Source organism: Hydrogenophaga sp. NFH-34 (assembly GCF_021401345.1).
GTDB lineage: Bacteria > Pseudomonadota > Gammaproteobacteria > Burkholderiales > Burkholderiaceae_C > Hydrogenophaga > Hydrogenophaga electricum.
Window position 1 is genome coordinate 57,672 of record NZ_JACBGE010000009.1, and the last position, 55,162, is coordinate 112,833.

Sequence of the window (55,162 nt, forward strand, 5' to 3'; positions counted from 1 at the left end):
GGGGTCGGTGAAGCGCGGACGGCCGTTGAAATCCGCTTCGTCGTAGAGCCGGATGCAGATCCCATCGGCCACCCGGCCACAGCGCCCGGCACGCTGGTTGGCCGCCGCCTGGCTGATCGGTTCGATCAGCAACTGCTCGACCTTCTGACGGAAGCTGTACCGCTTGACGCGCGCCGTGCCCGCGTCGATGACGAAGCGGATGCCCGGTACCGTCAGCGAGGTTTCGGCCACGTTGGTCGAGAGCACGATGCGGCGCTGGCCGTGTGGCTGGAAGATGCGGTCCTGCTCGGCCTGCGACAGGCGCGCGAACAGGGGCAGCACCTCGGCGTTGCGCAGCGCGGGCTGGTGCGCCAGGTGCTTGCGCAGGTGGTCGGCGGCCTCGCGGATCTCGCGCTCGCCCGGCAGGAACACCAGGATGTCCCCACCCGAACCTGCCCCACCACGCCACAACTCGTCCACGCCGTCGGCGATGGCGTTGTTCAGGTCGTATTCGCGGCTTTCCTCGAACGGCCGGTAGCGCACTTCGACCGGGAAGGTGCGGCCCGAGACCATGAGAACCGGCGCCTTGCCCTTGGCCGACGAAAAGTAGTCGGCAAAGCGGTCCGCGTCGATGGTGGCCGAGGTGACGATGACCTTCAGGTCGGGACGGCGCGGCAGCAGCTGGCGCAGGTAACCCAGCAGGAAGTCGATGTTGAGGCTGCGTTCGTGCGCCTCGTCGATGATCAGCGTGTCGTAGGCCTTGAGGTCCGGATCGGTCTGCGTCTCGGCCAGCAAAATGCCGTCGGTCATCAGCTTGACCGACGCGTCCCGGCTCAGCCGGTCCTGGAAGCGAACCTTGTAGCCGACCACCTCACCCAGCGGCGTCTTCAGCTCCTCGGCGATGCGCTTGGCGACCGAACTGGCCGCGATCCGCCGTGGCTGGGTGTGGCCGATCAGTTGACCGCGCTGACCCGGCTTCGCATGGAGCCGGCCCCGCCCCATGGCCAGGGCGATCTTGGGCAACTGGGTGGTCTTGCCCGAACCGGTCTCGCCGCAGACGATCACCACCTGGTGGTCGCGAATGGCGGCCTCGATTTCCTGCCGGCGGGCGGAAACAGGCAGGGATTCGGGGAACTCGATGGTCAGCGGCGCGGAAGACAAGGGCGAACTTCAGTCAAAATCAGGCAACCGGCAATTATCCCGCGCACCCTGCCGTTCTGCCCCACCCGCCACACATGTCCACCGTCTTCAATTTCACCTTCGTGCCCTGGTTCCGTTCGGTGGCACCGTACATCCACAAATTCCGCCATCAGACCTTCGTGATCGGACTGACCGGCGAAGGCATCGCGGCAGGCAAGCTGGCCTCCATCGCCCAGGACATCGCCATGATCCAGGCCATGGGGGTGAAGATCGTGCTGGTGCACGGTTTCCGGCCGCAGGTCAACGAACAACTGCGCCTCAAAGGGCAGGAAGCCCGGTATTCGCACGGCATGCGCATCACCGACCCGGTGGCGCTGGACTGTGCCCAGGAAGCTGCCGGGCAGTTGCGCTATGAGATCGAGGCCGCTTTCAGCCAGGGGCTGCCCAACACGCCCATGGCCGGCGCCCGCGTCCGGGTCATTTCCGGCAACTTCATCACGGCCCGCCCGGTGGGCCTGATCGACGGCGTGGACTTTCAGCACTCCGGCCTGGTGCGCAAGGTGGACACCGAAGGCATCCAGCGCACGCTGGACATGGGTGCGCTGGCACTCATTTCCCCGTTCGGCTTCTCGCCCACCGGCGAGGCCTTCAACCTGAGCATGGAAGACGTGGCCACCTCGGTGGCGGTGGCGCTGCAGAGCGACAAGCTGATCTTCCTGACCGAGGTGCCCGGCATCCGCGTCGACACCAACGACCCCGAAAGCGACATCGACACCGAACTGCCGCTGGACGATGCCAAGCGCCTGGTGGCCAGCCTGCCGCTGGCCACCCAGCCCACCGACACCGGGTTCTACCTGCAGCACTGCATCCGGGCCTGCGAAGGTGGGGTGGAGCGCAGCCACATCATCCCGTTCGCCCTCGACGGCTCGCTGCTGCTCGAAATCTACGTGCACGACGGCATCGGCACCATGGTGGTCGATGAAAAGCTGGAAAGCGTGCGCGAAGCCACCCTGGACGACGTGGGCGGCATCCTGGCGCTGATCGAGCCATTCGAAAAGGACGGCACCCTCGTCAAGCGCGACCGCACCGAGATCGAGCGCGATGCCAGCAGCTACACCATCATCGAACACGACGGCGTGATCTTCGGCTGCGCTGCCCTGCACCTCTACCCCGAAGAGCGCACCGCCGAGATGGCCGCGCTCACCGTGTCGCCGCAGAGCCAGAGCCAGGGCGACGGCGAACGCCTGCTCAAGCGCATCGAGTCGCGGGCGCGGGCGCAGGGTCTGCAGAGCATCTTCGTGCTCACCACGCGCACCATGCACTGGTTCATCAAGCGCGGCTTCGTGCAGGTCAGCCCCGAATGGCTGCCCGAGGCCCGCAAGCGCAAATACAACTGGGACCGCCGCAGCCAGGTGCTGGTGAAAAAGCTCACGTGAGCCGGCGCGGTGCGGCGCGTGCCTGACAAATGTCAGGCAGATTGGCGGGGGACGGTCCATACTGGGCCATTGATGAATTTTTCGTGAAAAGCCCATGACCGAACGCAGCGCCCCTTCGAACGCCACCGCCGCCACCGGCCCGCTCCGCGCACCCGCCGCCGGCAAAAGCCGCCCGAGCCCCACGAAAAAACCGGTCAAGGCCCGGACCAAACCCGCACCCGCCGCCGCTGCGCCCACGCGGCGCGCCAGCCTGGGTGACGTGACCGGCAGTTCGCGCCCGCGACGCATCGCCAAAGTCACCACCCAGACCAAGGTCCAGAAACACCAGGAAGCCCAGTTCGCCGCAGTGCGCGACATCCTCTCGCGGACCGGCACCAGCAAGAAGGAAAAGGCCGAGTCCTTGCGCGCGATCCTGGAAGGTGCCTCACCGGACGACGCCAAGGCCATCCGGCGCCTGCTCAAGGAAGAAACCCTGCAACGGCGCGATCAGGCCATCGCCATCACCCATCCGGATGAGGTGCTGGCGGCCGACTGGCGCAGCGGCGGTTATCCGTACAAGAACCTGATGTCGCGCAAGGCCTACGAGCAGCAGAAATACAAACTGCAGGTCGAGCTGCTCAAGCTGCAGGCCTGGGTCAAGGAAACGAAGCAGCGCGTGGTGATCCTGTTTGAAGGGCGTGACGCCGCCGGCAAGGGCGGCACCATCAAGCGCTTCATGGAACACCTCAACCCCCGCGGCGCCCGCGTGGTGGCCCTGGAAAAACCCAATGAGGTCGAACGCGGCCAGTGGTACTTCCAGCGTTATGTCCAGCATCTGCCCACTGCGGGCGAGATCGTGATGTTCGACCGCAGCTGGTACAACCGCGCCGGCGTGGAAAAGGTCATGGGCTTCTGCTCGGACGGCGAATACCAGGAATTCATGCGGCAGGCGCCGCAGTTCGAGCGCCAGCTCGTGCGCAGTGGCGTGCACCTGATCAAGTTCTGGTTCTCGGTCAGCCGCGAAGAGCAGCGCCGCCGCTTCAAGGAGCGCAAGAGCCATCCGCTCAAGCAGTGGAAGCTCAGCCCGATCGACATGGCCAGCCTCGACAAGTGGGACGACTACACCCAGGCCAAGGAAGCGATGTTCTTTGAAACCGACACGGCCGATGCCCCCTGGACCGTGATCAAGAGCGATTGCAAGAAGCGCGCGCGCCTGAACGCCATGCGCTACGTGCTGCAAAAGCTGCCCTACAGCAACAAGGACACCGGCAACATCGGGACGCTCGACTCGCTGATCGTGGGCCGCGCCCACGTGGTCTACGAACGCGGCGAACGGCCCGGCAGCGCGATCTTGTGATCACCCCCTTGCGCCGCCGCTGATGCGGCTCTCCCTCGTGGCGCGCCTTGGCGCAACGAGGGGACGGCACCGGTAGGGTTCCACGGCGCCAGCGGCGCGCATCATGCGCCAGCCGCGTTGCTCAGTCGGGCATCAGCGCAATTGCACGGCGCCCGACACGTTGACAGACACGGTGGTCTTGCCGGCCTCCATGGGCATGGGGGCATCGGCCATAGCGGCCTTGGCTTCGGCCCGCATCATCACCATGCGGGGCTGACCACCGCCCTGGTCGGTCGAGCTGATGTGCACCTCGCGCAGGCTGTAGCCGGCAAAACCGAAGTTCTTCGCCACCTCCTGGGCCCGGGCGCGGAAGCGCTCGATGGCCAGGGCCTGGACCTCGTTTTCCAGGCGCTGACGCGCCTCGCGCGAGACCGCGTAGCCCACATCGGCGATGGTCAGGCTCTGGATCTTGCCCGCCGTGGTGCTGATGCGCCCGAAGTCGGTGCCTTCCAGCATCAGCTCCACCGTGCCCTGCCAACCGTTGATGCGGCCATTGCTGCCGTAACGCGGCTGGAGCGAGAACTGACCGGTGCGCACGTCCATGGCCTGCGGCTGGGCGGCAACTCGCGCCACCGCCAGGGCTTGCTCCAGCGCGGTCTTGAGCTGGGCCTGCACCGTGCCGGCGTCAGCGCCTTCCCGGGTGGTGTTGAGCGTGACCATCATCTGGTCCTGCGGTACTTCCATGAAACCGCTGGCAGACAGGTTCACCACATTGGCCGGCACCTCAGGGGCCGCCTGGGCAAAAGACGCGGTGCTGGTACCGACCAGAACAAGCAAGGCCAAAGCCGTGGATCGCATAGCGACTCCTCTCATAAAAAAGCGGGAAAACGGGGATAGGCCGACCGCGGAGGCCGGCGAAAGGAAGGCGCCGTTCAGCGCGGCCGGGCCGACAGCTCGCTGTCTTCGCCCCGCAACTGGGTGCGCAACTGCTGGCGCTGTTCTTCGGTCAGGCGATAGGGTTTCCATTCCTCGGAGCGTCCGCCAGCCTGCTGCCGGATCGAGTCGCGCAGGGAGTGGTCGGCCGGCGTCTCCGATCCGGTCATGCGGGCTGCCGCTTCCGCGGCTTTGGGCTGCACGGCGCGGCCTGGCTCGCTGGCCCAGGCCGAAGCGGTCAGGAAGGAAACGGACAAAAGGGCCTTGAAGGCCAGTCTGCAAGCGTTCATGGAAGCAAAGTCTGTCTCAGCCGACGCATTCTCGGATGTCCGCTCGGTGAACGGGTCACGCGGGGTCGGCAACATTTGTAACACCGTGTCAGACTACCAAAAAACCAGTGCGGACAAGCACTTACCGCTGTAACAATGGGGCCTGTTACATTTTCCGGGTTGCCAAGATGCCACAGACCAACTCCCGTCCCAACAAGATCCTGGTCGTCGACGACGACGTTCGCATCCGCGATTTGCTGCGCCGTTACCTCATGCAGGAAGGCTTCGAGGTGATGCTGGCCGAAGACGGCAAAGCCCTCAGCCGCGTGCTGCAGCGCGAATCGGTGGACCTGATCGTGTTGGATTTGATGATGCCCGGCGAGGACGGCCTGTCGATCTGCCGCCGCCTGCGCGCCAACGGCGACCGCACCCCCATCATCATGCTCACCGCCAAGAGCGAAGACGTCGACCGCATCGTGGGTCTCGAAGTCGGTGCCGACGACTACCTCGGCAAACCCTTCAACCCGCGGGAGCTGCTGGCCCGCATCCATGCGGTGTTGCGCCGCCGCCCACCGACCGAAGTGCCCGGCGCACCTTCGCAGGAGGCGGAAGTCGTCACCTTCGGTCCGTTCGAATTCGACCTGAGCCTGCGCACGCTGCGCAAGGAAGGGGTCGACCTGCCCCTGACCACCGGGGAATTCGCCATGCTCAAGGCCCTGGTGCGCCACCCGCGGCAACCCCTGACGCGGGAAAAACTCGCCCAGTTGGCCCGCGGCCGCGAGTTCGAGCCCTTCGACCGCAGCCTGGACGTGCAGGTCTCCCGCCTGCGCAAGCTGATCGAAGACGACGCCGCCTCTCCCCGTTACCTGCAGACCGTCTGGGGTGTGGGCTACGTGTTCGTGCCGGACGGCAACAACTGACGCACTGGCCTCTGGATGAGCGAATCGCGCGCCCCGTTCGAGACCCAGCCCGCCGCCCTGGAAACGGCCCCCGCTCCGCTGGGGTCCCGGCCCAAGCGCGGCGTGAGCCTGTTCTGGCGAACGTTTTTCTTTCTGTCGCTGCTGCTGATCGGCTGCATCATTGCCTGGCTGCAGACCTTCCGCGCCCTGGAATTCGAGCCCCGGGCCATCCAGAGTGCGCAGCAACTGGCGTCTCTGGTGAACCTCACCCGCGCGGCTCTGGTGCACTCGGACTCCATCGCCCGCGTGTCGCTGGTCAAGACCCTGGCCGACGAAGAAAAGGTGCGCATCGCCCTGCGCGAACCGGACGACGTCTACCTGCCCTACGACACCGACACCCTGAACCGGGGCGTCACCGAAGCTCTTCAGCAACGGCTGGGGCGCGACACCGTGGTGGCCCGCGCCGTCAACGGCACGCCTGGCCTGTGGATCGGCTTCTCGATCGATGGCGACCTGTACTGGCTGCAGACCGACCCCTCCCGCATCGGGCCGGTGACGGGTGCCACCTGGCTGATCTGGCTGGCCACGGCAGCCATCCTTTCCCTCACCGGGGCGGCGCTCATCGCCCGCCTGATCAACCACCCGCTGAAGAAGCTCCAGTTCGCAGCCAGCCGCGTGCGCGAGGGTGACTTCGACGCGACGCAACTGAGCGAGTCGGTGGCCACGAGCGAAATCCGCGAGGTGAACATCGGCTTCAACCGCATGGCGCAGCGCCTGTCCAAGATCGAACAGGACCGCACGCTCATGCTGGCCGGGATTTCGCACGACCTGCGCACGCCACTGGCCCGCCTGCGGCTGGAAACCGAGATGAGCGTGGCCGACCCCCAGGCGCGCGAGCACATGACGGCCGACATCGAGCAGGTCAACGCCATCATCGACAAATTCCTCGACTACGCCCGGCCCGACCACACCGACCTTCAGCGGGTCAACCTCCACCTGGTGGTGGAAGCGGCCGTGTTCGCGCTCGGCAGCGACGCTTCGGTGCAGATCAACATCGCCGTTCCGCACGAAATCGACGTGCTGGGCGACGCGGTGGAGTTGCAGCGCGTGTTCTCCAACCTGCTCGAAAACGCGCGCCGCTACGGGCGCGATCCCAAAACCGGCGACGTGCAGATCGACATCGCGGCCAAGCCCAGAGAGCGCTGGGTACTCATCAAGCTGCGCGACCACGGCAAGGGCGTGCTGCCCGAACTGCTGGAACAACTGACCCAACCCTTCTTCCGGGGCGACTCCTCGCGCACGGCGGCCACGGGCACCGGCCTGGGCCTGTCCATCGTGGACCGCGCCATCACCCGCATGGGCGGCCGGTTTGCGCTGGCCAACAGCAGCACCGGCGGGCTGGCCGCGCACATCAAGCTGCCGCGTGCCATCAACTGAGTCGGGCGTGTTGGCGCGGCGCAGCACACAGCGCGCCGGCACCGCGCTTCAGCGGCGGTGGATCAGCACGGCGGCACGCGCTTCGATCGACAGGCCCTGCCCCACGGGCCCGAGTTTTTCGGCCGTCTTGGCCTTCACGTTCACCTGGCCGGCATCGACACCGAGCGCCCGCGCCACCGCCACCACCATGGCGGGAATGTGCGGCGCCAGCTTGGGGGCCTGGGCCACCACCGTGCTGTCGACATTGCCGATTTCATAGCCGGCGGCACGCACGCGCCGTGCGGCCTCGGCCAGCAACACGGAAGAGTCGGCACCCTTGAAACGCGGATCGGTATCGGGGAAATGGCGGCCGATGTCGCCCAGACCGGCCGCCCCCAGCACCGCGTCGGTGATGGCGTGCAGCAGGACGTCGGCGTCGGAGTGGCCCAGCAGGCCTAAGGTGTGCGGAATGGTCACGCCGCCGATGATCAGGGGCCGCCCGGGCACGAGCGCGTGCACGTCCCAGCCTTCGCCAATGCGGATGTTCATGGTTGTCTGCTCTTCAGAACGGCTTCGGCCAGCGCGAAGTCCTCGGGATAGGTGACCTTGACATTTTGCGCGCTGCCGGGCACCAGGCGCGGCGCGGCGCCGGCCAGCTCCATGGCGCTGGCTTCGTCGGTGATGCCGTCGTAGCCACTGGCGGCGCGCGCAGCGAGCGCGGCCTGCAGCGCCCCGATGCGGAACATCTGCGGCGTCTGGGCCAGCCATTTGTCGCCACGGTCCACCGTGGCCGCCACCCGGCCACCGGTCTCGGCCTTGAGCGTGTCGGGCAGCTTGAGCGCGAGCAGGCCGCCCACCGGATCGCCCAGACAGGCATCGATCAGCGCATCGATCTGCGCCGGCGTCACCAGGCAGCGCGCCGCATCGTGCACCAGCACCCAGTCGTTCGGCCCGGCGCCCCCGGCCCGCAGCGCGGCCAGCCCGTTGGCCACGCTCTCGGCGCGGCTGGTGCCGCCACAGTGCGCCAGCTCGATGCTCGGGTCGTCCACGGTCAGAAAACGGTCGCCCGGGGCCAGCACCACCAGGCAGCGCTCGACGCGCAGCACCGCCTGGAAAGCGCCCAGGGTGTGCAGCACCAGCGGCACGCCCAGCAGCGGCTCGTACTGTTTGGGGCCGGCGGTACCCGCGCGCGAACCGGTGCCGGCACAGGGCAGCAGCGCGAACAGCCGCTCGGAAGAAGAAGGGTGATCGGAAAGCTCGGCAGACATGGTCGGGGGCATTCTAAAATCCTCGGCTTCCCCCCCACCCTGACCGGTCGGGGGGTGTTCGTCATTGAAGGCTCCCATGGATCTGCCCAAGCTCACCCCCGGCAAGCGCTTCGCCTTGCCCCGACCTGTCGGCGCGGCCGACGCCCTGCTGCTGGCCCAGCTCGCGCAACGCGAGCAGGCCCAGGGCCGCCCCACCGCCATCGTGACCGCCGACGCCAGCGACGCGCAGCGTCTGATGGACGAAATGGCCTTCTTCGTCCCGGACCTGCGTTGTGCCCTGTTCCCCGACTGGGAAACCCTGCCCTACGACAGCTTCTCGCCGCACCAGGACCTGATCTCCGAGCGCCTGGCCACGCTCTGGCGCATCCACCACCGCGGACAGGCGCGCGCGGGCGAGCAGGACCAGGGTGCCGACGTGGTGCTGGTGCCCGCCACCACCGCCCTGTACCGGCTGGCGCCGCCATCCTTCCTGGCCGCCTACACCTTCCACTTCAAGGTCAAGCAAAAGCTTGACGAGGCCAAGCTCAAGAGCCAGCTCACCCTGGCCGGCTACAACCACGTCACCCAGGTGGTGAGCCCCGGCGAATACGCGGTGCGCGGTGGCCTGATCGACCTGTTCCCCATGGGCTCGCCCGTGCCCTACCGGGTCGACCTGTTCGACGACGAAATCGACTCCATCCGCACTTTCGACCCCGACAGCCAGCGCAGCCTGTACCCGGTGCCCGAAGTGCGTCTGCTGCCCGGGCGCGAATTCCCCATGGACGACGCGGCGCGCACGCGCTTTCGCAGCCGCTGGCGCGAACTGCTCGAAGGCGACCCGACCAAGAGCCGCATCTACAAGGACATGGGCAACGGCGTCGCCACCGCCGGCATCGAGTACTACCTGCCGCTGTTCTTCGAAGAAACCGCCACCGTGTTCGACTACCTGGGTGAACAGGCCACGGTGGTGCTGCACGGCGACCTGGAGCCGGCCTTCCAGCGGTTCTGGCAGGACACCAGCGACCGCTACCGCCTGGTACAGGGCGACCCCGACCGCCCCGCCCTGCCGCCCGAAAGCCTGTTCCTCAGCGCCGAACAGTTCTACGGCTTGGCCAACCGCCACGCGCAACTGGCCCTGCGCCCGGCGGTGGAAGACATTGCCGACAACGCCTTCGCGCAAAAGCTGCCCGACCTGACCGCTGTGCGTGGCGCCGAAGACCCGCTGGCGCGCCTGCAGGCCCACCTGCGCGCCACGCCGCACCGCGTGCTGCTGCTGGCCGAAAGCGACGGTCGGCGCGAAAGCCTGCTCGACTTCATCCGCGCCAGCGGCGTCAACCCGCCGGCGTTCGATTCGCTGGCCGAATTCGAGGGCAGCGCGGAAAAGATCGGCATCGCCACCGCCGCCCTCACCGCCGGCTTCGCGTGGCAGGAAGCCGCGCTCGACTTCGTCACCGAAACCGAACTCTTCGCCGCCGGCCCCACCGCACGGCGGCGCCGCAAGCAGGAACAGGTCAGCGACGTCGACGCGCTGATCAAAGACCTGAGCGAACTCAACGTGGGCGACCCGGTGGTGCACACGCAACACGGCATCGGCCGCTACCGCGGGCTGGTCAACCTCGACATGGGCGAGAAAAACGCCGACGGCACGCCCGCGCTGCAGGAATTCCTGCACCTGGAATACGCCGACAAGGCCGTGCTCTATGTGCCGGTGAGCCAGCTCGGCCTGATCGGGCGCTACACCGGCGTCAGCGCCGACGAGGCCCCGCTGCACAAGCTGGGCAGCGGCCAGTGGGACAAGGCCAAACGCAAGGCCGCCGAACAGGTGCGCGATGCCGCCGCCGAGCTGCTCAACATCTACGCGCGCCGCGCCGCGCGCCAGGGCCACGCCTTCCGCTACAGCCCGCAGGACTACGAGACCTTCGCCAACGATTTCGGCTTTGACGAAACCGCCGACCAGAAGGCCGCGATCCACGCCGTCATCCAGGACATGATCAGCCCGCAGCCGATGGACCGCCTGGTCTGCGGCGACGTGGGCTTCGGCAAGACCGAGGTCGCGCTGCGTGCGGCCTTCGTCGCCGTCACCGGCGGCAAGCAGGTGGCGTTTCTGGCGCCCACCACGCTGCTGGCCGAGCAGCACTACCAGACCCTGGTGGACCGCTTCGCCAAGTGGCCGGTGAAGGTGGCCGAGATGAGCCGCTTCCGCTCGGCCAAGGAGATCACCGCCGCGATGAAGGGCATCAGCGACGGCAGCGTCGACATCGTGGTCGGCACACACAAGCTGCTGTCGGAGAAGACCCAGTTCAAGAACCTGGGCCTGCTCATCATTGACGAGGAACACCGCTTCGGCGTGCGCCACAAGGAAGCGATGAAGCAGCTGCGCGCCGAGGTCGACGTGCTCACGCTCACCGCCACGCCGATCCCGCGCACGCTGGGCATGGCGCTCGAAGGCCTGCGCGATCTGTCGGTCATCGCCACCGCGCCGCAGCGCCGGCTGGCGATCAAGACCTTTGTGCGCAACGAAGGCAACGGCGTGATCCGCGAAGCCGTGCTGCGCGAACTCAAGCGCGGCGGCCAGGTCTACTTCCTGCACAACGAGGTCGAGACCATCGAGAACCGCAAGCAGGCCCTGGAAAAACTGCTGCCCGAAGCACGCATCGCCATCGCCCACGGCCAGATGCCCGAGCGCGAACTGGAGCGCGTGATGCGCGACTTCGTGGCCCAGCGCTTCAACCTGCTGCTGTGCTCCACCATCATCGAAACCGGCATCGACGTGCCCACGGCCAACACCATCGTCATGGCGCGCGCCGACAAGTTCGGCCTGGCGCAGCTGCACCAGTTGCGCGGGCGCGTCGGCCGCAGCCACCACCAGGCCTACGCCTACCTGCTGGTGCCCGAGATCGAGGGCCTGACCAAGCAGGCCGCCCAGCGGCTCGATGCGATCCAGCAGATGGAAGAACTCGGCAGCGGCTTCTACCTCGCCATGCACGACCTGGAAATCCGCGGCGCGGGCGAAGTGCTGGGCGAAAACCAGAGCGGCAACATGCTGGAAGTGGGCTTCCAGCTCTACAACGAGATGCTGAGCGAGGCCGTCAAGTCGCTCAAGGCCGGCCGCGAACCGGACCTGCTGGCGCCGCTGTCGGTCACCACCGACATCAACCTGCACGCCCCCGCCCTGCTGCCCAACGACTACTGCGGCGATGTGCACCTGCGCCTGTCGTTTTACAAGAAGCTGGCCACCGCCAAGACCGCCGACCAGGTCGATGCGCTGCTGGAGGAAATCGTCGACCGCTTCGGCAAGCTGCCACCGCCCGCGCAGACGCTGATCGACGTGCACCGCCTGCGCGTGCTGTCACAGCCTTACGGTGTGATCAAGGTCGACGCGGCACCGGGCGTGGTGAACATCACCTTCCGGCCCAACCCGCCGATCGAGCCGATGCGCATCATCGAGCTGATCCAGAAGAACCGGCACATCAAGCTCGCCGGCAACGAAAAGCTGCGCATCGAAAAGCCGCTGCCCGAGGTGAAAAACCGGGTGCAGATGGTGCGCGACGTGCTCAAGGCCCTGGGCCAGCCTATCAAGACCCCCGAGCCGGTGAGCGCCCCCTGAGCGGCCCGCTCACGGCCTCCACGGCGCATACCGGGGAGGGTTTGACCTGCATCAAAAACAGGAGCGGTCGCGCTCAGCGTTCACCCGCCGTTCACACGGGCGCCACGAAACTTCATCGGTGCGTTCCACCATGGAATGCCCCACGATCGAAGGAGAAAAACCGTGAAACTCAATCCCCACCGCCCCTGGATCACCCCGCTCGTCATCGGCGCCTTCGGCCTCTCGGCCGTCACCGGCATGCTGATGTTCTTCCACCTCGACAGCGGCCTGAACAAGACCGCCCACGAATGGCTGAGCTGGGCCATGGTGATCGGCGTCGGCCTGCACCTGCTGTTGAACCTGCCGGCGTTCAAGCGCTACTTCACCCAGACCACGGCCCGGGTCGTCATGGGCGTGTTTGCCGTCATCCTGGCGCTGAGCTTCATCCCCGTCGGCGGTGAAAGCAGCGAACCCGGCTTTGCCCCCCCGGTGCGCGCGCTGGCGCAGGCTCCCATCAGCGTGCTGGCGCAGGTCGCCGGCACCAGCACCGACGACGTCAAGGCCAAGCTCCAGGCCCAGGGTCTGACCGTGACCAGCGATCAGCAGACGGTGGCCGAACTGGTGGGCGGCGATCTGCGCAAGCAGATCGGCACCATCAGCCAGGTGCTGCCGAGCGGTACCGCTCGCTGATCCGGAAGCCGTGCCGTCTCAGTCCTGCGACGCTGCGGGCAAGCGCCCGGCGTCGGCCTGGCCGGTGGACTTGACTTCGGCCAGCCAGCGTTCGAGCTGGGGTGCGTCGGCCTTGTGCACGGGGCCGATGCGGGTCACGTCCACCGGGCGCAAGCCACAGAACTTGAGCGTGCTGCGCACCAGCGCCTTGATGGTCGGGTCGCCCTGGATGAAGCGCAGGTAGTAGCCCGGCGAGTCGGTGGTCAGGATGACGCGGGCGCTGCGACCGGCCAGCAGGCCTTCGGGCATGCCGTTGGGCAGGTAGCGGTAGGCCCAGCCGCGCTCCAGCGTGCGGTCGAAAAAGCCCTTGAGCAGCGCCGGGATCGACCCCCACCACAAGGGCGTGACCACCACCACCCGGCGCGCCACCTTGATGGCGGTCTGGGCGCGCTGCAGGTCGGGTTCCAGCGCCTGCTGCGCGTGGTAGTCCACGTGCAGGACTGGGTCGAAAGCCAGATCCCGCAGCGCCAGCACCTCGACACTGGCGCCGCCTGCCCGCAGGCCTTCGGCGTGGCTCTGCGCCAAGGCGGCGCACAGGGAGGTGTGGTTGGGGTGTCCGTCGATCACCAGCACGTCGGCCATGCATGCGCTCCTTGTCCGTCCATACGGACATGGTACAGGGGCTGTTGCGCGATCGCTGGTACCCGAAAGCCTCTCAACCTCGGTGATTCGCCGAGTTCGAGGGCAGCATCTCCGGGTGAATTTCGAACAGGTGCGGGTTGGCAGGGTTGACCGCCACACGCACCCAGCCCGAGTCTGGCCAGCCGTAGGTTTCCAGCCGCGTAAGGTTTTCGAAGAAGCGTTGCGTCTTCGGGTTCAGCAGGGGTTTGCCGATGCGGAAGATGTGGGTATCGCCATGCACGTACAGCACCGGACGCGAATACGCCTGCATCTGCTCGATCAGTGCGTCCAGGAAAGGGTCGTAGGGTGTCGGCTCCGGGGTCTTGGGCGCGTCCGCACCCCGCACGCTGCGTGCATAGCGTTGTGCATAGGACCGTGTCCACCGGTTCTCGAAATCCGGATTGGCGTGAGAAATCAGCACCAGCCCCGGGCTGTCCTCGGCCTTGGCCGTGGCAAAAGCCTTGCGCATCCAGGCGATGGCGGCGGCCTGCCGCGCCTGGTGCTCGGCCATGTCCTCTTTGGCGTTGTCGTCGCTGCCCACGATGTGCAACGTCGCAAAGCGCAGCCCCTGGATGCGCCAGGTCAGGTTCTCGACGTAGGCTTCATAGCCGGCCTCCCGAGCCTGGCTGGCCACAGGCATGCTGCGCTGGCCCAGTGTGCCCTCGCGTGGATAGAAGGTGGCGCGCAGCTTCTGCAACCGCTCCAGCGGCGAGACCTTGATCTTCTTGAATTGCACCGCGTCGGACCAGTCATTGTCGCCCGGCGTCAGTACCAGTGGGTGGCGGCACGCCTGGAACGTGCCCAGCACGTAGGCGTAGTTGTCGTCGGTCATCGGCATACGCGCCAGCGACGGGTCGCGCTCGTAGGGGCGCGGGTCGAACATGCAGTCGCCGATGTGGGTGACGAAGGCCAGGTCGCGCGCGTTGATATCGTCCATCACCCGCACGTATTCGGCCTCCTGTGCCCGGGTGTAGGGAATGTCGCCGACGACCCCGAACTCGAATCGGCCGCCGGGCGTCGCAGCGGCCTGGCGCGGCGCAGCGGTTGTGCAGGCCTGCACCAGCGGCAGGGCCGCGATGGCGCCTAGAGCGCGGGCCATGAATGGCCGTCGGGTGGTCAATGCGGTTTTTTCCATCGTTGTCTCCTTGTCTTCGTGGTGAACCGGTGTGCATGTTGGCCTGGGTAGGCAATGGTGACAAACGGCTAATATTCGCCTTCGAACCAGTTTTTCTTAACCGAATTCGCCCATCGCGACCATGAAACGCCCCCAGCTCCCCGCTCTGCACCTGCTCGTGGCGTTCGAGTCAGCAGCGCGGTTGATGAGCTTCAAACGCGCTGCGGAAGAGATCTCGGTCACGCCGTCGGCGCTGAGTCAACGCATCGTGCGCCTGGAGCAGATGCTGGAGATGCCCTTGTTCGAACGCGGCAACCGCCGCATTGGCCTGACCACCGCCGGCATCACCTACCAGCACGAGGTGCGGCAGGCACTGGCTGCTCTGGCCAGCGTGTCGAGTCGCGCCATGCAGCGCGCACCGACCACGCTCACCCTCGCCATGAACAGCATCGTCTCGCACGAACTGGTGATCCCGCACCTGCCACTGCTGCAGCGCTGGGACCCGGACCTCGATATCTGCGTGCGTTCGCGCACCAGCATGAAGACCTTTTTCGCCGAAGACGCTTCGGACGCCGGCATCGATGGTGGCATCCGCATCGGCAACGGCGCCTGGCCGCAATTCGAATCACACCTCATCGGCCGCCTCACGGCGGCTCCGCTGTGCGCGCCGGCCCTCCTACCACAGCTGCGCGACTGGGACGACCTGCACCGACACACGCTGTATTGCCCCCGTTCGCGCCGCGCGGAAACGCTGGAGACCTTCCGCCACCCGGCCACAGGCGCTTACCCGCGCCAAGTGGTCACGTTCGAGACCCTGCTGGAGGCTGCACGCGCCGTCGAAGCCGGCATGGGCGTGATGAGCGGGATGATGCCGCTGATGAATGGTCTGGTACGGCGCGGCCGTTTCACCGTTGCCGTGGGGCCGGTACGGCCGACGGCGGAATCCCTGTGGCTAATGGTGCGTGCCGACTGCCGGGCGCCGGCACGCATGGCGACCGTGGCCGAATGGCTGACCGACGCGTTCGAGCGTCTTCAGGCACCGGTGGACGCACCAGCTTGGCTAACCTGATCCGGCGCTTGCGCCCGCGACCTCAACCGCTGGCCGTGAACCCCGTGGCGCGAATCACCTGGCCCCAGCGCTGGTGATCACTGGCCAGAAGCGCCGCCATCGCATCGGGCCCCAGACCGGTAGGCTGAAGACCGCGCTCAATCAAGTCGCGACGCCAGGCCGGATCGGTTATCGCCGACACGGCTGCTCTGCCCAGTTGCCCGACCAGGGGGACTGCCAGGCCGGCGGGCGCGAACAGTGCATACCAGGAGGTGGAATCGAGGTCGTAGCCCAGTTCCTGAAAAGTCGGTACACCGTCGAGCACCGGGTCGCGCTCGCGGCCATTGATCGCCAGCACCCGCGCCTGGCCTTGCCGAGCCAGAGTGCGCAGATCGCCCATGCCGGTCGCCAGCGCGGATATCTCACCGGCCACCAGCGCGCGCATCGCGGCCGCTGTACCCGGGTAAGGCACGTGCGTGAGTGCCAGTCCCTCGGCGCGCCCGAGCATCATGCCGACGAAATGCGAAGTGCTGCCGGTCGCGGCCGACGCATAGAAACCGCGCCGGCCCGGGTCCGTGCGGACCCAGTCGCAGTATTCGGCCAGCGTCGCCACCGGCACCGCAGAGCCAACCGCCAGGCCGGTCTGGAAACTGCACAGGTGGGCGATGGGCACGAAATCCCGTAAGGGGTCGTAGCCCAGCGTGCCCGCGTGGCTGTGCGGAAAAATGGCCATGGTCGCGCTCGGTGTGAGCAGCAGTGTCGATCCGTCGGCCGGCGCGGCCTTGACGGCCAGGTTGGCGATGCGCCCGCCCGCACCATGCCGGTTTTCGACGATCACGCTGCGCCCCAACTCCGGCGCCAATCGCTGGGCCAACTGGCGCGCCAGCGTATCAATGGTGGCGCCAGCGACGTAGCCAACGACCAGACGCATCGGGCCCAGAGCACGGGCGGCGGCCGTCTGGTGGCCTGCGAACGGTAGAGCCATCAGGGTCGCGAGAAATTGCTGTCGGTTCATCATCGGGCGCCGCCATCCGGCCAAAAACAGGGCTACGACATTACCCCAGCGGCCAGGGGCTGTCCAGACGGCCACCATCGCCCTGCATCGATAATCCTCCCCATGACGCCCGCCACCGCAGCACCCATCGAATTCGCCCCTGGCCTCATCGTCCAGGGCATCACGCCGCCCCTGAACCTGCGCGACTTCAAGCTGATCGCGTTCGACATGGATTCCACGCTGATCAACATCGAATGCGTGGACGAGATTGCCGACGCGGTGGGCCGCAAGGCCGAGGTGGCGGCCATCACCGAAGCGTCGATGCGCGGCGAGATTGCCGACTTCAAGGAAAGCCTGCGCCGCCGCGTGGCCTTGCTTGAAGGGGTGACCGAAGACGATCTGGCGCATGTCTACCGCGCACGCCTGCGCCTGAACCCGGGCGCCGCCGAACTGGTGCTGGCCTGCAAGGCGGCGGGGCTGAAGGTGCTGCTGGTCAGCGGCGGCTTCACCTATTTCGCCGACCGCCTGCGCGACCGGCTGGCGCTCGACTTCGCACGCAGCAACCAGTTGGAGATCATCGACGGCCGGCTGACGGGCCGCCTGCTCGACCAGAGCTGGGGCGACATCTGCGACGGCGCCATGAAGAAGGAAACCCTGCTGCGCACCTGCAGCCTGATCGGCTGCGCCCCTTCGCAGGCGATCGCCATGGGCGATGGTGCCAACGACCTGGAGATGATGGGCGTGGCCGGCCTGTCGGTGGCCTACCGCGCCAAGCCCAAGGTGCGGGCCCAGGCCAAGGTGGCCATCGACATGGGCGGGCTGGACCGCCTGCTCGAACTGTTCCAGGCGGCATGAGCGCGGCCAGCCGCTTGCGCACGTGGGCGGGCGGCCTGCGGCGCGACGGGAAACGCCACCTGGGCACCCTGGCCCTCTTCGCGGGCGTGCTGCTGGCGGTGCAGCTCTGGCAGACGCGCAGCGTGGCCGGCGGTGCGCTGCCAGCCACGGCGCTCGACGCGGCCCTGCCCGTGATCGGGCCGGACGGCGCACGCCGCGACAGCACGCTGCGGCAGGAGATCGCGCGCGTGCAGCAAGCCCACCCGGGCCGGAACATCGGTCTGTACGTGTGGGCCGACTGGTGCCCGATCTGCCGCACCCTCCAGGGCACGGTCAACGGCCTGACTCAGGACCACCCGGTGATCACCGTGGCCATGCAGTCCGGCCCGCCCGAGAAAGTGGCCGGCTACCTGGCCGGGCGCGGGCTGGCCTGGCACACCCTGGTCGACCCGCGTTCGGCCATTCCGGGCGCGCTGGGCTTCGGCGCCGTGCCGGCCTTTGCCGTGATCACGCCGCAGGGCGAGCTGCGCTGGCCGACCGTGGGCCTGACCAGCGGCTGGGGCCTGCGCCTGCGTCTGCTGTTCGCGGGCTGACCGCTCAGGCCGGTTCCGGCACGCTGGGCAGGCCCGACAGCGCCATCGCCAGTTCCTTCTCGTCGTAGGCGTCGTCCGCCAGGTCGCCGCTGAAGTACTTCTGGTAGGCCGCCATGTCGAAGTGGCCGTGGCCCGACAACGAGAACAGGATGGTCTCGCTCTTGCCCTCGCGCTTGCAGCGCAACGCCTCTTCAATGGCGGCCTTGACCGCGTGGTTGGCCTCGGGCGCCGGCACGATGCCTTCGGCGCGCGCGAAGGTCACGCCCGCCTCGAAGCACGACTTCTGCGAGAAGGCGGCAGCCTCGATCAGGCCCAGGTCCTTGCAGTGCGACACCAGCGGCGCCATGCCGTGGTAGCGCAGGCCGCCGGCGTGGGTCGCGGGCGGCGTGAAGGTGCTGCCCAGGGTGTGCATCTTGGTCAGCGGCGTCATGTGGCCGGTGTCGCCGAAGTCGTAGGCGTACTTGCCGCGCGTGAGCGACGGGCACGACGCCGGCTCGGCCGCCAGGATGCGCGAGCGCTTGCCGCCTCGCAGCGCGTGGCCGATGAAGGGAAACGCGATGCCCGCGAAGTTGGAGCCGCCACCGGTGCAGCCGATCACCACGTCGGGCCAGGCGTCGGCCATCTGCATCTGTTCCATGGCTTCCAGGCCGATGACGGTCTGGTGCATCAGCACGTGGTTGAGCACCGAGCCCAGGGCGTACTTGGTGTCATCGCGCTGCACCGCGAGTTCGACCGCCTCCGAAATCGCGATGCCCAGGCTGCCCGGGTGGTCAGGCCGCTGGGCCAGCACGCTGCGGCCGTACTGCGTTTCGTTCGACGGCGACGGCAGGCAGCGCGCGCCGTAGGTTTCCATCACGGCGCGGCGGTAGGGTTTCTGGTCGTAGGACACGCGCACCTGGAACACCAGCACCTCCAGATCGAACAGCGAGCCCGCGAACGACAGCGAAGTGCCCCACTGGCCGGCGCCGGTCTCGGTGGTCAGGCGCTTGACGCCGGCCTGCTGGTTGTAGAAGGCCTGCGGGATGGCGGTGTTGGGCTTGTGGCTGCCGGCGGGGCTGACGCCTTCGTACTTGTAGAAGATTTTGGCGGGCGTGCCGAGCACTTTCTCCAGCCGGTGGGCGCGGTACAGCGGCGCCGGGCGCCAGAGCTTGTAGATGTCGCGCACCGGTTCGGGAATCTCGATCTCGCGCTCGGTGCTGACCTCCTGCATGATGAGTTCCATGGGGAACAGCGGCGCCAGGTCGTCGGGGCCGATGGGCTGCAGCGTGCCGGGGTGCAGCACGGCCGGCAGCGCCTTGGGCAGGTCGGCCTGGATGTTGTACCAGAACTTGGGCATCTGGCTTTCGTCGAGCAGGTACTTGGTCTGCAGGGTCATGCGGGGTACTCCTGAAAGAAAAGAGGGACGGCCGGACAAACAATCGCCGCATTCTGGAAGCGCCCCGCACCCGCGTGCAGCCGCTTTGCGAACCCGGGTATCCGATAGGCGCAAAACCCCGGGTTATCACTAATATGCGGCCATGCCCCCGAGCCCAGCCCCCTCTCCCACCGCCCTGCCGGGCTGGCTGGACCCGGCCGCGCCCGCCGGCCCCGGCTGGCGGCCGCTGAGCGTGCTCGACTCGCACGACCTTGACCAGACCCGCGAGCAGATCGCCCGCATCTACAAACCGCACGAGCTGGCCGTGGTCGGCGCCCGCCAGCGCGTGCACGCGCGCATGCACCACCGGGCGCTGGGTCCGGCGGTGTCGCTCAACCGCCTGGCGCACGGTGCGGCGGTGCGCATCGACCCTGGCCGGCTGGACGACTTTTTCCTCGTGCAGATGCCGCTGGCCGGGGAAGCCCTGGTCTGGCACCAGGACACTCGCCATGTCTGCCAGCCGGGCCAGGCCTCGGTGATTTCGCCGTCGGAAGCCGTGCGCATGGCCTGGTCGGCCCCGTGCGACCAGTTCATGCTGCGCATTGACCACCAGCGGCTGCGGCACGTGGCGGCCGCGCTCTCGGGGCGCGATCTGGTGGCCCTGCCCCGGCTGCAGCCCCTGATCGACCTGCGCCAGGGCGCCGGGGCGCACTGGTGGCAGCTCATGCACTACCTGGCGCAGTTGATGGACCCGGCGTCGGGCCAGTTGCCTGCGGGCCTGCACGCCGCCATGCTGGAAGACCACGTGCTGGCCATGCTGCTGCGGGCGGCCTGGTCACCCGCCATCGCGGGCGGACCGCCCCGCCCGCCGGCCACCCCGCGGTTGCGCCTGCTGGAGGACCACATCCAGGCCCATCTGGACCAGCCGCTGACGGTGGCCGACCTGGCCCGCGCGGCCGGCTCCAGCGTGCGGCTGGTGCAACAGGTGTTCGCGCGCGAGCACGGCACCACGCCCGGCGCCTACATCCGGCGCCAGCGTCTGGAGCGTGTGCGCCACGACCTGATGCACCCCGGGCCCGACACCCAGGTGCTGCAGACCGCTGCGCGCTGGGGTTTCGATCACCCGAGCCGTTTTGCCGCCGCATACCGGCAGGCGTTTGGCGAGCCGCCCCGCGCCACGCTGGCGCGCGGGCAGCAGCGCGGCTGAGGCGGATTCAGGCGCCGCTGGCCGGCGCGATGTCGTAGCCGCCTTCGTCCAGATGGCGGTGCGGCCCCCAGACCGCTTCGAGCGCCGCCGTCTCGGCCTGCGCCCACAGCTCCACCACCGTGCGCTCGTCCACGCTCAGGGCCTCGCTGTCGGGCGGGTCGCCATGCGTCATGCGGATGCGCTGCACCGCGGCGTAGACGGGCCAGACCATCGCCGCATCGCCCAGCACGCTTTCCAGCGCGGCGCGAAAGCGTGCCTCGGCCTGCGCGGTGTCGGCGGGCGAAGCGCCTTCGGGCACATAGAGCTTGAGTTGGTAAGTCATGCGGAGTCGGGAGGCGTATCGCAGAAGAGGGGCCGTGCGCCGTTCTGGTTCATTTGACCACCTGGTCAGGAACGCCGGTGAAACGGCCGTCCGGAATCGGTGCGGCATGGTACCAGCGAGACACCAATACGGCGCGGTATCGGGCCCCAGGGGTGGCACATGGGTTGCTAAATCAGCTTGAACGACCTTGTTGTTCTGCTATCAATTTTCAATCTCCTTGGAGTTCACAGATGAAGAAGAACCGTCTCTCGCAACTGGGCCTGGCGTCGTTGCTGGCCCTGGCGGGCATGGGCGCCCACGCCCAGAGCAACGTGTCCCTGTACGGCCTGGCCGACTTGAGCGTCGGCCGCACCCAGGCCCCGGGTGGCCAGTCCACCAACTCGGTCGACAGCGGCAAGATGAGCACCAGCTACTGGGGCATCGGCGGCAAGGAAGACCTGGGCGGCGGCCTGTCGGCCGTGTTCAAGTTCGAGCAGTTCGTGCGCATGAATACCGGCGCCATGGGCCGTTTCGACGGCGACACCGCGTTCTCGCGCACCTCGTCCGTGGGCCTGTCCAGCGCCAGCCTGGGTACCGTGACCTTCGGCCGCAACAGCACGCCGCTGTTCGTCTCCACCCTGCTGTTCAACGCTTTCGGCGATTCCTTCGGTTATTCGCCCAGCATCCGCCACTATTTCAGCAGCGGCACCGTCACCGGTGACACGGGCTGGAACCAGTCGGTGATGTACGCCAGCCCGACCCTCAGCGGCTTCCGCTTCGGCGCCATCGCGGCCTTCAAGACCGGCGATGCCGCCACCGACGGCAAGAACTGGGGCCTGAACTTCAGCTACGGCAACGGCCCGATCGCCGCTTCGCTGGTGTTCCAGGACGTGAAGAAGGATTCCGCCGTCGCCGCCCTGGACGACACGCGCACCGTGCAACTGGGCGCGTCGTACGACTTCGGCGCCGCCAAGGCCTTTGCCCAGCTGGGCTCGATCGACAACAAGACCAAGGACGTCGGCTACGACATCGCCGGTCTGGGCGTGCGCGTACCGCTGGGCGCTGGCGCCGCGATCGCGCAGTGGAGCCTCATCGCTCCGGACGTCGGTTCGGACCGCAACACCTTGTCGGTGGGCTACCTGCACACCCTGTCCAAGCGCACCGAACTGTACGCCGTGGCCATGAGCGACAAGATCGACAACCTGGGCACCGGCAAGAGCTACTCGCTGGGTATCCGCCACAAGTTCTGATCGCCTGCTGCGCCAGCTTCGGGCCGCCTGTGGCCGCCACGCCCCACCGGGCAGGCGGCCACAGGCGGCTTTTTGGCGCCTTCAGAGGGCCTGGGCGAGCCGGGCGATGCCTTCGCGGATGCGGTCTTCGTCGGCCGTGGCGAACGACAGGCGCAGGGTCGCCTGGTCCGGATCGGCGGCAAAAAACGGCGCACCCGGCACAAAGGCCACGCCGCGGTCGATGGCCCGCCGGGCGAGTTCGGCGCCATCGGCCACGCGGCCATCGGCGCCGGTCAGGCGCGCCCACACGAACAGCCCGCCCTGGGGCGGCACGAAATCGATGGCGTCGCCCAGTTCGCTGCGCAGCGCCTGCACCATGGCCTCGGCGCGCGCCGCGTAAACCTGGCGCACCCGCGCCAGCGTGGCGGGCATGCGCCCGGCCTTCAGGTACTGCGCCGCAGTGGCCTGGGCAAAGGTGCTGGTGTGGGCGTCGCTGAACTGCTTGCACATGGTGGCCTTGGCCAGCAGGTCGGCCGGGCCGACCATCCAGCCCACGCGCAGCCCGGGCGACAGCACCTTGGACAGCGAGCCGCAGTGCACCAGGCGGTCGCGGCTGCCCGGCACGGTGGCCGACAGCGCCAGCAGGCTGGGCGGCGGCGCGTCGCCGAAATAGAGGTCGCCGTACGGATCGTCTTCGACGATCAGCGTGTCGTGGCGGACGGCCATCTCCAGCACCTTCTGGCGCCGCTCCAGGCTGAGCATGGCGCCGCTGGGGTTGCCGAAGGTGGGAATGAGGTAGACGAACTTGGGCTTGTGCTGCTCGATCAGGCGTTCCAGTTCGCCGGTGCGCACACCGTTGCCATCCACCGGGGCGCTGATCAGTTCGGCCCCGTAGAGCTTGAAGCACTGGATGGTGGCCAGGAAGGTGGGGCCTTCGACGATGACCTTGTCGCCCGGAGAGATCAGGGTCTTGCCCAGCAGGTCGAGTGCTTGCTGGCTGCCAGTGGTCACGATGAGCTGTTCGGGCGCTACATCGGCGGCTCCCTTGCTGGCCATGAAGGCCGCCAGTTGCTCGCGCAGCGGCAGATAGCCTTCGGTGGCGCCGTACTGCAGCGCCGCACCGGGCTCTTCGTTCAGCGCCGCGTTCGCGGCTTCGCGGATGCCTTCCACGTCGAACATGGCGCTGTCGGGGAAGCCTCCCGCGAAGCTGATGATGCCGGGCTTGCCGAGCAGCTTGAACAGCTCCCGGATGGCGGAGGTTTCGACGTTGTTCAGCCGGTCGGCGAAAGGAATGGCAAAAGACATGGTGGTGCAGGAAAGGTCGGACAAAACACAGGGGCCAGGCTGCCCATTGTGCCAAGGAGCCCACCCGCCCCCTTGCCCCAGGGTCACAGCGTCTTCACCCCACCCCTGTGGCGCCGCGGCCGTGCCGGCTCAGGCGCCCGTGACCGGCAAGACGGGCAACACCGGCAGGCCCAGCAGGCGTTCGAGCCCTTCGAGGGACAGCCCGTCGACCGTCTCGACCAGCCGCACACCCTGCGGCGTGCATTCGAGCGTGGCCAGATCGGTGTAGATGCGTTTGACGCAGCCGATACAGGTCAGCGGGTAGCTGCAGCGCTCGACCACCTTGCTCCGCCCTTCGCGGGTCAGCAGGTCCATCATGACCCAGGTCTGCTTGGCCCCGATGGCCAGGTCCATGGCGCCGCCCACAGCCGGGATGCTGCCGGCCTCGCCCGTGCTCCAGTTGGCCAGGTCGCCCGTGGCCGACACCTGAAAGGCACCCAGCACGCAGATATCCAGGTGCCCGCCACGCATCATGGCGAAGCTGTCGGCGTGGTGGAAGAAGGCGCCTCCGGGCCGCAGCGTCACCGGCTGTTTGCCGGCGTTGATGAGGTCGTAGTCCTCCTCGCCTGCGGCCGGCGCGGGGCCCATGCCCAGGATGCCGTTCTCGCTGTGCAGGATGATCTCGCGGCCCGGCGGCAGGTGGTTGGCCACCAGCGTCGGCTGGCCGATGCCCAGGTTGACGACGGCCCCGTCGAAGATGTCCCGCGCCACGCGCGCAGCCAGCTCCGTCTTGCTTCGGCGCTGAGGGTTCATGCGGTTTTCCTGAAGCCGCCGGCCTGGGTGGCCACGCGGTCGATCTTCACGATCTGGCTGACGAAAATGCCCGGGGTGACGATGGCCTCCGGGTCCAGCGCGCCCAGTTCGGCGATCTCGTGCACCGTGGCGACGGTCTTCTTCGCGGCCATCGCCATCACGGGGCCGAAGTTGCGCGCGGCCTTGCGGTAGGTGAGGTTGCCCCAGCGGTCGCCGCGCTCGGCCTTGATGAGGGCCAGGTCGCCGTGGATGGGGTACTCCAGCACGTAGTGGCGGCCGTCGATGACGCGGGTCTCGCGGCCGGCGGCCAGTTCGGTGCCGTAGCCCGTCGGGCAGAAGAAGGCGCCGATGCCGGCGCCGGCCGCGCGCAGGCGTTCGGCCAGGTTGCCCTGGGGCACCAGTTCCAGTTCGATGCGGCCGCTGCGGTAGAGCGCGTCGAACACGTGCGAGTCGACCTGGCGCGGGAAGCTGCAGATGATCTTGCGCACGCGCCCGGTCGCCAGCAGCGCGGCCAGGCCGGAGTCGCCGTTGCCGGCGTTGTTGTTGACCACGGTCAGCCCGCGCGCACCCTGCGCGATCAAACCGTCGATCAGTTCGTTGGGGATGCCGGCGGTGCCGAAGCCGCCGATCAGCACGGTGGCGCCGTCCTGGACACCCGCCAGGGCTTCGGCGACGGAGGGAGCGATTTTGTCGATCATGGCGAAGGCCCGGCCCCTCAGCGCGGCGGGTTGGGACGCCCCAACTCCACCAGTTCGCCGGTGGAGGCGTACTGGTTGCCACCCAGGCGGGTCAGCGGGCGGGTGCGCACCACGTCGAAGCGGCCGCCGGCATCGACGAAACGGTCGTCCATGTGCAGCGCCACCACGCGCCCGAGCACGACGTTGCTGAACGTGTCGCCGGGGCCCACGGGGTCGATGTCGATGATCTGCAGCAGCTCGCACTCCATGCTGGCCGGCGAGGCGGCCACCCGCGGCGGACGGACCTTGACGCTGGCGGCTTTTTCCAGCCCGGCCAGTTCGAACTCGTCCACGCCGTAGGGGGCGTTGAACGACGAGGTGTTCATCGGTTCGCGCAGATCCCAGGTGACCAGGTTGGTGACGAACTGGCCGGTTTCGCGCACGTTGACGATGGTGTCTTTTTCGTGGCGGTCGTCGGGTGCGTTGCAGGCGAACATGACCACCGGCGGCGCGGTGGAAACCAGGTTGAAGTGCGAGAACGGGGCCAGGTTCACGCGCCCGCTGGCAGACACAGTGCTGATCCAGCCGATCGGGCGCGGGGCCACGATGGCGTTGAAGAGGGAGCGCTTGAAGTCGGGCGTGGCGGCAAGATCGATGTACATGGGTCGAAACGGGTGACGGAAACCGGGGAGGATCAGGCCTGGGGATTGACGATGGACGCGCCGGGCCGGCCCTGGAGCACGAGGGCGATGTTCCGCGCCGCCTGCTCGCGGCGGCCGAAGAAGCCCTGCCACGTCCACGACGCCACGTGCGGCGTGCACAGCACGCGCGGGTGGGCCAGCAGCGGGTCGTCGCGCGCCGGCGGTTCGGGATCGAACACGTCGTAGGCGGCCGCGGCCAGGGCGCCGCTGTCGAGCGACCGGATCAGGGCATCGCGGTCGACCAGCGTGGCCCGCGCGGTGTTCACGAGCATCGCGCCGCGGCGCATGCCGGCCAGTGCGGCGGCATCCAGCAGCGGCCGGCCGTCGGCGGGCGGTGGGCAGTGCAGCGACACCACGTCGCTGGCCGCCAGCAACTCGGCCAGTGTCACCGAGCGCACGCCGTCGGGCAGGTCTTTGGCGAACGGATCGTGGGCGAGCACGTTCACGTTCCAGCCCGCCAGACGCTGCGCCAGCGCGCGGCCGATGCGCCCGAAGCCGACGATGCCCACCGTCTGCCCGTCCATGGGTGCGGAAAACACCTGCGGCCGGCGCCAGCCGCCTTGCTGCAGGTGCTCGCGGGTCCACACATGCAACTGCTTGCGCAGCGCCAGGATGAGCGCCATAGCGTGTTCGGCGACAAACACCGAGTCGTTGCCACCCGGCGTGTTGCACACGCGGATGCCGCGTTCGGTGGCGGCGGCGACGTCGATGGTGTCCACCCCGACACCGATCTTGCTCAGCACCTTCAGGTCGGGCAGCGCGTCCATCACCGCGCCAGTGATGCGCAGGCCACCCGAGACCAGCGCGGCGGCGCAACCCTGGGCGTCTTCGATGAAGTCGGCTGACCGGTGGTCGCGGTAGGCCGGGTCGTGGTTGGGGCGGCCCAGGCGCACGTCGAAGCCCTGCTCGCGCAGCCAGGGCACGCTGGGGTCTTCGGCCAGCACGCGTTCCCAGATCAGGATCGGGGCCAGCACAGAGGAAGCAGTGTTCATGGATCGGAAAGGTATCAGGCAGGAAAACCGAACAGGCCGGCGGGGTTGTGCACCAGGATCTGCTCGCGGACCGTGGCGTCGGGCAGCGCACGCACCAGCAGTTCGACCAGATCGGCGTCGTTGGGCATGGTGTGGCTGGCGGCGTCGTACAGGGGGTGGGGCCAATCGGTGGCCCACAGCATGCGCGTGGCGTCGAGCCCGGCCAGCGTCCGCATCACGGTCACCACGTCGTCATAGGGGGGCCGGCTGCGGTGGTCCAGCCGCGAGAGCTTGAGCCACCAGTGGCCGCGCGCCAGGGCTTCGCGCAGGAAGTCGGCGCCAGGCCCGTGCAGCCCCTCGGGATCGAGGTAGGCGGCATGGTCCACGATCACCGGTGCGTCCAGGCTCAGCAGCAGCGCCGCGTGCTGCGCCAGTTCCGCTGCGGTGGCGTGCAGGGAAAGGCTCCAGCCCAGGCGCACGGCGCGCGCCGTCTGGCGGCGGAAGGCGGCCTCGTCGAACGGCTGGCCGAAGCGCGAGAGGATGTTGAAGCGCGCGCTGCGAACGCCCGCGCCGTGCAAGGTGCGCAGCGCCTGGTCGTCGAGGCTGTCGTCCAGCAGCGCCACACCGCGGTAGCGATCGGGGTCGGCACGCAGCGCGTCGATCAGCACGGTGTGGTCGAACCCGTACACCGACGGCTGCACCAGCACGGCCCGTTCGATGCCCAGTTGCCGGTGCATGGCCTGCAGCTCGGCCAGCGTGGCGGACGCCGGCTCGTAGCGGCGCCCCGGCAGCAGCCGGTGTGCGTGCGCCGGGTCGAACACATGCAGCGCCGTGTCGCACGACCGCGGCGGCAAGACGGTGGCGGGCCGGCGGGTGGCGCGCAGCCAGTCAAGGCAAGACACCATGGCCTCAGTCCCGCGCCGGCACGTAGTCCCCGGCGTTGTGGACCCAGCCCTTGGCAATGAAGTCCGCCCGCGGCGGGCTGAAGATGTCGATCAGCAGGTGGTGCCCGCCGCCAATGCCTTCGGTGGTGTGCACCAGGTCCACGGGAATGACCGCCAGCGACGGCGACGGGGCTGGCAGGTGTTCGTCGGGCCGCCAGAGGTTGGCGTTCTTGCCCCATGGCACCCGCAGGTGGTGCACATAGTTGCCCGCCAGCGCCAGCGAGCCCTGTTCGAAATCGGTGTGGCTGTGCGGGCTCAGCGCGGTGCGGTCGCGCTCGCCGTGGTAATCCACCCAGTTGATGGACAGCGTCTCGGTCTGCAGCATTTTCAGGCGCGGGTTGTCCCGCGGCGCGGGCACCGACGCCATCTCGAACACCTGGGCTTCGGCTGCATCGGGGCGGCGCAGGTACGGGCGCCCCGTGGGCACGATGCGCGGGTCCGGCTCGGCGTAGGCGTCGGCGTTGAGGATGTCCCCCTCTCTGATGTCGCCCCGGCTCGACGCGATCACGGCACAGCTGCCGCCCTCGGCCAGGGCGATGGCATGCACCCCGGCGGCGAGAATGCACACACTGCCCTGGCCGTTGGCGCGGGCCACCACCGTGCCCGAGGGCGCGTGGGAAAGGGTCGCTGGCGCGTCCGGCAGGATCACCAGCACCTCCGAGGCGCTCTCCACGGTGAACGGCTGGCCGCCCGAAACGATCCGTTCCACGATGAAGTTCTGGCCACGCATGCACCAGCGCCGGTGGCCGTCGGACAGCAGGGGCTCGTGGGCATCGAAGGCGGCAAAACTGCGGTGCCGCACGGCAGCGGGTCGGGGAATGGATGGGGTCATGAACGTCAGGCCCGGAAGGCCAAAAAACAACTCGGGGTCATCATGGCCGCAATGTTTCACCGGGCGCAATGCGCATCGGAGCGCTTTCTGCCAGCCGGAAGGCAACCCCGGCTCTGTTCCGCTTGCCGGAAAGGCGCCGCCTATTCGTTGACAGTGCCAGAGCGGCTCAGAAATCATCCGCGGGGTTCGCTGCCAGCTGTCCGACGGGCACCACAGGCCGACACCCCACCATCCAGGAGACATGTCCATGCATTCGAAATCCCGCACAACCGCCCTTGCGCAACCACTTTTCCGGCACGCCGGCCGATGGCTCCTGGCCACCGCGGTAGCGGTCTCCGCGCACGCCACGGCACTGGCGGACACTTTCCCTGACAAGCCCGTGCGCATGGTCGTGCCCTTCTCCGCCGGCGGCACCATGGACACCTTCGGCCGCCTGGTTGCGGGCGAAATGGCCAAGGCGCTGGGCACCAGCGTGGTGATCGAAAACCTCACCGGCGCAGGGGGCTCGATCGGCAGCAACAACGTGGCCCGCTCGGCGGCCGATGGCTATTCGTTCTGCTTCTGTGCCACCGGCAGCACCGTGATCCTGCCGCTGATGGACAACAAACTGCCCTACAAGGTCCCGCAGGACCTGCTGCCCGTGGCCCACGTGCTGCGCATCGAACAGACCATCGTGGTCAATGCCGACAAGGGCGCCGCCTCGCTGGCCGCGCTGGTCGAACAGGCCCGGACCAAGCCGACCGGCCTGCTTTACGGCACGCCCGGCATCGGGACCTCGAACCACCTGGCCGGCGAGCTGTTCAAACAGGCTTCGGGCACGAACATCGAACCCCTGCACTACAAGGGCGAGGCACCGGCACTGGTCGACCTGCTCAGCGGCCAGATCGACTTCATGATCGCCTCGGTGTCGTTCGCCGAGCCGCACGTGAAGGCCGGCAAGATGCGCGTGCTCGCCCTGACCGGCCCCAACCGCCTGCCGAACTACCCGGCCATCGCGACCATCGCCGAATCGGGTTTTCCGGGCTACGAAGCCACCACCCAGGTCGGCCTGCACGTGCCCAAGGGCACGCCGCGCGAGCGCATCGACAAGCTCAACGCCGCGCTCAACCAGGCCCTGCAGAGCAAAGAGCTGCGCGAGCGCATGGCCGCCAACGGCGTGACCCCCGTGGGCGGCACGCCCGAGGCCTACGCCCAGTTCCTGACCCAGGAATATGAAAAATGGGGCCACGTGATCAAGCAGGCCGGCATCAAGCTGCAATGACCTGCCTGCGCCCCTGAGCACCCTTCCGACCGAGCCCACGAGCATGCCCACCCGACTTCTGCTGCTGCCCCCGCAACTGCCTGCCACCCGCGACTGGGCGCAGCGCCTGAGCACCGCCTGCCCCGAGCTGGAAGTGGTGGTCGCCGAAAGCGACGCCGAAGCGGCGGCTGCCATCGGTCAGGCCGATGCCGCCGTGGGCACGCTCACCCCGGCCCTGCTGGCCGCGGCGGGCCGGCTGCGCTGGCTGCACTCGCCCCTGGCGGCGCCGCCAGCGGGCTACTTCTTCCCGGAGCTGACGGCGCACCCGCTCACCGTCACCAATGTGCGGGGCATCTTCAACGACCACATCGGCGCGCACATCCTGTCCTTCGTGCTGGCCTTTGCCCGCGCGCTGCACCGCTACATCCCCCAGCAGCAACGCAGCGAATGGAAACAGCCGCCGCGCTACGAGGGCACGGTCTACCTGCCCGAAGCCACGGCGCTGATCGTTGGCGTGGGCGGCATCGGGGCCGAGACCGCGCGGCTGCTCTCGGCGTTCGGCGTGACGGTGATCGGCACCGACGCGCTGCGCACCGAAGCGCCCGAAGGCATGGCGGCCATCCACCCGCCCGAACAGCTCGATGCCCTGCTGCCGCAGGCCGACTTCGTCATCGTCACGGTGCCGCACACGCCGGCCACCGAAGGCCTGTTCGACCGCCAGCGGTTCCAGCGCATGAAATGCGGCGCGTTCTTCATCAACATCGGCCGCGGCATGACCACCCGGCTGGACGACCTGGTCGAAGCGCTGGAGAGCGGACAGGTCGGCGGCGCCGGCCTGGACGTTTTCGAGCAGGAACCCCTGCCCGCCTCGCACCCGCTGTGGACCCAGCCGGGCGTGCTGATCACCCCCCACGTGGCCATGTGGGGGCCTTACTACAACGAGCGCCGCTATGCCGTGCTCAGGGACAACTGCGCCCGCTTCCTGGCGGGGCAGCCCCTGATCAACGTCGTGGACAAGGCCAACTGGTTCTGAGGCACTGACGCCCGGCCCCGGCACACCGCCCGCACAGTATGATGGCCCCCCACTCCTCACCCGCCTCCGCGGCTGCGTCGGACCGTTCCGCCGCCACGAGGGCGCGGAAACGCTTCATGGGCCAGACGCGCGACAACCCCAAGACCGAATCGATACGGGCCATCTCGCGCGCCCTGCTGATCCTGCGCGTCATGAACGGGCAGCCCACATGGAGCCTGCACGATCTGCACCTGCAGACCGGCCTGCCCAAGTCCACCATCTTCCGCATCCTGCACACCTTGCAGCAGGATGGCTACGTCAGCGTCGAAGGCAGCGCCGGGGTCTACCGGCTGACGGCCAAGATCCTGGAAATGAGCGGCGGCTACACCGACAAGTCGCTGCTGGTGGAAATGGGCTCGGCTGCTGCGCTCAAGCTGACCAAGACCATCAAATGGCCGGTGGCCATCGGCGTGCTGGATGGCGACGCGATCGTGGTGCGCTATAGCGGCATGCCCTACAGCCCCGTCGCCGCCCACGCCACCACGCTGGGCCAGCGGCTGGGCCTGACCACCACCGCCATGGGTCAGGCCTACCTGGCGTTCTGCCCCGAGGTCGAGCGCGAGATCCTGTTCGACATGCTGCGCATGCAGGGCGCCTCGAACGGCACCCACGTCCTGACGGACGAGGAGGCGCTGCTCCACACGCTGCGCAACGTGCGCACGGCGGGCCATGCCGTGCGCCAGCCGAACGCGCTGCGCCGCACCGCCACGCTGGCCGTGCCCGTGCTGCACGGCGACGAGGTCGCTGGCCTGATGGGCATGACCACCTTCGGCTCGCTGATGACCGGGGCCACCATTGCCCAGTTTGCGCCCGTGCTCAAGGACGCCGCGCAGTCCCTGGGACAGGCCTATTCCGAGCGCCTGGGCCAGTTGCGTTCGGGCCAGTCCTGAGCCGCCTTTCTGGCTGCCGGAAAGCGCCGCTGCGCGGGTTGCGCCACCAGCGAGGCCTTGCCAAGATCGGTGGTTTCTCCCCTTCAACCCGCTATCTGCCAGGCCATGAAACAACGCGCCGACATCCGCGAGGGCTCCCTGGCCCTCGGCTCCTTCGTCAAGACCGACTCGGCCCAGATCACGGAAATCCTGGGCACCACCGACCTCGACTTCATCGTCGTGGACGCCGAACACGCCCCGTTCGACCGCCTGAGCCTGGACCGCCACATGATGGCCGGCCGCGCCACCGGCATGCCCGTCTGGGTGCGCGTGCCCGACAAGCTCCCGGCCACCTTCCAGTCGGCGCTCGACCTCGGCGCTGCGGGTCTGGTGGTGCCGCGCGTGGACAACGCCGGGCAGGCCCGCCAGGTGGTCGCCCAGGCCAAGTTCCGCCATGGAGGCAGCCGGGGCTTCTCCATCTCGCCGCGCTTCGCAGGCTATGGCACCCTGAGCATGACGGCCGCCATCGACGCCGCCGACCGGACGCTGGTGATGTGCCAGATCGAAACCGCCGAAGGGCTGGCGCAGGTGGCCGCCATCGCGGCGACGCCGGGGGTCGACGGCCTGCTCATCGGGCGGGCCGACCTGGCGCTGTCGCTGGGGGTGGAGGACATCCGCGCGCCCATCGTCTCCGATGCCTGCGACCGCATCATCGAAGCCGCGCTCCAGGCCGGCATCGCCCCGGCCATGTTCGTGCCCAATCCGCAAGACGCGCAGGCCTTCCGGCGCCGCGGCGTGCGCTGCTTCGTGATCTCGTCCGACCAGTCCCTGCTGCGCGGCGCGGTGCAGCAGATGGCCCACCCCAGCCAGTGGGAGGCGCCGGCCGAACACTGAGGCCGCGCCCGATTGGCCCTAGACTTGGTCGTCCCCACGAATCCCCGACGCCCATGTCCCAGAGCCCGCCCATGACGCCGGCGCAGATCGAGCAGTTCTTTGCCATCCTGCAGGCCGCGAACCCGCAACCCGTCACCGAGCTGGAATACACCAGCGTGTTCGAACTGCTGGCCGCGGTGCTGCTGTCGGCCCAGGCCACCGACGTGGGCGTCAACAAGGCCACGCGCAAGCTGTTCCCGGTGGCCAACACGCCACAGAAGATCCTGGCACTCGGGCTCGAAGGCCTGGAGTCCTACATCAAGACCATCGGGCTGTACCGCAGCAAGGCGAAACACCTGATGGCAACCTGCCGCATTCTGGTCGAGCGCCATGGTGGTGAGGTGCCCCGCACGCGCGAGGAACTCGAAGCCCTGCCCGGCGTGGGTCGCAAGACCGCCAACGTGGTGCTCAACGTGGCCTTCGGCGAACCGACCATGGCGGTGGACACGCACATCTTCCGCGTCGGCAACCGCACCGGCCTGGCGCCGGGCAAGACGCCGCTGGCGGTCGAGCACCAGCTGCTCAAGCGGATTCCCGCGAAGTACCTCGTCGATGCCCACCACTGGCTGATCCTGCACGGGCGCTACGTCTGCCAGGCGCGCAAGCCGCTGTGCGCGCAGTGCGCGGTGGCCGCCTGCTGCCGCTTTCCGGCCAAGACCCCGGCCTGAAGGCCGTCAAACCGTCAGCGCGAGCCAGCCACCGGGCGGCGGCGCCTGCCGGGGCCATTCGTGCGCGCCGGCAATGGTGCGCCGCCCCGGCTGGATCAGGTACTGCACCGCGCGGATGACCCCGGCGTGGGTCACCCACACCATCTCGGGCTGCTGCGTGGCCCGCGCGGCATCGAGCGCGGCGGCCACCCGGTCCAGCACCTGCTGGGTGCTCTCGCCGGACCGGTCACCGCCGACACGGTGGTGGGCAAAACCGGCCATCCAGTCCTCGAACTCGCTGCGCGGCAGGCTGTCCCAGGGGCGGAGTTCCCAGCCGCCAAAGTGCATTTCGTTCAGCCGGGCGTCGACCCGCGGATCGCCCAGGTCGGGCCGCAGGGCCTGCAGTGCCTGCGCCAGTTGCCGCGCGCGGCCCAGCGCCGACACCCACACGGGCACCCCGGGCGCCGGCAGGCTGGCGAACGCGATGGCGGCGCCCTGCGTGGGTTCGGCCAGGGCCGGCACGTCGCTGGCGCCGTAGCACAGGCCCGGCGGCAGGTCCACGGGGCCGTGGCGCAGCAGCCAGAGCCTCATGCCGCCGCCCCCAGGCCAAGGACGAGCCCCAGGTAAAACCCGATTTCGGCCACCTGCTGGGTGGCGCCCAGGCCATCGCCGGTGAAGCCTTGCAGACGCCGCTGCAGCAGCCGCCAGACCAGGCCCCCGCCCAGCGCGGCGCCCAGCAGCGCCGCCGCCCAGGCCCCGTCCGGCAGCAGGTACAGCGCCAGCGGCACCACCGGCAGCCACCAGAGCACACCGACCACCACCGCGCCGTTGGCGATGCGGTCGGCCAGCGGCTTGGATTTGGAGCCGTCGCTCTCGCCCACATGGTCCAGCGTGCGGATCACGAACAGTGGCAGCAGCCGCGACGTGACGTGCGCCGCCAGCAGCGCCACCGCCACGCGCAGCGCCCCTCCGGCCTGCGCCAGCAGCACCAGCAGCGCGAGCTTGGCCAGCAGCGCCAGCACCAGGGTCGCGGCGCCGTATGTGCCGATGCGCGAGTCCTTCATGATGGCCAGGGCGCGCTCGCGGTCGACACTGCCGCCCAGGCCGTCGGCGGTGTCGGCCAGACCGTCTTCGTGGAAGGCGCCGGTCAGCCAGAGGCCGAAGGCCGTGCTGAAGACCGCCGCTACCCAGAGCGCCGCCGGCTGCGCGGGCAGCGCACGCACCGCCCCCAGCCAGACCAGCGCCACGAGCGCGCCCACCACCCAGCCCACGCCCGGGAAATGGGCCGCGCTGGCGCGCAGCATCGCGGGCGAGTAGCCGACCCACGCGGCCAGCCGCCCGGTCACGGGAATGCGGGTGAAGAACTGCAACGCCAGCAGGAAATGGCGCACGCCGCCGCGCTCGCTCATGCCCACCTCAAGCCTGGGCCGGCGCGGCGGCACTGGCGCCGTCTTGCCGCGAAACGCCGGCCGCTTCGAAGCTGGCCATCTCGCGCAGGATGGCGCAGGCGCTTGGCAGCAGCGGCCAGGCCAGCGCCGCCCCCGAACCTTCGCCCAGGCGCAGGCCGAGGTCGAGCAGGGGCTCGGCTTTCAGGTGGGCGAGCATGAGCGCGTGGCCGCGCTCGCCCGAGCGGTGCGCGAACACGCAGCGCTGCAGCACGGCGGGCCGGAGCTGGCTGGCCACCAGCACGGCCGAGGTGGCGATGAAGCCGTCGACCACGATCACGCGGCGCTCGTGCGCGGCCTGCAGCACCGCACCGACCAGCGTGGCGATTTCGAAACCGCCCAGGGCCGCCAGCGCGGCCAGCGGCTCGGTGGCGTCGGCATGGCGCGCCAGCACCTGGCGCAGGATGCCAATCTTGCGTTGCACGGCCTCGGCGTCGAGCCCGGTGCCGGCACCGGTGGCGTCGGCGATGTCCAGACCGACCAGGCGCGCCAGCAGCAGCGATGCGGCCGAGGTGTTGCCGATGCCCATTTCGCCCAGCAGCAGCGCGTTGCCGGGCAGACCCTGCACCAGCGCCGCCCCGTTGGCCAGGGCCTGATCGCGCTGCGCCGCGCTCATGGCCGGGCCTTCCAGCGCATCGGCGGTGCCGGCACCGATCTTGCGGACCAGCAGGCCCGGGCGCTGCGCGAAGTGATGCCGCACCCCGCAGTCGACCACCGTCAGCCCGATGCCGTTCTGGCGCGCCAGCACGCTCACGGCCGCGCCGCCGGCCAGGAAGTTTTCCACCATCTGCCAGGTCACGTCGCTCGGGTAGGCCGAGACCCCCCGCGCCGCGAGGCCGTGGTCGCCGGCGAACACCACCATCTGCGGGTCGTGCAGCACCGGCTGTTCGCTGCCGAGGATGAGGCCGATGCGCTGGGCCAGGCGCTCGATCTGGCCCAGGGAGCCGACAGGTTTGGTCTTGTTGTCCAGCCGGTGCTGCAGGCGCGCGGCCAGTTCGGGTTGGGCGATGTCGTCGATGACGGGAAGGGTGAATGGCATGGTGTCAGTCGGTGTGGATGAGTCGGTCGAGCACGCCGGGTTCGGCGTGCCGTTCGAGAAAGTCGGCGAGACCGTCGAACACGGTCTCCAGGGTCGGCACGGTGGCGCCGAACAGGGCGCGCAGCACGGCCGGGTCTTCAAACAGCCCGTGCAGGTAGCAGCCGAACACATTGCCGGCCGCGTTCTGCCAGGCCAGGCCCGGCACGATTTCGCGCGCGATGTCGCCCTTGGCGGCCATCGCCGGGTGCGGCGCGGTCTGGCCGTGGTGGATTTCGTAGCCAGCGGCGCTGACGCCCTTGAGCGCGGCCCAGGGCCCCACCGCGTCGCCGAAGGTGATGCAGCTGCGGCGCACGGTCTTGTCGGCGTCGAAGGCCGTCACCAGCGGAAGCAGGCCCAGGCCGGGGGCGTTGCCGTCGATGCCATGGGTATCGATCAGGGCCTCGCCCAGCACCTGCAGCCCGCCGCAGATGCCCAGCACCGCCCCGCCTTGCGCCGCGTGCGCGGCCACCGCCTGGTCCAGCCCCTGCGCGCGCAGCCAGGCCAGGTCGGCCGCGGTGGCCTTGGAGCCGGGCAGCACGATCCAGTCCGCGCCCACGCAGTCGGCCGGCGTGCGCGCCCAGACCAGGCGCACGCCCGGCACGTTCTTGAGCGGCTGGAATTCGTCGAGGTTGCTGATGCGCGGCCAGGCGATGACGGCGATGGTTTTCTTCACCGCGCCGGACGCCCGCGTTTTGTCGTCGAACACGCCGTCTTCTTCCGGCAGGCCGTGCTGCCACCACATCGGCAGCGTGGCGACCACCGGCACGCCGGTCAGGTCCCGCAGTATCTGGGGCGCGGGCGCGAGCAGGCTGGCGTCGCCGCGGAATTTGTTGAGCACGAAGCCCTGAATGAGCGCACGCTCGTCTTCGGGCAGCAGCGCCCAGGTGCCGTACAAATGGGCAAACGCGCCGCCGCGGTCGATGTCGGTGACCAGCAGGCAGCGCGCCTGCGCATGGCGCGCCACGCGCATGTTCACGATGTCGCTGGCGTGCAGGTTGATTTCGGCCGGCGAGCCCGCGCCTTCGATCACCACCACGTCGTTGTCGGCGCGCAGCGCGTCCAGCGCCGCCACGATGTGCGGCCAGACCTTTTCGCTGCGGCCGCGCCAGGGCATGGCGCTGAGTTCGTGGTGGACCTCGCCCATCAGCACCACCTGGCTGCGGGTGTCGGCCTCGGGCTTGAGCAGCAGCGGGTTCATGCGGACCTCGGGCTCGGCTCGGGCGGCCAAGGCCTGGAAGTACTGCGCAGAACCAATTTCGGCCCCCACGCTCCGCCGCTGACGCGGGTCGCTGCCCCCCGAGGGGGCTGATTCGGCTTGGGGCGGCCCGGCGCCGAATCCGTCGCCCTCCGCAGCATCCTCTTCGTTCGGTCTGCCAGCCACCACCCTGGCGTTGTTGCTCATGTTCTGGGCCTTGAACGGCGCGACTTTCAACCCCTGGCGGGCATAGTGCCGGCACAGCGCCGTCGTCAGCCAGCTCTTGCCGGCGCCGCTCGTGGTGCCCAGCACCATCACGCAAACCGCGGTCATGGCGATGTCTCCAGTTTGAGGTCGTTCAAGGCCGCGTCCAGCGCCGCCAGGGCTTCGGGGCGCTGCGCACTCAGCCGCCACCAGCCCGGCAGGCCGAACGAGGTGGCGTCGCGCAGTTTGATGCCTTGCTCACGCAGGGCCACCGCGTTCAGCGCCTGCGGCGGCTGCGCGCAGCCGTAGGCGGTGTCGCTGGGCGCGAGGGTCCAGCCGTGGCGGGCCAGCGTGTGGCGCAGGGCTTGCGCCCAGGTGGCCAGCGTGTCGCGGCTGCGGGCGACCCAGGCCTGCACCCCGGGCTGCGCCCAGGCCCACAGCATGGCTTCCCCGTGGGCCCCGATGGGCCAGGACGCGGCCAGTGCGTCGAGCGCGGCGACGTCCGCCTGCGCACCCAGCGGCGCGATGGCGTAGGCCGCGCGCACGCCCGTCAGGCCCAGCGCCTTGTTGGGCGACCACAGTTGCCAGACGCGGTCGAGCTGCGCGGCGCTCAGGGCACTCTCGCCCCGCAGCCGCAGGGGCGCGTAGGCCCGGTCGAGCACGACGGTGCGCGGCCGCCCGGCCAGCACCGCGCGCAGGGCCTCGGGCGCTTCGCCCTGCCCCAGCGGGCTGCCGGGGTCGCACAACCAGGCCAGGCAGGCCTGCGCGGGCACATCCACCCGCCCCAGCCCCCAGGCCGTGGCGGCCTGCAGGTAGTCGCCGTAGGCGTGCGGTGGGGTCCAGACATGCCGGTCGCCCGCGCGCCAGCGCCAGGCCGTGAGCCGCTGGATGGCTTCGCTCGCGCTGGCTGCCAGCAGCACGCGCGCCGGGTCCACCGCGTGCAGGCCGGCGAGCGCGGCGCGCACGCGCGTGTAGGCCGGGTCGGGGTAAAACGCGGCGTCGGCACCCTGCACCGCCTGCAACGCCAAGGGGCACGGGCCGCAGGCGTTGGCGTTGCTGGAAAAGTCCCAGCGCGCGGCGCCCTGGGCATCGGCCCCGCCGTGAACACGGGCCGTCATCGCACGCTCCCCAGCACGGCGAGCAGCAGCCCGGCGGCCGCCAGGCCCGCCAGCAGCGCCACCACCTGCCCGCAGCGCCGCAGCGCGCGCACCGTGTCGGCGGCTTCGGGCGGCCGGCCCGCGGCATTGAGTTCGTACACACCGGACTTGCCGAGCCGGATGCCCAGGTCCACCGCCAGCGCGCCCATGGGCCAGCCGCCGTTGGGCGACGGCGTGCGGCCGGCGTTGGCCACCACGCCCGACCAGCCTCGCCCCGCCGAAGGCAGCGCGATCAACAGCGCGGTGAGCCGCGCGGGCAGCCACGACAGCACGTCGTCGGCGCGCGCCGCCCAGCGGCCGGCCCAGGTCCAGTCGCGGCCGCCGCGTTCGCCCCGGTAGCCCCACATGGCGTCGGCGGTGTTGGCCAGGCGGTACAGCGCGGCGCCCGGCAGCCCGGCCACGGCGAACCAGAACAGCGGCGCCACCACCGAGTCGTTGAGGTTTTCGGCCAGCGTGGACACCGCGGCCTCGCGCACCTGCGACGGGCTCAGGGCGCTGACGTCGCGGCTCACCAGCCAGCCCACACGCCGCCGGCCGGCGTCCAGCGACTCGGTCAGCCCGGCCTCGACCGCCCGCACCTCGTCGCGCAGCATGCGCCAGGACAGCAGGGGTTTGAGCAGACCGCCCAGCAGCACGGCCTGGGCCAGCGGGTGCAGGGGCTGCAGCGCCGCCGACAGCGCCGCCGCCGCGGCCACCACCAGAGTGGCGCCCAGGCACCAGCCCAGCGCCCCGCCCCAGAATTCGGCCCCCGGGCGCGGCACCGCGCCGGCCGCGCGCGAGATCCGCCGCCCGACCGCCCCCAGGTAGCGGCCCATGACCACCACCGGGTGCAGCCGCGCGGGCGGTTCACCGAACACCACGTCCAGCACCAGCGCCACCAGCACCGCGCCGGCCAGCACGGCAGCATCGGGGACGGATGCAAGCAAGGCCATCACCACCGCGCCACGCCTTCCGGGCGCGCGGTCCAGCGCCCACCGAGGCACCGGCTTTGCCGGGCCTCTGGTGGGGTCCCCCTGGGGGGAAGCCGCGAAGCGGCGCAAGAGGGCATCTCAAGCATGTGCGCGGGTGGTGTGCATGCCCATGCGCGCCAGCAGGTGCTGGTCCGCCTCCACGTCGGCGTTGCCGGTGACGAGCAGCTTGTCGCCATAGAAGATGGAATTGGCCCCGGCCAGAAAGCACAGGGCCTGGGTGGCTTCGGCCATCTGCCGGCGCCCGGCCGACAGGCGCACCTTGGCACGGGGCATGGTGATGCGGGCCACGGCGACGGTGCGCACGAATTCCAGCGGGTCGAGGTCGGGCTGATCAGCCAGCGGCGTGCCGGGCACCTTGACCAGGTGGTTGATCGGCACCGATTCGGGGTACGGGTCGAGGTTGGCCAGTTGCGCGATCAGGCCGGCGCGCCCGGCGCGCGATTCACCCATGCCGACGATGCCGCCGCTGCAGACGTGGATGCCCGCCTCGCGCACGTGGCCCAGGGTGTTCAGCCGGTCCTGGTAGTCGCGCGTGGAAATGATGTCGCCGTACAGCTCGGGCGCGGTGTCGAGGTTGTGGTTGTAGTAGTCGAGCCCGGCGTCCTTCAGGCGCTGCGCCTGGTCGCCGGTGAGCATGCCCAGGGTGCAACAGGCTTCCAGGCCTTCGTCCTTGACCACGCGCACCAGTTCTTCGACCTTCTCCAGATCGCGGTCGTTGGGCGCGCGCCAGGCCGCGCCCATGCAGAAGCGCGAGGCGCCGGCCGCCTTGGCGCCCAGCACGGCTTCGCGCACATCCTCGGCGGTCATCATCTTGCCGGCCGCCACACCGGTTTCGTGGTGCACCGACTGCGGGCAGTAGCCGCAGTCTTCCGGGCAGCCGCCGGTCTTGATCGACAGCAGCGTGGCCAGTTCCATGTGGGTCGGGTCGTGGTGCTCGCGGTGCACGGTCTGGGCGCGGTGCATCAGCTCGGGCAGGGGCAGGTCCAGCAGGGCCTGCACATCGGCCACGGACCAGCGCTCGACCGGGGCTGGCGCAGGCCGGACGGGACGGTGCAGGGTGACGGGTTGTGCGGCGGTGGGGATCATGGATTTTCTCCGGCAACGGGCAAGGTGGGCGGCAGGCGGCACAGGATGCCGCTGCGCAGCAAGGCGGGACGGGCATCGCGCGCCAGCGTGCCGTCGGGGGACCGATCATGCAGCACCGCGCAGTCGAGCAGCGCCCGGGCCGCGTCGGCGGTGGCGGACAGATCACCGAACTGGTAACTGTGTTTGCCCGGGGCCTGAAAGGCCACGGTGCAGGCGCGCGAGCAGCCGGCCGTGCAGGCCTGGCCGCGCACGCGCACGGCGGCCCAGTCGGGCCGGTCGCCCAGGGCCTGCGCGGCCTGCACGGCTTCGAACAGGATGTCGCCGGCCGCGCGCTGTTCGCGGGTATTGCCGCCGGGGCGGCAGGTGGTGCAGATGATGAGTTCGGTCATGGTCGGAGGCCAGGGTGTGGCGGAATCAGGGCGTTGGCGGCTGGCGCAGCTCGGCCCCCCAGTGTTGGGCCCAGACGCGGCAGCGCCCCAGCGGGCGCGTGCGGTCGTCGAAGTCGACGATCACCACGCGGTCGGCGGCGGCCGGGCGTTCGGGCTGTTCCAGGCTGCGGCCATCGGTCAGCAGCCAGAGCGTGTGTCTTGCCCCGCCGTGGCGGCGCCGGTGGGCGTGCAGAGAGCGCTGCGCCTCGAGCAGGCCTTCGGCCAGCGGTGTGCCGCCGCCGCCGCCCACCCGGCTCAGCGGCGCGATGGCCGCGCGGCGCGCGGGCGCCGCCCCCTGCAGCCATTGCACGCCCTGCCCGCCCAGCAGCAGCAGGGCCACCTGCGCGCCAGCGCGGGTGGCTTCGTGCACCAGGCGCGCGGCGTAGGCCTTGGCAGCGGCCAGGCGGCCGCCGTGGCGCATGGAGCCGGAATGGTCCAGCGCGATCAGGTGCAGGGCCGCGGCGTCGGCGCCCTGCGGCACCCGCGCCAGGTGTTCGCGCCGCAACCGGTCCGGGCCCTTGCTGAGCAGGGTGCGCGGCCAGTGGATGCGCGCGCCGGCAGCCACCGCCGTGGCCGCCCGTTCGGGGATCGCCAGGCGTGGCGCCGGCCAGGGGTTTGGGCTGGGCCACCGCCGTGGGCCGGGCACCAGCGGCGCCCGGCCCACGGGGTGGCTCAGGCTTTTTTTGCGCCCAGCCCTCCCACCGGACGGACGGGCGCCATGCCCACCGGCAGGGCCGGCAACGCGCCCCAGTCGCCGTCCGGCGCACCCGCAGCGGCATCGCCCCGGTCGGTCGCGGACGGCGGCGCACCCGCCGGCGAAGCAGAAGGTGCCGGACGCTGGGCCGGCGGCGGTGCGCGGTGCGGCGCGGCACCGGGCGGGACCGCCCGGTCGGCCGGTGCCTGGCGCCGGTGCGCCAGCGCCAGTTCCGCGATGGCGTCGACGTCGGCTTCGGTGACCCCGGCGCGCCCGTCGAGCGCGGCCTGCGCCCGCGCCGCCTTGAGCAGCACCAGATCGCCGCGCAGGCCGTCGCTGGCCGCGTCCAGCGCCAGCGCGGTGGCGTGGGCGATCACCGCGTCGGACCAGGCCAGCGCGGGCAGCGCGGCGCGCGCGGCGGCCACCCGGGCCACCAGCGCCGCCTGCGCTGCCGCGTGCTGCGCCAGCACCGCCTGCGGGTCGGCGTCGAAAGCCAGCCTGGCGCGCACGATGGCCTGGCGCAGGCCGTGGTCGACCGGGTTCTCCAACGTCACGGCCAGGCCGAAGCGGTCGAGCAACTGAGGCCGCACCTCGCCCTCTTCCGGGTTCATGGTGCCCACCAGCACGAAACGCGCCGCGTGCTGGCGCGAGATGCCGTCGCGCTCCACGGTGTTGACGCCGCTGGCCGCGGCGTCGAGCAGCGCGTCCACCAGCGCGTCGGGCAGCAGGTTCACTTCGTCCACGTACAGCACGCCGCCGTGCGCCCGGGCCAGCAGGCCGGGCGCCAGGCGCACCTGGCCGTCGCGCAGCGCGTCTTCGAGGCTGAGCGTGCCCACCACCTGCTCCACGCTGGCGGCCAGCGGCAGGCTCACGAAAGGCGCACCGGGCAGCAGCGCGGCCAGGGCGCGCGCGGCGGTCGATTTGGCCGTGCCGCGCGGGCCGCTGATGAGCACGCCGCCGATGCCGGGGTCCACCGCAGCCAGCAACAGCGCCTGCTGCAGCGCCCCCTGGCCGATGAGCGCGGCGAAGGGAAAGACCGTGTCGCTGGCGGGATGCAGTTCGGGAACGGGGGCGGAAACGGTGGCGGAAATGGGGGTCATGTCGAGGGTCCTTCGCCCGGGTTTTCCAGGCGGTGTTCCAGGGCCAGCAGGTGGTCTTCGATGCGTTCGCGGTGCTCGCCGGGCGCCTGCCACAGGCCGCGCTGCATGGCATCGAGCAGTCGCTCGCCGATGCGGCGCAGCGCCTGCGGGTTGTGCCGCTCCAGAAAAGCGCGGTTGTCGGGGTCGTGCAGGTAGGCGTCGGCCACCAGCGCGTACTGGTGGTCGCCGATGAGGCCGGTGGTGGCGTCGAAGGCGAACAGGTAGTCCACCGTGGCGGCCATCTCGAACGCGCCCTTGTAGCCGTGGCGCTGCACGCCTGCGATCCATTTGGGGTTGACCACGCGGGCGCGCACCACGCGCGCCAGTTCTTCACCCAGACTGCGGATGCGTGGCACGCCGGGCGTGCTGAAGTCACCGTGGTAGAGCGCGACCGGCGCGCCGCCCAGGTGTTCCACCGCCGCCGCCATGCCGCCCTGGAACTGGTAGTAGTCGTCGGAGTCGAGGATGTCGTGTTCGCGGTTGTCCTGGTTGTGCAGCACCGCGTCGAGCCCGGCCAGCCGGCGTTCGAAGCTCTCGCGCGCGGCGGCGCCGTGCGCGCCCTGGCCGTAGGCAAAGGCGCCGGCCCGCAGGTAGGCCTGGGCGATGTCGTCGCCCCCCTGCCAGCGGCCGCTGTCGATCAGTTCCTGCAGGCCGGTGCCGTAACCGCCGGGGCGCGGGCCGAACACGCGCCAGGTGGCCTGGCGCCGGGCGGCGGCTTCGTCCAGGCCTCGCGCCCGCGCTTCGGCCGCTTCGCGCTGCACGCGCGCGCGCACCGGGTTCACGTCGTCGGGTTCGTCGTCGGCGCTGATCGCCGCCACCGCGCGCACCGCCGTGTCGAACAGATCGATGACGTTCGGGAAGGCATCGCGGAAAAAGCCCGAGATCCGCAGCGTCACGTCGACCCGCGGCCGGTTGGCGATGGCCATGGGCAGCACCTCGATGTCGACCACGCGGTGGCTGCCGGGCGCCCACCGGGGGCGCACACCGAGCAGGGCCAGCGCCTGGGCGATGTCTTCGCCGCCGCTGCGCATGGTGCTGGTGCCCCAGACCGACAGGCCGACCGACGCCGGAAAGGCGCCGTGGTCCTGCAGGTGGCGCTGAATCACCCGGTCGGCCGCCAGCGCGCCCATGGCGTAGGCGGTGGGCGTGGGCACGGCGCGGGTGTCGACGGCGTAGAAGTTGCGGCCCGTGGGCAGCACGTCAGGGCGGCCGCGCGAGGGCGCGCCGCTGGGGCCCGGTGGCACGAAGCGGCCTTGCAGGCCGCGCAGCAGTTGCGCCATTTCCTGCGGACCGCAGGCGTCCAGGCGCGGCGCCAGCGTCTCGCGCAGCGCCGCCAGCACCGCGCCGCTGCGCGGCCAGCGGGCCGGGTCGGGCGCGGCGGCGCCATCGTCCCCGCTCACCCAGCGGTTGGCCAGGCGTTCCAGCCGGTCGCGGGTGTGGCCGGCATGGCGCCATGCCTCATCACCCAGGGCCGCCAGCTCGGGCGGGCGCGGGCCGGTCCACGGCCGGTTCCAGTCCGGGTCCAGCGGGTCGAAACCATCCAGCCCCAGGTCGGCGGCCAGCGCCTGCAGCAGACTGGCCTGCCCGGCCCCGCTGCCGCGCGGAAAACGCGCCAGCGCCACCAGGGTGTCGGTGCGCTGCCGGCCTTGCGGCGAGCGGCCGAGGATGTGCAGGCCATCGCGGATCTGCGATTCCTTGATCTCGCACAGGTAGGCGTCCAGCCGCTCCAGCAGGCGCTGGCGGTCCGGCTCGTCAGCCGGTGCGGCGAAGCCCAGGTCGGTGTGCAGGCCGTGGCGCAGCACCTGGTCGAGGATGTCGCCACGCAGGCGGGTGGCGCGACGCGGGTCCAGCGACAGGGCTTCGTAGTACTCGTCCATCTGCCGCTCCAGCACCTGCAGCGGGCCGTAGGTTTCGGCCCGCGTGAGCGGCGGCATCAGGTGGTCGATGATCACGGCCTGGGTGCGGCGCTTGGCCTGGCTGCCTTCGCCGGGGTCGTTGACGATGAAGGGGTACAGGTGCGGCAGCGGCCCGAGGATGGCGTCGGGCCAGCAGTCGGCGCCCAGCGCCACGCTCTTGCCCGGCAGCCATTCGAGGTTGCCGTGTTTGCCCACGTGCACCACGGCGTCCACCGCCCAGGCGCGGCGCAGCCAGAAATAGAAGGCCAGGTAGTTGTGCGGCGGTACCAGGTCGGCGTCGTGGTAGCTGGCGACCAGATCCAGGTCGCGCCCGCGCGCCGGCTGGATGCCGATGAACACGTGGCCCAGGCGCAGGCCGGGCACCATGAAGCGGCCGCTGCGCAGCAGGGGGTCGGCCCCGGGCGGGCCCCAAAGGGCGTTGACTTCAGCCTGGCGCTCGGGCGCCAGCGCGGCAAAGTCGGCCAGGTAATCGCTCAGGGCCAGGCTCTGGCCCACGGGCCGGTGGTCGTTGGCGTCGAGGTCGTTGGTGACGCCGGCCACCAACTGGGCCATCAGCGCGTCGCCGTGCGCCGGCAGCGCACCGGTGCGGTAGCCCTGCGCCTGCAGGGCCTGCAGGATGGCCACGGTGGAGGCCGGGGTGTCCAGCCCCACGCCGTTGGCCAGCCGGGCGTCGTCGTTGGGGTAGTTGGCCAGCACCAGGGCCAGACGCTGTTCGGCCGGCGGGCGCTGGCGCAGCGTGCACCAGCGGCGCGCCAGTTCGGCCACGAAGGCGATGCGTTCGGGCTCGGACTGGTAGCGCACCACGTCGGCCTGCGCGCGCTCGCAGCGCCAGGCCAGGCCTTTGAAGCTGACGGCCCGGGTACCGATGCGGCCGTCCACCTCGGGCAGCACCACCTGCATGGCCAGGTCGCGCGGCGTCAGGCCGTGCGGGTCGGCGGCCCACTGCTCGCGCAGGCCGCCGGCGGTGATGAGCTGGAGCACCGGCGCGTCGCCGGCCAGGGCCACCGGTGCCGCCTCATCGCCGTCGATGGCGCCGACGGCGAAGCTGGTGGCGTTGAGCACCACGTCGACCCCACGCGCCTGCGCCAGGGCCTGCACGGTGGCCAGGGTGGCGGGGGCTTTGAGCGAGTCGACCGCCAGCGCCAGCGGGTTCAGGCCGCGTTCGTGCAGCGCCACCATCAGGGCGTCGAACACCGCGGTGTTGCCCGACTGCGCGTGCGCCCGGTAGAACAGCAGCAGCGCGACCGGCGCCGGCGCCCGCCAGGCCAGCGGCGGCTGCGGCGCATGCGCCCACACGGCGGGCATGGGCTGCGGCGGCGCCGGCATCGGCCCCCGGCCCCAGACGCGGTGGGCGATCAGGTCAAAGAAGGCGCGCGCGTTGTCGCGCCCGCCTTCGCGCAGGCAGCGCCAGAGCCAGCGCGCGTCGGCGGCGATGGCCGTGCTGCGCATCAGCAGTTGCGGGTCTTCCTCCTGGTCGCCCGAAAACAGCGCCAGCCACTGGCCGTGGCGCGCCGCCAGCGACACCGCCTGTTCGACCACGTAGGCCCAGTCGGCCGGTGCGCCCAGGTGGTCGATCACCACCACCCGCGCGTGGCGCAGCACGTCGTCGGCGTAGAGGTCCATCGAGGCCGGCTGGCGCAGCCACATCAGATTGGCCAGCCGCACCGAGGGGAAATCCGTCGGCAGCGCATCGACCGCGTCGGCCAGCAGAGACAGCGTGGTGTCGGCCGCGCTGAGCACGACGATGTCGCCGGGCGTCTGCGCCACGCGCACCACGCCCTGGCCGCCGTCGTCGACGTGGCCGCCCGGCCGGGTGGACAGCAGGTGCATGCGGGGGCGCCTTTCGCGATCAGGCCGCCGCGCCGGCGGGGTTCAGGTCGGCCTGCAGCTCGCGCAGCAGCTGGTCGCGGTCGAGGTGGTCGCCGATGAAGACCAGGCGGCTGGCGCGTGCCTCGCCGGCGCGCCAGGGGCGGTCGAACTGGCTGTCGAAGCGCTGGCCCACGCCCTGCACCACCAGCCGCATGGCCGCGCCGGGCAGCGCCACGAAGCCCTTGACGCGGTAGATCTCGTGGCGGCGCACCAGCGCCACCAGCGCGTCGAGCAGGCGTTGGCGGTCGGGCACTTCCAGCGTGAGCGAGAGCGAATCGAACTCGTCGTGGTCGTGGTCTTCTTCCTCGTCGTGGTGCGTCTTGCGCGCATCGATCACGTCCTCCACCGCCCGGCCCATGCCCAGCAGCAGGTCGATGTCCACGCGGCCCTGCTGCGCGTGCACCAGCTTCACGCCCGCGGGCGTTTCGGCGCGCACGGCGGCTTCCACCTGCGCCAGCGTGGCGGCGTCCAGCCCGTCGGTCTTGTGGATCACCACCAGGTCGGCGGTGGCCAACTGGTCTTCGAACAGCTCGGCCAGCGGCGACTCGTGGTCCAGGTTGTCGTCGGCGCGGCGCTGGGCGTCCACCGCCACCGGGTTGTCGGCGAAGGTGCCGGCGGCCACGGCCGGGGCGTCGACCACGGTGACCACCGCGTCCACCGTGAAGGCGGTGCGCAGGCTGGGCCACTGGAAGGCCTGCACCAGCGGCTTGGGCAGCGCCAGGCCCGAGGTTTCGATGACCAGGTGGTCGATCTGGTCGCGCCGCGCGGCCAGCTGTTCCATCACGGGCGCGAACTCTTCCTGCACGGTGCAGCACAGGCAACCATTGGCCAGCTCGAACAGCTGGCCGTTGTCTGCGCCGTCCTCGTCGCAGCCGATGCCACACCCGCGCAGCAGCTCGCCGTCGATGCCGAGTTCGCCGAACTCGTTGACGATGACGGCGATGCGCCGGCCCTGGGCGTTCGTGAGCAGGTGGCGCAGCAAGGTGGTCTTGCCGGCACCGAGGAAGCCGGTGACGACGGTGGCGGGGATTTTCTGGAGGTTCATGGTGTCGGGTTCCGTTGGAGGGGGCGGCCTGCAGGCCGGGTGGTGGTCAGTCCTCGATGCCACGCTGCGCCGGCACCCCGGCGGCAAAGTGGTGCTTGACCAGCGTCATCTCGGTCACGGTGTCGGCCAGCGTGATCAGTTCGGCCGGGGCGTTGCGGCCGGTCAGCACCACCGTCACCTGCGGGGGGCGCTCGCGCAGGCAGGTCAGCACCGCGTCGAGCGGGATCCAGCCGTAGCGCAGCGGGTACATGATTTCGTCGAGCACGACCATGAAGTGTTCGCCCGCGCGGATGGTGGCGTCGGCCTTGGCCCAGCCGGCCAGCGCCAGTTCGGCCGAGTGGTCGAGGTCGCGGCTCTTCCAGCTGAAGCCGTCGCCCAGGCCTTCGATGGGGATGCCCAGCTGTTCGAACAGCCGGTGTTCGCCGAAGCGCGCCGACGGCACCTTCATGAACTGGTAGACCTTGACCTTCTTGCCGCGGCCGTGCGCACGCGCGGCCAGGCCGAAGGCGGCCGTGCTTTTGCCCTTGCCGTTGCCGGTGTGGACCATGACCAGGCCGCGGCGTTCACCCTGGGGTTTGGGCGTGTCGCGCTGCGTCGGCGGTGTTTCAATGTGCATGAGAGGTCTCCTTGTCGGGTGCTCGCCTGAGCAGGTAGGTGTCCATGAGCCAGCCGTGGCGCGCCCGCGCCTGCGCCCGCTCGCGCAGGATGGCGGGGCCGGCTTCGGCCAGCGGGCCGCTGATGCACAGCTGGTGCGGCAGGCCCAGGTAGGCGCCCCACCAGATGTGCAGGCCGGCGGGGTCCAGGGTCTGGAAGGCGCATTGCCCGTCCAGCATCACGGCCACGGTGTCGGCACTGTCGGGCCAACCGCGCTCGCGCAACTGGCGCCCGGTGGTGATGAGCACCGGGGCGTTGATGTCGTTGAGCGGGATGGCGTGCGCCGCCGTCAGGGCCTGCAGTGCGGTGATGCCTGGCACCACGGTGGTCGTCAGGTCCACACGCGGCGCCAGACGCCGGGCGATGCGCAGGGTGCTGTCGTAGAGCGAGGGGTCGCCCCAGACCAGCAAGGCCACCTCGCCGCCCGCGGGCAGCTGGCGGGCGATGGTGTCGAGCCAGACCTGGGCGATGGCGTCGTGCCAGCGGTCCACGGCGCCGAGGTAGTCGGTGTCGGCGCCTTCGCGCACCGGCATGTCGAACGGGGCGATGGTCGCCGCGCCCTCGGGCAGCAGTTCGCGGCACAGCGCCAGGCGCAGGTCGGCCAGGTCGGCCTTGTCGGCGCCCTTGCGCGGCACCAGCACCAGCTGGGCGCGCTGCAGCGCCGCCACCCCCTGGCGGGTGATGTGGTCGGGGTGCCCCGCCCCCATGCCGATCAGGCTCAGGTGGATCTTCATTCGGTGCCGGCGGGAAAACGGGGTTGCGCCCCCAGCGGACGGTAGCGGCGGTCGTAGTCGGCCGCGTAGAGGCGGCTGTGGCCGAAGTCGTCGGCGCCCAGGTTGCGCCCGACCAGGATCAGCGCCGTGCGGTCGATGCCTTCGCCCAGGGCGGCCTCGACGGTCGACAGGCTGGCCCGCACCACGCGCTCGTCGGGCCAGCTGGCGCGCCAGACCACGGCCACCGGGCAGTCGGCCCCGCAATGCGGCACCAGCTCGCGCACCACCTGCGGCAGCACATGGATGGACAGGTGGATCGCCAGCGTCGCGCCGGTGCGGGCAAAGTTCGCCAGCGCCTCGCCCTCGGGCATGGGCGAAGCGCGGCCACTGGTGCGGGTCAGCACCACCGACTGGCTCATGCCCGGCAGCGTCAGCTCACAGCCCAGCGTGGCGGCGGCGGCGGCAAACGACGGCACGCCGGGCGTGACGGTGAAGGGAATGCCGGCTTCGCGCAGCGCCCGCAGCTGTTCGCCCATGGCCGACCACACCGAAAGGTCGCCCGAATGCAGGCGCGCCACGTCCTGCCCCTGCTCGTGGGCGGTGCGGATTTCCTGCACGATCTGCGCCAGCGACAGCGGCGCGGTGTTGACGATGCGCGCTCCCGGCGGGCAGTGCGCCAGCACGCCTTCGGGCACCAGCGAGCCGGCGTACAGGCAGACCGGGCTGGCCGCGATCAGGTCGCGGCCGCGCAGGGTCAACAGGTCGGGGGCGCCCGGTCCGGCGCCGATGAAATGAACGGTCATGGGGTCGAGGTTTCTGTGGGCACAAGGGCGATGGCGGCGGTGGCGCTGCCATCGGCGCTGATGTGGCGGCGCGCCGCCAGCACCGCACCGGGGCCGGCGGCGGCCAGCGCGGCGGCTTCGGCCAGGCTGTGCGCGCCGTAGCGCGCGGGCACGCGGTCGCTGGGTTGCGCCGCCTGCGATTGCAAGAGGTCGAGCGGCACCGCCCGCACGGGCAGCGCCAGTTCAAGGGCGAGTTGCTGCAAGGCCGGGTGGTCGCGCTTGTCGGCCGCGCAGGCCAGCGCGCGCAGCGCCGCCCCGCCCTGCCCAGCCGCTTCCAGGGCGGCGGCCAGCACCTGCCGCAGCGCCTGTGCGCTGGCCTGCTGGCGCCAACCGAATCCGGCGATCAGCATGGTCACAGCACCCCGCTCCACTGCACCACCGGGCGCGCCGGTTGCCAGCCGCGCAGGCTGCCCAGCGGCTGCGCCTGCGCCAGCGACACCTGCAGCAGCTCGCCGCCGTGTTGCGCGTGCAGTTGCAGCAGCAGGGCTTCGGTTTCCAGGGTCACGCCGTTGACGACCAGGCGGCAACCGGGCCGCCGCACCGCGCACAGGGCGTCGAACAGCGGGCGGTCGAAACCACCGCCGACAAACACCGCATCGGCCGGTGGCAAGGCCGCCAGGGTGTCGGCCGCGTGCCCGACATGCACGCTCAGGCGGTGCGGCACACCCAGCTGTTCGGCGTTGCGGCGGATGTTGGCGGCCCGCTCGGGCGAACGCTCCACCGCGTGCGACGTGCCGCCGGCCAGGCACCACTCCACCGACACGGACCCGGAGCCGGCGCCCAGGTCCCACAGGCGCTCGCCGGGGCGCGGCGCCAGCGCGCGCAGGGTCAGCGCCCGCATCGGCGACTTGGTGATCTGCCCGTCGTGCGCGAACAGCGCATCCGGCAGGCCGCTGCTGGCCGGCAGGCCGCGCGGGCCGTCGTGCAGGTCCAGCGCCAGCGCCAGCGGCGCGTCCAGCCCCGGCAGATCGGGACTGTCCACGCGGAAGCCGCGCACCCGTTCCTGCGGTCCGCCCAGGCGTTCCAGCGCCCAGGCGCTGGACGCGCCATAACCCTGCGCACCGACCAGCGCCACCAGGCTGCGCAGCGCGTCGGCGTCGCGCACCAACACCAGCAGGCGCTGGCCCCGCCGCAGCCAGGGCCGCACGGCCGCCAGCGGCAGGGCATGCAGCCCCAGGCAGGCCACGTGCTCCAGCCGCCAGCCCAGCCTGGCCGCCGCCCGCGAGAACGTGGACGGCTGGGCGAACGCGATCCATTCGCCCGGCTGCAGGTGCTGGCACAGGCTGCCGCCCGCACCGAACCAGAACGGGTCGCCCGAGGCCAGCACCGCCACCGGCTGGCCGCGCAGGGCCAGCACCGGCGCGATGTCAAAAGGCACGCCCCAGGCAACGCCCCGCGCGCCCACCCCGGCCAGGGCAAGGTGGCGCGGTCCGCCGAACACGTGCGCGGCGCGCTCCAGCGCGGCGCGGCTACCATCGCCGAGTCCCGCCAGCCCGTCTTCCCCGATACCGATGATCGACAGCCAAGCTTCAGCCATGCCGCGTGTCCTCTTGCTGGGCGGCACCACCGAGGCCAGCCGGCTGGCCCAGGCACTGGCCGCCGTGGGGGTGGATGCCGTGTTCTCCTACGCCGGGCGCACCGACGCGCCCCTGACGCAGCCGCTGCCCACGCGCGTGGGCGGCTTCGGCGGTGTGGCGGGCCTGCGCGACTACCTGCAGCGCGAGGCCATCACCCACGTGGTCGACGCCACCCACCCCTTTGCCGCCCAGATGAGCCGGCACGCGGTCGCCGCGTGCGCCGAACAAGGCCTGCCGCTGCTGGCACTGGAGCGCCCCGCCTGGCAGGCGCACCCCGGCGACCGCTGGCAGCAGGTGCCCGACCTGGCCGCCGCCGTGGCGGCCCTGCCGGCGACCCCGGCGCGGGTGTTCCTGGCCATCGGCCGCCAGCACGTGCAGGCGTTTCTCGACGACACCCGGCACTGGTACCTGCTGCGGCTGGTCGATCCGGGCCTGCAATTGCCGCCCGAGCGGGGCGCGGTGGTGCTCGACCGGGGCCCCTTCACTTTGGCCAACGACCTGGCGCTGCTGGCGCAGCATGGCATCACCCACGTGGTGGCCAAGAACGCCGGCGGCCAGGGCGCGCAGGCCAAGCTGGACGCGGCACGGCAGCGCGGCTGCCCGGTGATCCTGATCGACCGGCCGCCCATCCCCGCGCGGCCCGTGGTGTGCTCGGTGCCCGAGGTGCTGCGGTGGCTGGACTGCACGCATGGTGACGATCCCGTTCATGCGGCCCGCGCCGAGCGCGGCGTGTAGACGAAGCGGCCCACGCGCCGCGTGGTCGAACTGCCGACGATGACCACGGTGCGCATGTCGGCCATGTCGGCCTGCGCCGCGCCCAGCGGCACCCACAGCAGCCGCTCCTGCGGCGTGCTGACGGCGCGGGCGAACAGCAGCAGGCGGTCGGGCGCGCAGGTCTCGCGCAGCACCTGCAGCACCTGTTCGAAGGTGTGCGGCCGGTTGGCCGAGCGCGGGTTGTAGAACGCCACGGCCATGTCGGCCCCCACCACGGCGCGCAGGCGCTGTTCGATCAGCGACCAGGGTTTGAGGTTGTCGCTCAGGTTCAGGGCGCAGAAGTCGTGCCCCAGCGGCGCCCCGGCGCGCGCGGCGGCGGCGAGCATGGCGGTGATGCCGGGCAGCACGCGCAGGTCCAGCGCCTGCCAGTCGGGCCGGCCCTCCATGGCTTCGAACACGGCAGCGGCCATGGCGAACACACCAGGGTCGCCCGACGACACCAGCACCACCCGGCCACCGGCGGCCGCCAGGGCCAGCGCAGCGCGGGCGCGGTCGAGTTCCTCGCGGTTGTCCGAAGGATGCAGGGTCAGGCCGCTGCGGGGCGCCACGCGCGCCACGTAGGGGATGTAGCCCAGCACGTCGGTGGCCTCGGCCAGGGCCTGGGTCACTTCCGGCGTGATCTGGGCGTCGGCGCCGGGCCCCAGGCCGGCGATGCAGAGCCAGCCGCTCATGCGATCCGGCGCCGGGCCGCCCCAAGCCGGATCAGCCCCCTCGGGGGGCTGCGACCCGCGCAGCGGTGGAGCGTGGGTGCTCATCATTCGGCCACTTCCGGGCGCCGCCCCTGGCCGTGCACCAGCACGATGGCGAAATACGGGCAGGCCTCGTCGGGCGTGTCGGCCAGGCGCCCCAGCTGCTGCTGCGCCATGGTGCCGTGCTGCACCAGCCAGGCCTGGTCGAGCCGGCCCGCACGCGCCAGCGCGCGCCGCACGCGCGGCAGGTTGCGGCCGGTCTTCATGACGGCGATGGCATCCGCCGTCTGCATGCGCTCGACCAGCGTGTCCTCGGACAGGGTGCCCATGAGCACGGTCAGCACGTCGTCGCCCCAGGTCATGGGCTGGCCGGTGGCCGACCAGCAACCCACCATGCCGGGAATGCCCGGCACCACGTCCACCACCGCGCGGCCCTGCAGGCGGGTGTAGAGGTGCATGAACGAGCCGTAGAAGAACGGGTCGCCCTCGCACAGCACGACGATGTCCTGCGTCTGGGCCAGCGTGGCCAGGCGCGTGGCCCAGTCGTCGTAGAAGCGGGCCAGGCAATCGATGTAGGCCGGGCTGTCGAACGGCAGTTCGGTCGTGACCGGGTATTCCATCGGGTATTCGGTGACGCCGGACGCGAGCAGCCCGTCCACCATCTTGCGGGCCTGCCCGGGGCGGCCCTTCTTGCGGAAAAAAGCCACGTGCCGGGCCGAGCGCACCAGGCGGTCGGCGCGCACGCTCATCAGTTCGGGATCGCCCGGTCCGAGGCCGGTGCAGACGATGCGGCCCATCAGATCTCCCGCTCGCTGGCCAGCGCGTTGATCGCCGCCACGGTGATGGCCGAGCCGCCCAGGCGCCCGTGCACCACCAGCGCGGGGGCAGCGCCCGAGGCCATCAGCGCGGCTTTGGACTCGGCGGCGCCGACAAAGCCCACCGGGCAGCCGATGACCGCGGCCGGCCGCGGACAGGCCGGGTCCTGCAGCATGTTGAGCAGGTGGAACAGCGCCGTGGGGGCGTTGCCGATCGCGACCACCGCCCCGGCCAGGTGCGGTCGCCACAGTTCCAGCGCCGCTGCGCTGCGGGTGGTCTGTCCTTGCTCTGCCAGCGCGGGCACCTGCGGGTCCTGCAGGGTGCAGATGACCGCATTGCCAGCCGGCAGGCGCTTGCGCGTGATGCCTTCGCTGACCATGCGCGCGTCGCACAGGATCGGCGCACCCGCCTGCAAGGCCTGGCGCGTGGCGTCCGCCATGCTCGGCGTGAAGGCCACATGGCGCTCCAGCCCGACCAGCCCGGCGGCGTGGATCATGCGCACCACGGCCAGTTCCTCCACCGGGGAAAAGCGGCCGAGATCCGCTTCCGAGCGGATGATGGCGAAGGACTGTCGGTAGATGGCGTCGCCATCGCGTTCATAGCGGTGCAGCATGCGCAAACGATTCGTGGAGATGGGTGGTCAGGGTCGGCCGGTCCAACCCCTGGAACGCAGGCTGGCTGGCGGCCGTGCCCCAGCGGACCAGGTCCAGCCCCCCGGGGGTGGTGACGACAGTGACCGCCGGTTGCGGGTGGGCACAGCCCTTGGGACAGCCGGACACGTGCAGCCGTTGCCCGGGCGGCACCAGCGCCGCCAGTTCGCGCGCCAGGCTCCGGGTGGGACCGGCGGCCTGTTCGCAACCGGGTGCGCCGGTGCAGGCGGCCACGCGCAGCCGGGCATCGTCGGCCGTGCAGACCAGCTCGGGCAGGGCCGGCAGATGCCGGGCGCCCTCCACCAGCAGCGCACGCCACGGCGTCAGGCGCAGGGCACCGTGTTCGGCCAGCACCGCCAGGGTGTGTGCGGGCAGGAGCCCGAAGGCCAGCCCGGCCAGGAACCCGGCGGCCTGGGGCCCGGGATGCGGAGGCGCCGCCGGGGCCGCTGCCACCGGGGTCTGCCGCCAGGCGGCGGGCAGTGGCTGGCGCTGCAGCAAGGCGGCCATGCGCCCGCGCCCGGTGGGCGCCCCACCCGCTGCCAGGAACCAGTCCGCCAGCGCCAGCGCGCAGGCGGGCGCTTGCGCCACCGGCACGGCGACACCGTGATCGGCGCCGTCCGCGTGGACCAGCACGCCCGCGCCATGGCGTTCCAGCCGGATGTCGGCATAGGCCCCGCGCAGGCAGGGCTGCGGCCCGGTGTCCACCACAAAGCCGAACTTGGCGGGCAGCGCGGGAGCGCCGTCACCGGCCAGGCGCTCGCTCAGCGCCAGGGCCAGGCCGGGGGTGATGTCGCCATCGGTCCAGAGCGGTTGCACCTGCACGTTGCGGCGGGCCTCGCCGGCCGCGTCGGCATCGGCCAGGCCCAGGCGCTGCAGGGCGTCGAGCAGCGGCGCGTGCTGGGCCGGGGCCACCCCACGCAGTTGCAGGTGGGCCCGGTTGGTCAGCTCCAGCACGGGGTGGGCGTAGCGCTCTGCCAGCGCCGCCACCGCACT

General features: G+C 70.4%; 55 protein-coding genes (2 of these 55 only partly in view). 17 read left to right on the plus strand and 38 right to left on the minus strand.

From position 1 onward, the window contains the following. A protein-coding gene (gene hrpA, locus L0977_RS10210; RefSeq protein ID WP_234264757.1) for an ATP-dependent RNA helicase HrpA crosses the window boundary here: on the minus strand, positions 1–1,140 show its start. Its footprint begins 2,916 nt before the window's first position; 1,140 of the gene's 4,056 nt are visible here — the first part of the coding sequence; the start codon lies at positions 1,138–1,140; its stop codon lies off the left edge, out of view. 74 nt (positions 1,141–1,214) lie between these two features. On the opposite strand from hrpA, the gene argA reads away from it, so the two are divergent. Further along, positions 1,215–2,555, plus strand: a complete 1,341-nt coding sequence (argA, locus tag L0977_RS10215) for an amino-acid N-acetyltransferase (RefSeq protein WP_234264758.1) — start codon at positions 1,215–1,217, stop codon at positions 2,553–2,555. Between the two features lie 94 nt (positions 2,556–2,649). Then, positions 2,650–3,891: a polyphosphate kinase 2 gene (ppk2, locus tag L0977_RS10220; protein ID WP_234264759.1), complete on the plus strand. Its 1,242-nt coding sequence runs from the start codon at positions 2,650–2,652 to the stop codon at positions 3,889–3,891. 132 nt (positions 3,892–4,023) lie between these two features. On the opposite strand, the gene L0977_RS10225 is transcribed toward ppk2, so the two are convergent. Together L0977_RS10225 and L0977_RS10230 are read right to left on the minus strand one after the other, a co-directional pair. Then, entirely contained in the window at positions 4,024–4,728 is a 705-nt protein-coding gene (locus L0977_RS10225; protein WP_234264760.1) for an SIMPL domain-containing protein, read from the minus strand. A gap of 74 nt (positions 4,729–4,802) precedes the next feature. Next, entirely contained in the window at positions 4,803–5,093 is a 291-nt protein-coding gene (locus L0977_RS10230) for a hypothetical protein (protein WP_234264761.1), read from the minus strand. A gap of 167 nt (positions 5,094–5,260) precedes the next feature. Here L0977_RS10230 and ompR point away from each other — a divergent pair, with 167 nt between their 5' ends. Together ompR and L0977_RS10240 are read left to right on the plus strand one after the other, a co-directional pair. Continuing rightward, complete coding sequence (gene ompR / locus L0977_RS10235) at positions 5,261–5,992, plus strand: osmolarity response regulator transcription factor OmpR (protein ID WP_234264762.1); 732 nt, start codon at positions 5,261–5,263, stop codon at positions 5,990–5,992. A 15-nt stretch (positions 5,993–6,007) separates the two neighbouring features. Then, positions 6,008–7,408: a sensor histidine kinase gene (locus L0977_RS10240; RefSeq protein ID WP_234264763.1), complete on the plus strand. Its 1,401-nt coding sequence runs from the start codon at positions 6,008–6,010 to the stop codon at positions 7,406–7,408. Positions 7,409–7,456: 48 nt separating this feature from the next. Here L0977_RS10240 and ispF read toward each other — a convergent pair whose 3' ends face one another. Then, positions 7,457–7,936, minus strand: a complete 480-nt coding sequence (gene ispF, locus L0977_RS10245) for a 2-C-methyl-D-erythritol 2,4-cyclodiphosphate synthase (protein WP_234264764.1) — start codon at positions 7,934–7,936, stop codon at positions 7,457–7,459. Next, the gene (gene ispD / locus L0977_RS10250) at positions 7,933–8,667 is read right to left on the minus strand and encodes a 2-C-methyl-D-erythritol 4-phosphate cytidylyltransferase (RefSeq protein ID WP_234264765.1); all 735 of its coding nucleotides are present in this window, start codon (positions 8,665–8,667) and stop codon (positions 7,933–7,935) included. The genes ispF and ispD overlap by 4 nt, the downstream gene beginning before the upstream one ends. Positions 8,668–8,731: 64 nt before the next feature. Here ispD and mfd point away from each other — a divergent pair, with 64 nt between their 5' ends. Both mfd and L0977_RS10260 read left to right on the plus strand, forming a co-directional pair. Further along, positions 8,732–12,241 (plus strand): transcription-repair coupling factor, encoded by a 3,510-nt coding sequence (gene mfd, locus L0977_RS10255; protein WP_234264766.1) that lies wholly within the window; start codon positions 8,732–8,734, stop codon positions 12,239–12,241. 162 nt (positions 12,242–12,403) lie between these two features. Next, positions 12,404–12,910: a DUF4405 domain-containing protein gene (locus tag L0977_RS10260; protein ID WP_234264767.1), complete on the plus strand. Its 507-nt coding sequence runs from the start codon at positions 12,404–12,406 to the stop codon at positions 12,908–12,910. Positions 12,911–12,928: 18 nt separating this feature from the next. On the opposite strand, the gene L0977_RS10265 is transcribed toward L0977_RS10260, so the two are convergent. Further along, the gene (locus L0977_RS10265) at positions 12,929–13,531 is read right to left on the minus strand and encodes an NAD(P)H-dependent oxidoreductase (protein WP_234264768.1); all 603 of its coding nucleotides are present in this window, start codon (positions 13,529–13,531) and stop codon (positions 12,929–12,931) included. 73 nt (positions 13,532–13,604) lie between these two features. Further along, positions 13,605–14,705 carry a hypothetical protein gene (locus tag L0977_RS10270; RefSeq protein WP_234264769.1) on the minus strand — a complete coding sequence of 367 codons (1,101 nt, stop codon included), beginning with the start codon at positions 14,703–14,705 and terminating at the stop codon, positions 13,605–13,607. A 121-nt stretch (positions 14,706–14,826) separates the two neighbouring features. Between L0977_RS10270 and L0977_RS10275 the strand changes: the two genes are divergently transcribed. Further along, a complete protein-coding gene (locus L0977_RS10275; RefSeq protein WP_234264770.1) occupies positions 14,827–15,753 on the plus strand; it encodes a LysR substrate-binding domain-containing protein in 927 nt (308 codons plus the stop codon). A gap of 22 nt (positions 15,754–15,775) precedes the next feature. Here L0977_RS10275 and L0977_RS10280 read toward each other — a convergent pair whose 3' ends face one another. Beyond that, positions 15,776–16,717 carry a tripartite tricarboxylate transporter substrate-binding protein gene (locus L0977_RS10280; RefSeq protein WP_234264771.1) on the minus strand — a complete coding sequence of 314 codons (942 nt, stop codon included), beginning with the start codon at positions 16,715–16,717 and terminating at the stop codon, positions 15,776–15,778. A gap of 132 nt (positions 16,718–16,849) precedes the next feature. Between L0977_RS10280 and serB the strand changes: the two genes are divergently transcribed. Both serB and L0977_RS10290 read left to right on the plus strand, forming a co-directional pair. Next, entirely contained in the window at positions 16,850–17,581 is a 732-nt protein-coding gene (gene serB / locus L0977_RS10285; RefSeq protein ID WP_234264772.1) for a phosphoserine phosphatase SerB, read from the plus strand. Next, positions 17,578–18,153 (plus strand): protein disulfide oxidoreductase, encoded by a 576-nt coding sequence (locus L0977_RS10290; protein WP_234264773.1) that lies wholly within the window; start codon positions 17,578–17,580, stop codon positions 18,151–18,153. Before serB ends, L0977_RS10290 begins: the two co-directional genes overlap by 4 nt. A gap of 4 nt (positions 18,154–18,157) precedes the next feature. On the opposite strand, the gene L0977_RS10295 is transcribed toward L0977_RS10290, so the two are convergent. Further along, positions 18,158–19,528: a TrpB-like pyridoxal phosphate-dependent enzyme gene (locus tag L0977_RS10295; protein ID WP_234264774.1), complete on the minus strand. Its 1,371-nt coding sequence runs from the start codon at positions 19,526–19,528 to the stop codon at positions 18,158–18,160. Positions 19,529–19,670: 142 nt separating this feature from the next. On the opposite strand from L0977_RS10295, the gene L0977_RS10300 reads away from it, so the two are divergent. After that, the gene (locus tag L0977_RS10300; protein ID WP_234264775.1) at positions 19,671–20,714 is read left to right on the plus strand and encodes an AraC family transcriptional regulator; all 1,044 of its coding nucleotides are present in this window, start codon (positions 19,671–19,673) and stop codon (positions 20,712–20,714) included. Between the two features lie 7 nt (positions 20,715–20,721). Here L0977_RS10300 and L0977_RS10305 read toward each other — a convergent pair whose 3' ends face one another. Next, positions 20,722–21,036 (minus strand): hypothetical protein, encoded by a 315-nt coding sequence (locus tag L0977_RS10305; protein ID WP_234264776.1) that lies wholly within the window; start codon positions 21,034–21,036, stop codon positions 20,722–20,724. A gap of 230 nt (positions 21,037–21,266) precedes the next feature. Between L0977_RS10305 and L0977_RS10310 the strand changes: the two genes are divergently transcribed. Further along, on the plus strand, positions 21,267–22,265 hold the full coding sequence (locus tag L0977_RS10310) for a porin (protein ID WP_234264777.1): 999 nt from the start codon (positions 21,267–21,269) through the stop codon (positions 22,263–22,265). A gap of 81 nt (positions 22,266–22,346) precedes the next feature. Here the strand turns inward: L0977_RS10310 and L0977_RS10315 are convergent, their stop codons facing one another. The 7 genes from L0977_RS10315 to L0977_RS10345 all read right to left on the minus strand — a co-directional run bounded on the left by L0977_RS10315 (position 22,347) and on the right by L0977_RS10345 (position 28,466). Continuing rightward, positions 22,347–23,537: an aminotransferase-like domain-containing protein gene (locus L0977_RS10315; RefSeq protein ID WP_234264872.1), complete on the minus strand. Its 1,191-nt coding sequence runs from the start codon at positions 23,535–23,537 to the stop codon at positions 22,347–22,349. Positions 23,538–23,678: 141 nt separating this feature from the next. Beyond that, positions 23,679–24,341, minus strand: a complete 663-nt coding sequence (locus tag L0977_RS10320; RefSeq protein ID WP_234264778.1) for a 3-oxoacid CoA-transferase subunit B — start codon at positions 24,339–24,341, stop codon at positions 23,679–23,681. After that, positions 24,338–25,039 (minus strand): 3-oxoacid CoA-transferase subunit A, encoded by a 702-nt coding sequence (locus L0977_RS10325; RefSeq protein ID WP_234264779.1) that lies wholly within the window; start codon positions 25,037–25,039, stop codon positions 24,338–24,340. Before L0977_RS10325 ends, L0977_RS10320 begins: the two co-directional genes overlap by 4 nt. A gap of 17 nt (positions 25,040–25,056) precedes the next feature. Further along, positions 25,057–25,680: a flavin reductase family protein gene (locus L0977_RS10330; protein ID WP_234264780.1), complete on the minus strand. Its 624-nt coding sequence runs from the start codon at positions 25,678–25,680 to the stop codon at positions 25,057–25,059. Between the two features lie 32 nt (positions 25,681–25,712). Further along, positions 25,713–26,711, minus strand: a complete 999-nt coding sequence (locus tag L0977_RS10335; RefSeq protein ID WP_234264781.1) for a 2-hydroxyacid dehydrogenase — start codon at positions 26,709–26,711, stop codon at positions 25,713–25,715. A 14-nt stretch (positions 26,712–26,725) separates the two neighbouring features. Further along, a complete protein-coding gene (locus L0977_RS10340) occupies positions 26,726–27,595 on the minus strand; it encodes an amidohydrolase family protein (protein WP_234264782.1) in 870 nt (289 codons plus the stop codon). 4 nt (positions 27,596–27,599) lie between these two features. Continuing rightward, positions 27,600–28,466 carry a hypothetical protein gene (locus L0977_RS10345; protein ID WP_234264783.1) on the minus strand — a complete coding sequence of 289 codons (867 nt, stop codon included), beginning with the start codon at positions 28,464–28,466 and terminating at the stop codon, positions 27,600–27,602. A 247-nt stretch (positions 28,467–28,713) separates the two neighbouring features. Between L0977_RS10345 and L0977_RS10350 the strand changes: the two genes are divergently transcribed. The 5 genes from L0977_RS10350 to nth all read left to right on the plus strand — a co-directional run bounded on the left by L0977_RS10350 (position 28,714) and on the right by nth (position 33,248). Further along, the gene (locus tag L0977_RS10350; protein WP_234264784.1) at positions 28,714–29,727 is read left to right on the plus strand and encodes a Bug family tripartite tricarboxylate transporter substrate binding protein; all 1,014 of its coding nucleotides are present in this window, start codon (positions 28,714–28,716) and stop codon (positions 29,725–29,727) included. 43 nt (positions 29,728–29,770) lie between these two features. Further along, positions 29,771–30,739 carry a D-2-hydroxyacid dehydrogenase gene (locus L0977_RS10355; protein ID WP_234264785.1) on the plus strand — a complete coding sequence of 323 codons (969 nt, stop codon included), beginning with the start codon at positions 29,771–29,773 and terminating at the stop codon, positions 30,737–30,739. Between the two features lie 116 nt (positions 30,740–30,855). After that, the gene (locus L0977_RS10360; protein WP_234264786.1) at positions 30,856–31,668 is read left to right on the plus strand and encodes a helix-turn-helix domain-containing protein; all 813 of its coding nucleotides are present in this window, start codon (positions 30,856–30,858) and stop codon (positions 31,666–31,668) included. A gap of 105 nt (positions 31,669–31,773) precedes the next feature. Next, positions 31,774–32,541: an HpcH/HpaI aldolase family protein gene (locus L0977_RS10365; RefSeq protein ID WP_234264787.1), complete on the plus strand. Its 768-nt coding sequence runs from the start codon at positions 31,774–31,776 to the stop codon at positions 32,539–32,541. Positions 32,542–32,612: 71 nt separating this feature from the next. Next, positions 32,613–33,248, plus strand: coding sequence for an endonuclease III (gene nth, locus L0977_RS10370; RefSeq protein WP_234264873.1), 636 nt, complete (start codon positions 32,613–32,615; stop codon positions 33,246–33,248). A 6-nt stretch (positions 33,249–33,254) separates the two neighbouring features. Here the strand turns inward: nth and L0977_RS10375 are convergent, their stop codons facing one another. From L0977_RS10375 to cbiT, 17 genes are all read right to left on the minus strand, one after another. Beyond that, positions 33,255–33,818, minus strand: a complete 564-nt coding sequence (locus L0977_RS10375; RefSeq protein ID WP_234264788.1) for a histidine phosphatase family protein — start codon at positions 33,816–33,818, stop codon at positions 33,255–33,257. Then, a complete protein-coding gene (gene cobS / locus L0977_RS10380; RefSeq protein WP_234264789.1) occupies positions 33,815–34,636 on the minus strand; it encodes an adenosylcobinamide-GDP ribazoletransferase in 822 nt (273 codons plus the stop codon). Before cobS ends, L0977_RS10375 begins: the two co-directional genes overlap by 4 nt. A gap of 7 nt (positions 34,637–34,643) precedes the next feature. Next, complete coding sequence (gene cobT / locus L0977_RS10385) at positions 34,644–35,711, minus strand: nicotinate-nucleotide--dimethylbenzimidazole phosphoribosyltransferase (protein WP_234264790.1); 1,068 nt, start codon at positions 35,709–35,711, stop codon at positions 34,644–34,646. A gap of 4 nt (positions 35,712–35,715) precedes the next feature. Beyond that, positions 35,716–37,278, minus strand: coding sequence for a cobyric acid synthase (locus L0977_RS10390; protein WP_234264791.1), 1,563 nt, complete (start codon positions 37,276–37,278; stop codon positions 35,716–35,718). After that, the gene (locus L0977_RS10395) at positions 37,275–38,267 is read right to left on the minus strand and encodes an aminotransferase class I/II-fold pyridoxal phosphate-dependent enzyme (protein ID WP_234264792.1); all 993 of its coding nucleotides are present in this window, start codon (positions 38,265–38,267) and stop codon (positions 37,275–37,277) included. The genes L0977_RS10390 and L0977_RS10395 overlap by 4 nt, the downstream gene beginning before the upstream one ends. After that, positions 38,264–39,238, minus strand: a complete 975-nt coding sequence (gene cbiB, locus L0977_RS10400) for an adenosylcobinamide-phosphate synthase CbiB (protein ID WP_442786625.1) — start codon at positions 39,236–39,238, stop codon at positions 38,264–38,266. The genes L0977_RS10395 and cbiB overlap by 4 nt, the downstream gene beginning before the upstream one ends. A gap of 117 nt (positions 39,239–39,355) precedes the next feature. Then, a complete protein-coding gene (bioB, locus tag L0977_RS10405; RefSeq protein WP_234264794.1) occupies positions 39,356–40,363 on the minus strand; it encodes a biotin synthase BioB in 1,008 nt (335 codons plus the stop codon). Beyond that, the gene (locus L0977_RS10410; RefSeq protein WP_234264795.1) at positions 40,360–40,752 is read right to left on the minus strand and encodes a DUF1636 family protein; all 393 of its coding nucleotides are present in this window, start codon (positions 40,750–40,752) and stop codon (positions 40,360–40,362) included. The genes bioB and L0977_RS10410 overlap by 4 nt, the downstream gene beginning before the upstream one ends. Positions 40,753–40,777: 25 nt before the next feature. After that, positions 40,778–41,356 carry a vWA domain-containing protein gene (locus tag L0977_RS10415; protein ID WP_234264796.1) on the minus strand — a complete coding sequence of 193 codons (579 nt, stop codon included), beginning with the start codon at positions 41,354–41,356 and terminating at the stop codon, positions 40,778–40,780. Positions 41,357–41,463: 107 nt separating this feature from the next. Then, complete coding sequence (locus L0977_RS10420) at positions 41,464–42,585, minus strand: ATP-binding protein (protein WP_234264797.1); 1,122 nt, start codon at positions 42,583–42,585, stop codon at positions 41,464–41,466. Next, complete coding sequence (cobN, locus tag L0977_RS10425; protein ID WP_234264798.1) at positions 42,582–46,370, minus strand: cobaltochelatase subunit CobN; 3,789 nt, start codon at positions 46,368–46,370, stop codon at positions 42,582–42,584. The genes L0977_RS10420 and cobN overlap by 4 nt, the downstream gene beginning before the upstream one ends. Before the next feature lie 19 nt (positions 46,371–46,389). After that, a complete protein-coding gene (cobW, locus tag L0977_RS10430; protein WP_234264799.1) occupies positions 46,390–47,454 on the minus strand; it encodes a cobalamin biosynthesis protein CobW in 1,065 nt (354 codons plus the stop codon). Between the two features lie 46 nt (positions 47,455–47,500). Continuing rightward, on the minus strand, positions 47,501–48,070 hold the full coding sequence (gene cobO, locus L0977_RS10435) for a cob(I)yrinic acid a,c-diamide adenosyltransferase (protein ID WP_234264800.1): 570 nt from the start codon (positions 48,068–48,070) through the stop codon (positions 47,501–47,503). Next, a complete protein-coding gene (gene cobF, locus L0977_RS10440; RefSeq protein WP_234264801.1) occupies positions 48,060–48,842 on the minus strand; it encodes a precorrin-6A synthase (deacetylating) in 783 nt (260 codons plus the stop codon). Before cobF ends, cobO begins: the two co-directional genes overlap by 11 nt. Beyond that, positions 48,839–49,624, minus strand: a complete 786-nt coding sequence (gene cobM / locus L0977_RS10445; protein ID WP_234264802.1) for a precorrin-4 C(11)-methyltransferase — start codon at positions 49,622–49,624, stop codon at positions 48,839–48,841. Before cobM ends, cobF begins: the two co-directional genes overlap by 4 nt. Beyond that, entirely contained in the window at positions 49,621–50,013 is a 393-nt protein-coding gene (locus tag L0977_RS10450; protein ID WP_234264803.1) for a cobalamin biosynthesis protein, read from the minus strand. The genes cobM and L0977_RS10450 overlap by 4 nt, the downstream gene beginning before the upstream one ends. A 2-nt stretch (positions 50,014–50,015) precedes the next feature. Further along, positions 50,016–51,200, minus strand: a complete 1,185-nt coding sequence (cbiT, locus tag L0977_RS10455; protein WP_234264804.1) for a precorrin-6Y C5,15-methyltransferase (decarboxylating) subunit CbiT — start codon at positions 51,198–51,200, stop codon at positions 50,016–50,018. Here cbiT and L0977_RS10460 point away from each other — a divergent pair. Further along, positions 51,199–51,975 (plus strand): cobalt-precorrin-6A reductase, encoded by a 777-nt coding sequence (locus tag L0977_RS10460; protein WP_234264805.1) that lies wholly within the window; start codon positions 51,199–51,201, stop codon positions 51,973–51,975. The genes cbiT and L0977_RS10460 overlap by 2 nt on opposite strands. Here L0977_RS10460 and cobJ read toward each other — a convergent pair. The 4 genes from cobJ to cobG form a co-directional block, all read right to left on the minus strand. Next, positions 51,945–52,685 carry a precorrin-3B C(17)-methyltransferase gene (cobJ, locus tag L0977_RS10465; protein ID WP_234264806.1) on the minus strand — a complete coding sequence of 247 codons (741 nt, stop codon included), beginning with the start codon at positions 52,683–52,685 and terminating at the stop codon, positions 51,945–51,947. The two genes, L0977_RS10460 and cobJ, sit on opposite strands and share 31 nt — an antisense overlap. Positions 52,686–52,768: 83 nt before the next feature. Further along, positions 52,769–53,500: a precorrin-2 C(20)-methyltransferase gene (gene cobI / locus L0977_RS10470; RefSeq protein WP_234264807.1), complete on the minus strand. Its 732-nt coding sequence runs from the start codon at positions 53,498–53,500 to the stop codon at positions 52,769–52,771. Beyond that, the gene (locus L0977_RS10475; RefSeq protein WP_442786626.1) at positions 53,500–54,132 is read right to left on the minus strand and encodes a precorrin-8X methylmutase; all 633 of its coding nucleotides are present in this window, start codon (positions 54,130–54,132) and stop codon (positions 53,500–53,502) included. The genes cobI and L0977_RS10475 overlap by 1 nt, the downstream gene beginning before the upstream one ends. Continuing rightward, positions 54,116–55,162: the 3' portion of a precorrin-3B synthase gene (cobG, locus tag L0977_RS10480; RefSeq protein WP_234264808.1), read on the minus strand. It continues 156 nt past the right edge of the window; 1,047 of the gene's 1,203 nt are visible here — the last part of the coding sequence; its start codon lies off the right edge, out of view; its stop codon occupies positions 54,116–54,118. The genes L0977_RS10475 and cobG overlap by 17 nt, the downstream gene beginning before the upstream one ends.

Bases quoted from the DNA above. Each gene is read 5' to 3' on its own strand.
- L0977_RS10355 (WP_234264785.1), top strand. From the start codon at position 29,771: ATGCCCACCCGACTTCTGCTGCTGCCCCCGCAACTGCCTGCCACCCGC.
- L0977_RS10460 (WP_234264805.1), top strand. From the start codon at position 51,199: ATGCCGCGTGTCCTCTTGCTGGGCGGCACCACCGAGGCCAGCCGGCTG.
- L0977_RS10320 (WP_234264778.1), bottom strand. From the start codon at position 24,341: ATGAACCCTCAGCGCCGAAGCAAGACGGAGCTGGCTGCGCGCGTGGCG.
- L0977_RS10325 (WP_234264779.1), bottom strand. From the start codon at position 25,039: ATGATCGACAAAATCGCTCCCTCCGTCGCCGAAGCCCTGGCGGGTGTC.
- cobO (WP_234264800.1), bottom strand. From the start codon at position 48,070: ATGCACATTGAAACACCGCCGACGCAGCGCGACACGCCCAAACCCCAG.
- L0977_RS10240 (WP_234264763.1), top strand. From the start codon at position 6,008: ATGAGCGAATCGCGCGCCCCGTTCGAGACCCAGCCCGCCGCCCTGGAA.
- cobW (WP_234264799.1), bottom strand. From the start codon at position 47,454: ATGAACCTCCAGAAAATCCCCGCCACCGTCGTCACCGGCTTCCTCGGT.
- L0977_RS10275 (WP_234264770.1), top strand. From the start codon at position 14,827: ATGAAACGCCCCCAGCTCCCCGCTCTGCACCTGCTCGTGGCGTTCGAG.
- cbiT (WP_234264804.1), bottom strand. From the start codon at position 51,200: ATGGCTGAAGCTTGGCTGTCGATCATCGGTATCGGGGAAGACGGGCTG.
- L0977_RS10345 (WP_234264783.1), bottom strand. From the start codon at position 28,466: ATGACCCCATCCATTCCCCGACCCGCTGCCGTGCGGCACCGCAGTTTT.
- L0977_RS10375 (WP_234264788.1), bottom strand. From the start codon at position 33,818: ATGAGGCTCTGGCTGCTGCGCCACGGCCCCGTGGACCTGCCGCCGGGC.
- L0977_RS10310 (WP_234264777.1), top strand. From the start codon at position 21,267: ATGAAGAAGAACCGTCTCTCGCAACTGGGCCTGGCGTCGTTGCTGGCC.
- ompR (WP_234264762.1), top strand. From the start codon at position 5,261: ATGCCACAGACCAACTCCCGTCCCAACAAGATCCTGGTCGTCGACGAC.
- L0977_RS10290 (WP_234264773.1), top strand. From the start codon at position 17,578: ATGAGCGCGGCCAGCCGCTTGCGCACGTGGGCGGGCGGCCTGCGGCGC.
- ppk2 (WP_234264759.1), top strand. From the start codon at position 2,650: ATGACCGAACGCAGCGCCCCTTCGAACGCCACCGCCGCCACCGGCCCG.
- L0977_RS10395 (WP_234264792.1), bottom strand. From the start codon at position 38,267: ATGACGGCCCGTGTTCACGGCGGGGCCGATGCCCAGGGCGCCGCGCGC.
- L0977_RS10265 (WP_234264768.1), bottom strand. From the start codon at position 13,531: ATGGCCGACGTGCTGGTGATCGACGGACACCCCAACCACACCTCCCTG.
- cobF (WP_234264801.1), bottom strand. From the start codon at position 48,842: ATGAAGATCCACCTGAGCCTGATCGGCATGGGGGCGGGGCACCCCGAC.
- L0977_RS10410 (WP_234264795.1), bottom strand. From the start codon at position 40,752: ATGACCGAACTCATCATCTGCACCACCTGCCGCCCCGGCGGCAATACC.
- L0977_RS10305 (WP_234264776.1), bottom strand. From the start codon at position 21,036: ATGACTTACCAACTCAAGCTCTATGTGCCCGAAGGCGCTTCGCCCGCC.
- cbiB (WP_442786625.1), bottom strand. From the start codon at position 39,238: ATGGCCTTGCTTGCATCCGTCCCCGATGCTGCCGTGCTGGCCGGCGCG.
- serB (WP_234264772.1), top strand. From the start codon at position 16,850: ATGACGCCCGCCACCGCAGCACCCATCGAATTCGCCCCTGGCCTCATC.
- L0977_RS10225 (WP_234264760.1), bottom strand. From the start codon at position 4,728: ATGCGATCCACGGCTTTGGCCTTGCTTGTTCTGGTCGGTACCAGCACC.
- L0977_RS10295 (WP_234264774.1), bottom strand. From the start codon at position 19,528: ATGACCCTGCAGACCAAGTACCTGCTCGACGAAAGCCAGATGCCCAAG.
- cobT (WP_234264790.1), bottom strand. From the start codon at position 35,711: ATGCCATTCACCCTTCCCGTCATCGACGACATCGCCCAACCCGAACTG.
- cobM (WP_234264802.1), bottom strand. From the start codon at position 49,624: ATGACCGTTCATTTCATCGGCGCCGGACCGGGCGCCCCCGACCTGTTG.
- argA (WP_234264758.1), top strand. From the start codon at position 1,215: ATGTCCACCGTCTTCAATTTCACCTTCGTGCCCTGGTTCCGTTCGGTG.
- L0977_RS10335 (WP_234264781.1), bottom strand. From the start codon at position 26,711: ATGAACACTGCTTCCTCTGTGCTGGCCCCGATCCTGATCTGGGAACGC.
- ispF (WP_234264764.1), bottom strand. From the start codon at position 7,936: ATGAACATCCGCATTGGCGAAGGCTGGGACGTGCACGCGCTCGTGCCC.
- L0977_RS10330 (WP_234264780.1), bottom strand. From the start codon at position 25,680: ATGTACATCGATCTTGCCGCCACGCCCGACTTCAAGCGCTCCCTCTTC.
- L0977_RS10450 (WP_234264803.1), bottom strand. From the start codon at position 50,013: ATGCTGATCGCCGGATTCGGTTGGCGCCAGCAGGCCAGCGCACAGGCG.
- L0977_RS10350 (WP_234264784.1), top strand. From the start codon at position 28,714: ATGCATTCGAAATCCCGCACAACCGCCCTTGCGCAACCACTTTTCCGG.
- cobS (WP_234264789.1), bottom strand. From the start codon at position 34,636: ATGAGCGAGCGCGGCGGCGTGCGCCATTTCCTGCTGGCGTTGCAGTTC.
- cobI (WP_234264807.1), bottom strand. From the start codon at position 53,500: ATGGGCCGCATCGTCTGCACCGGCCTCGGACCGGGCGATCCCGAACTG.
- L0977_RS10270 (WP_234264769.1), bottom strand. From the start codon at position 14,705: ATGGAAAAAACCGCATTGACCACCCGACGGCCATTCATGGCCCGCGCT.
- L0977_RS10420 (WP_234264797.1), bottom strand. From the start codon at position 42,585: ATGACCCCCATTTCCGCCACCGTTTCCGCCCCCGTTCCCGAACTGCAT.
- cobN (WP_234264798.1), bottom strand. From the start codon at position 46,370: ATGCACCTGCTGTCCACCCGGCCGGGCGGCCACGTCGACGACGGCGGC.
- bioB (WP_234264794.1), bottom strand. From the start codon at position 40,363: ATGATCCCCACCGCCGCACAACCCGTCACCCTGCACCGTCCCGTCCGG.
- L0977_RS10390 (WP_234264791.1), bottom strand. From the start codon at position 37,278: ATGACCGCGGTTTGCGTGATGGTGCTGGGCACCACGAGCGGCGCCGGC.
- L0977_RS10300 (WP_234264775.1), top strand. From the start codon at position 19,671: ATGCCCCCGAGCCCAGCCCCCTCTCCCACCGCCCTGCCGGGCTGGCTG.
- ispD (WP_234264765.1), bottom strand. From the start codon at position 8,667: ATGCCCCCGACCATGTCTGCCGAGCTTTCCGATCACCCTTCTTCTTCC.
- L0977_RS10340 (WP_234264782.1), bottom strand. From the start codon at position 27,595: ATGGTGTCTTGCCTTGACTGGCTGCGCGCCACCCGCCGGCCCGCCACC.
- L0977_RS10360 (WP_234264786.1), top strand. From the start codon at position 30,856: ATGGGCCAGACGCGCGACAACCCCAAGACCGAATCGATACGGGCCATC.
- L0977_RS10230 (WP_234264761.1), bottom strand. From the start codon at position 5,093: ATGAACGCTTGCAGACTGGCCTTCAAGGCCCTTTTGTCCGTTTCCTTC.
- cobJ (WP_234264806.1), bottom strand. From the start codon at position 52,685: ATGAGCGGCTGGCTCTGCATCGCCGGCCTGGGGCCCGGCGCCGACGCC.
- L0977_RS10475 (WP_442786626.1), bottom strand. From the start codon at position 54,132: ATGCTGCACCGCTATGAACGCGATGGCGACGCCATCTACCGACAGTCC.
- mfd (WP_234264766.1), top strand. From the start codon at position 8,732: ATGGATCTGCCCAAGCTCACCCCCGGCAAGCGCTTCGCCTTGCCCCGA.
- nth (WP_234264873.1), top strand. From the start codon at position 32,613: ATGACGCCGGCGCAGATCGAGCAGTTCTTTGCCATCCTGCAGGCCGCG.
- L0977_RS10280 (WP_234264771.1), bottom strand. From the start codon at position 16,717: ATGGCTCTACCGTTCGCAGGCCACCAGACGGCCGCCGCCCGTGCTCTG.
- L0977_RS10365 (WP_234264787.1), top strand. From the start codon at position 31,774: ATGAAACAACGCGCCGACATCCGCGAGGGCTCCCTGGCCCTCGGCTCC.